This is a genomic window from Acinetobacter sp. P1(2023) (assembly GCF_028367635.1).
Taxonomy (GTDB): Bacteria; Pseudomonadota; Gammaproteobacteria; order Pseudomonadales; family Moraxellaceae; genus Acinetobacter; species Acinetobacter pittii_E.
Genome location: NZ_JAQNDD010000004.1, coordinates 1 through 57,671, shown reverse-complemented (window position 1 = coordinate 57,671; position 57,671 = coordinate 1). Strand labels below are relative to the sequence as shown.

At 37.9% G+C, this 57,671-nt stretch carries 46 protein-coding genes and 2 pseudogenes (1 of these 48 running past the window's edge); 26 read left to right on the top strand and 22 right to left on the bottom strand.

The window, feature by feature from the left end:
- The 3 genes in view from antC to antA are tightly spaced (at most 5 nt apart) and all read right to left on the bottom strand, a layout consistent with a single transcriptional unit that may run on beyond the window.
- Window positions 1-260 carry the 5' end (the start) of an anthranilate 1,2-dioxygenase electron transfer component AntC gene (gene antC / locus POD11_RS07275; RefSeq protein ID WP_262456810.1) on the bottom strand. The gene continues 775 nt to the left of window position 1, outside the view, so the window shows 260 of its 1,035 coding nt (coding positions 1-260); the start codon lies at window positions 258-260; the stop codon falls past the left edge of the window.
- A 5-nt stretch (window positions 261-265) separates the two neighbouring features.
- Window positions 266-757, bottom strand: a complete 492-nt coding sequence (gene antB / locus POD11_RS07270; protein ID WP_005124059.1) for an anthranilate 1,2-dioxygenase small subunit — start codon at window positions 755-757, stop codon at window positions 266-268.
- Between the two features lie 2 nt (window positions 758-759).
- Window positions 760-2,175, bottom strand: a complete 1,416-nt coding sequence (antA, locus tag POD11_RS07265; protein WP_262456809.1) for an anthranilate 1,2-dioxygenase large subunit — start codon at window positions 2,173-2,175, stop codon at window positions 760-762.
- 221 nt (window positions 2,176-2,396) lie between these two features.
- Between antA and POD11_RS07260 the strand changes: the two genes are divergently transcribed.
- The 4 genes from POD11_RS07260 (at window position 2,397) to POD11_RS07245 (ending at window position 5,318) form a co-directional block, all read left to right on the top strand.
- Window positions 2,397-2,747 (top strand): winged helix-turn-helix domain-containing protein, encoded by a 351-nt coding sequence (locus POD11_RS07260; protein ID WP_239967750.1) that lies wholly within the window; start codon window positions 2,397-2,399, stop codon window positions 2,745-2,747.
- Between the two features lie 471 nt (window positions 2,748-3,218).
- Entirely contained in the window at window positions 3,219-4,004 is a 786-nt protein-coding gene (gene modA / locus POD11_RS07255; protein WP_262456808.1) for a molybdate ABC transporter substrate-binding protein, read from the top strand.
- On the top strand, window positions 4,001-4,693 hold the full coding sequence (gene modB, locus POD11_RS07250) for a molybdate ABC transporter permease subunit (RefSeq protein ID WP_262456807.1): 693 nt from the start codon (window positions 4,001-4,003) through the stop codon (window positions 4,691-4,693). Before modA ends, modB begins: the two co-directional genes overlap by 4 nt.
- A gap of 4 nt (window positions 4,694-4,697) precedes the next feature.
- Window positions 4,698-5,318, top strand: a complete 621-nt coding sequence (locus tag POD11_RS07245) for an ATP-binding cassette domain-containing protein (RefSeq protein WP_262456806.1) — start codon at window positions 4,698-4,700, stop codon at window positions 5,316-5,318.
- A gap of 46 nt (window positions 5,319-5,364) precedes the next feature.
- On the opposite strand, the gene POD11_RS07240 is transcribed toward POD11_RS07245, so the two are convergent.
- Window positions 5,365-6,969: a PepSY-associated TM helix domain-containing protein gene (locus POD11_RS07240; RefSeq protein WP_262456805.1), complete on the bottom strand. Its 1,605-nt coding sequence runs from the start codon at window positions 6,967-6,969 to the stop codon at window positions 5,365-5,367.
- A gap of 2 nt (window positions 6,970-6,971) precedes the next feature.
- Window positions 6,972-7,262, bottom strand: a complete 291-nt coding sequence (locus tag POD11_RS07235; RefSeq protein ID WP_262456804.1) for a hypothetical protein — start codon at window positions 7,260-7,262, stop codon at window positions 6,972-6,974.
- Window positions 7,263-7,675: 413 nt separating this feature from the next.
- Between POD11_RS07235 and POD11_RS07230 the strand changes: the two genes are divergently transcribed.
- Entirely contained in the window at window positions 7,676-8,407 is a 732-nt protein-coding gene (locus POD11_RS07230) for a 4'-phosphopantetheinyl transferase family protein (protein ID WP_262456803.1), read from the top strand.
- Window positions 8,408-8,449: 42 nt separating this feature from the next.
- On the opposite strand, the gene entS is transcribed toward POD11_RS07230, so the two are convergent.
- From entS to fes, 4 genes are read right to left on the bottom strand one after another with little or no spacing between them, the layout of a single operon-like run.
- On the bottom strand, window positions 8,450-9,700 hold the full coding sequence (gene entS, locus POD11_RS07225) for an enterobactin transporter EntS (RefSeq protein ID WP_262456802.1): 1,251 nt from the start codon (window positions 9,698-9,700) through the stop codon (window positions 8,450-8,452).
- On the bottom strand, window positions 9,697-16,848 hold the full coding sequence (locus POD11_RS07220; protein ID WP_262456801.1) for a non-ribosomal peptide synthetase: 7,152 nt from the start codon (window positions 16,846-16,848) through the stop codon (window positions 9,697-9,699). Before POD11_RS07220 ends, entS begins: the two co-directional genes overlap by 4 nt.
- Window positions 16,849-16,860: 12 nt before the next feature.
- On the bottom strand, window positions 16,861-17,076 hold the full coding sequence (locus POD11_RS07215) for an MbtH family protein (protein ID WP_003651732.1): 216 nt from the start codon (window positions 17,074-17,076) through the stop codon (window positions 16,861-16,863).
- 29 nt (window positions 17,077-17,105) lie between these two features.
- Window positions 17,106-18,305 (bottom strand): enterochelin esterase, encoded by a 1,200-nt coding sequence (gene fes, locus POD11_RS07210; RefSeq protein ID WP_262456800.1) that lies wholly within the window; start codon window positions 18,303-18,305, stop codon window positions 17,106-17,108.
- A 266-nt stretch (window positions 18,306-18,571) separates the two neighbouring features.
- Between fes and POD11_RS07205 the strand changes: the two genes are divergently transcribed.
- The 5 genes and pseudogenes from POD11_RS07205 to POD11_RS07185 all read left to right on the top strand — a co-directional run bounded on the left by POD11_RS07205 (window position 18,572) and on the right by POD11_RS07185 (window position 23,176).
- The gene (locus tag POD11_RS07205) at window positions 18,572-19,342 is read left to right on the top strand and encodes an SDR family oxidoreductase (RefSeq protein WP_262456799.1); all 771 of its coding nucleotides are present in this window, start codon (window positions 18,572-18,574) and stop codon (window positions 19,340-19,342) included.
- Window positions 19,343-19,385: 43 nt separating this feature from the next.
- On the top strand, window positions 19,386-20,624 hold the full coding sequence (locus tag POD11_RS07200; protein ID WP_262456798.1) for an isochorismate synthase: 1,239 nt from the start codon (window positions 19,386-19,388) through the stop codon (window positions 20,622-20,624).
- Window positions 20,621-22,285 carry a (2,3-dihydroxybenzoyl)adenylate synthase gene (locus POD11_RS07195; protein ID WP_262456797.1) on the top strand — a complete coding sequence of 555 codons (1,665 nt, stop codon included), beginning with the start codon at window positions 20,621-20,623 and terminating at the stop codon, window positions 22,283-22,285. The genes POD11_RS07200 and POD11_RS07195 overlap by 4 nt, the downstream gene beginning before the upstream one ends.
- A 21-nt stretch (window positions 22,286-22,306) precedes the next feature.
- Window positions 22,307-22,957 (top strand): annotated as a pseudogene (locus POD11_RS07190) (isochorismatase family protein); the annotation flags it as partial.
- Between the two features lie 30 nt (window positions 22,958-22,987).
- On the top strand, window positions 22,988-23,176 hold the full coding sequence (locus POD11_RS07185; protein ID WP_235823111.1) for a phosphopantetheine-binding protein: 189 nt from the start codon (window positions 22,988-22,990) through the stop codon (window positions 23,174-23,176).
- Between the two features lie 55 nt (window positions 23,177-23,231).
- On the opposite strand, the gene POD11_RS07180 is transcribed toward POD11_RS07185, so the two are convergent.
- Window positions 23,232-26,393, bottom strand: a complete 3,162-nt coding sequence (locus tag POD11_RS07180) for a multidrug efflux RND transporter permease subunit (RefSeq protein ID WP_262456796.1) — start codon at window positions 26,391-26,393, stop codon at window positions 23,232-23,234.
- A gap of 217 nt (window positions 26,394-26,610) precedes the next feature.
- Between POD11_RS07180 and POD11_RS07175 the strand changes: the two genes are divergently transcribed.
- Together POD11_RS07175 and POD11_RS07170 are read left to right on the top strand one after the other, a co-directional pair.
- Window positions 26,611-28,572 (top strand): TonB-dependent receptor plug domain-containing protein, encoded by a 1,962-nt coding sequence (locus POD11_RS07175; protein ID WP_262456795.1) that lies wholly within the window; start codon window positions 26,611-26,613, stop codon window positions 28,570-28,572.
- A gap of 138 nt (window positions 28,573-28,710) precedes the next feature.
- The gene (locus POD11_RS07170) at window positions 28,711-29,112 is read left to right on the top strand and encodes a transcriptional repressor (protein ID WP_005305185.1); all 402 of its coding nucleotides are present in this window, start codon (window positions 28,711-28,713) and stop codon (window positions 29,110-29,112) included.
- Between the two features lie 55 nt (window positions 29,113-29,167).
- Here POD11_RS07170 and POD11_RS07165 read toward each other — a convergent pair whose 3' ends face one another.
- The gene (locus POD11_RS07165) at window positions 29,168-30,949 is read right to left on the bottom strand and encodes a bifunctional metallophosphatase/5'-nucleotidase (RefSeq protein ID WP_262456794.1); all 1,782 of its coding nucleotides are present in this window, start codon (window positions 30,947-30,949) and stop codon (window positions 29,168-29,170) included.
- Between the two features lie 247 nt (window positions 30,950-31,196).
- Between POD11_RS07165 and pqqA the strand changes: the two genes are divergently transcribed.
- The 9 genes from pqqA to POD11_RS07120 all read left to right on the top strand — a co-directional run bounded on the left by pqqA (window position 31,197) and on the right by POD11_RS07120 (window position 37,601).
- Window positions 31,197-31,271 (top strand): pyrroloquinoline quinone precursor peptide PqqA, encoded by a 75-nt coding sequence (gene pqqA / locus POD11_RS07160; protein ID WP_001982218.1) that lies wholly within the window; start codon window positions 31,197-31,199, stop codon window positions 31,269-31,271.
- 75 nt (window positions 31,272-31,346) lie between these two features.
- Window positions 31,347-32,258 carry a pyrroloquinoline quinone biosynthesis protein PqqB gene (pqqB, locus tag POD11_RS07155; protein WP_016145248.1) on the top strand — a complete coding sequence of 304 codons (912 nt, stop codon included), beginning with the start codon at window positions 31,347-31,349 and terminating at the stop codon, window positions 32,256-32,258.
- 8 nt (window positions 32,259-32,266) lie between these two features.
- Window positions 32,267-33,025, top strand: a complete 759-nt coding sequence (gene pqqC, locus POD11_RS07150) for a pyrroloquinoline-quinone synthase PqqC (protein WP_239967718.1) — start codon at window positions 32,267-32,269, stop codon at window positions 33,023-33,025.
- Window positions 33,022-33,306 carry a pyrroloquinoline quinone biosynthesis peptide chaperone PqqD gene (pqqD, locus tag POD11_RS07145; protein WP_239977341.1) on the top strand — a complete coding sequence of 95 codons (285 nt, stop codon included), beginning with the start codon at window positions 33,022-33,024 and terminating at the stop codon, window positions 33,304-33,306. Before pqqC ends, pqqD begins: the two co-directional genes overlap by 4 nt.
- Window positions 33,303-34,457, top strand: coding sequence for a pyrroloquinoline quinone biosynthesis protein PqqE (pqqE, locus tag POD11_RS07140; protein ID WP_262456793.1), 1,155 nt, complete (start codon window positions 33,303-33,305; stop codon window positions 34,455-34,457). The genes pqqD and pqqE overlap by 4 nt, the downstream gene beginning before the upstream one ends.
- A gap of 18 nt (window positions 34,458-34,475) precedes the next feature.
- Window positions 34,476-35,528 (top strand): dipeptidase, encoded by a 1,053-nt coding sequence (locus tag POD11_RS07135; RefSeq protein WP_262456792.1) that lies wholly within the window; start codon window positions 34,476-34,478, stop codon window positions 35,526-35,528.
- Window positions 35,529-36,108: 580 nt separating this feature from the next.
- On the top strand, window positions 36,109-36,285 hold the full coding sequence (locus tag POD11_RS07130) for a hypothetical protein (RefSeq protein ID WP_224991887.1): 177 nt from the start codon (window positions 36,109-36,111) through the stop codon (window positions 36,283-36,285).
- Window positions 36,286-36,534: 249 nt separating this feature from the next.
- Window positions 36,535-36,771, top strand: a complete 237-nt coding sequence (locus tag POD11_RS07125) for a hypothetical protein (protein ID WP_025470304.1) — start codon at window positions 36,535-36,537, stop codon at window positions 36,769-36,771.
- A 242-nt stretch (window positions 36,772-37,013) separates the two neighbouring features.
- Complete coding sequence (locus POD11_RS07120; protein WP_016141041.1) at window positions 37,014-37,601, top strand: hypothetical protein; 588 nt, start codon at window positions 37,014-37,016, stop codon at window positions 37,599-37,601.
- A gap of 17 nt (window positions 37,602-37,618) precedes the next feature.
- Here the strand turns inward: POD11_RS07120 and POD11_RS07115 are convergent, their stop codons facing one another.
- Window positions 37,619-39,184 carry a phospholipase D family protein gene (locus POD11_RS07115; protein ID WP_262456791.1) on the bottom strand — a complete coding sequence of 522 codons (1,566 nt, stop codon included), beginning with the start codon at window positions 39,182-39,184 and terminating at the stop codon, window positions 37,619-37,621.
- Window positions 39,185-39,409: 225 nt separating this feature from the next.
- Between POD11_RS07115 and POD11_RS07110 the strand changes: the two genes are divergently transcribed.
- The 3 genes from POD11_RS07110 (at window position 39,410) to POD11_RS07100 (ending at window position 41,685) form a co-directional block, all read left to right on the top strand.
- Window positions 39,410-39,844 carry a GFA family protein gene (locus POD11_RS07110; RefSeq protein ID WP_262445616.1) on the top strand — a complete coding sequence of 145 codons (435 nt, stop codon included), beginning with the start codon at window positions 39,410-39,412 and terminating at the stop codon, window positions 39,842-39,844.
- A 193-nt stretch (window positions 39,845-40,037) separates the two neighbouring features.
- Window positions 40,038-40,499 (top strand): hypothetical protein, encoded by a 462-nt coding sequence (locus POD11_RS07105; RefSeq protein ID WP_016141038.1) that lies wholly within the window; start codon window positions 40,038-40,040, stop codon window positions 40,497-40,499.
- Between the two features lie 877 nt (window positions 40,500-41,376).
- Complete coding sequence (locus POD11_RS07100) at window positions 41,377-41,685, top strand: hypothetical protein (RefSeq protein ID WP_262456790.1); 309 nt, start codon at window positions 41,377-41,379, stop codon at window positions 41,683-41,685.
- A gap of 5 nt (window positions 41,686-41,690) precedes the next feature.
- On the opposite strand, the gene POD11_RS07095 is transcribed toward POD11_RS07100, so the two are convergent.
- Window positions 41,691-42,848: a catalase family protein gene (locus POD11_RS07095; RefSeq protein ID WP_262456789.1), complete on the bottom strand. Its 1,158-nt coding sequence runs from the start codon at window positions 42,846-42,848 to the stop codon at window positions 41,691-41,693.
- 183 nt (window positions 42,849-43,031) lie between these two features.
- On the opposite strand from POD11_RS07095, the gene POD11_RS07090 reads away from it, so the two are divergent.
- Both POD11_RS07090 and POD11_RS07085 read left to right on the top strand, forming a co-directional pair.
- The gene (locus tag POD11_RS07090; protein WP_262456788.1) at window positions 43,032-44,903 is read left to right on the top strand and encodes a non-contractile tail sheath protein; all 1,872 of its coding nucleotides are present in this window, start codon (window positions 43,032-43,034) and stop codon (window positions 44,901-44,903) included.
- A 229-nt stretch (window positions 44,904-45,132) separates the two neighbouring features.
- Window positions 45,133-46,242, top strand: a complete 1,110-nt coding sequence (locus tag POD11_RS07085) for an S-(hydroxymethyl)glutathione dehydrogenase/class III alcohol dehydrogenase (RefSeq protein ID WP_016141033.1) — start codon at window positions 45,133-45,135, stop codon at window positions 46,240-46,242.
- Between the two features lie 56 nt (window positions 46,243-46,298).
- Here POD11_RS07085 and POD11_RS07080 read toward each other — a convergent pair whose 3' ends face one another.
- The 9 genes and pseudogenes from POD11_RS07080 to pcaF form a co-directional block, all read right to left on the bottom strand.
- The gene (locus POD11_RS07080) at window positions 46,299-47,273 is read right to left on the bottom strand and encodes a DUF4882 domain-containing protein (RefSeq protein ID WP_262456787.1); all 975 of its coding nucleotides are present in this window, start codon (window positions 47,271-47,273) and stop codon (window positions 46,299-46,301) included.
- Between the two features lie 112 nt (window positions 47,274-47,385).
- Window positions 47,386-48,402 carry a fimbrial protein gene (locus POD11_RS07075; RefSeq protein WP_262456786.1) on the bottom strand — a complete coding sequence of 339 codons (1,017 nt, stop codon included), beginning with the start codon at window positions 48,400-48,402 and terminating at the stop codon, window positions 47,386-47,388.
- Window positions 48,399-50,959 (bottom strand): annotated as a pseudogene (locus tag POD11_RS07070) (fimbria/pilus outer membrane usher protein). Before POD11_RS07070 ends, POD11_RS07075 begins: the two are co-directional and overlap by 4 nt.
- Before the next feature lie 55 nt (window positions 50,960-51,014).
- Window positions 51,015-51,749, bottom strand: coding sequence for a fimbrial biogenesis chaperone (locus tag POD11_RS07065; protein WP_239967702.1), 735 nt, complete (start codon window positions 51,747-51,749; stop codon window positions 51,015-51,017).
- An 88-nt stretch (window positions 51,750-51,837) separates the two neighbouring features.
- Window positions 51,838-52,371: a fimbrial protein gene (locus POD11_RS07060; RefSeq protein ID WP_000731819.1), complete on the bottom strand. Its 534-nt coding sequence runs from the start codon at window positions 52,369-52,371 to the stop codon at window positions 51,838-51,840.
- 497 nt (window positions 52,372-52,868) lie between these two features.
- Window positions 52,869-53,159: a hypothetical protein gene (locus tag POD11_RS07055; RefSeq protein WP_224991896.1), complete on the bottom strand. Its 291-nt coding sequence runs from the start codon at window positions 53,157-53,159 to the stop codon at window positions 52,869-52,871.
- Between the two features lie 1,375 nt (window positions 53,160-54,534).
- The gene (locus tag POD11_RS07050; protein ID WP_262456784.1) at window positions 54,535-55,089 is read right to left on the bottom strand and encodes a TetR/AcrR family transcriptional regulator; all 555 of its coding nucleotides are present in this window, start codon (window positions 55,087-55,089) and stop codon (window positions 54,535-54,537) included.
- A gap of 778 nt (window positions 55,090-55,867) precedes the next feature.
- Window positions 55,868-56,152, bottom strand: coding sequence for a muconolactone Delta-isomerase (gene catC / locus POD11_RS07045; RefSeq protein WP_271741295.1), 285 nt, complete (start codon window positions 56,150-56,152; stop codon window positions 55,868-55,870).
- A gap of 18 nt (window positions 56,153-56,170) precedes the next feature.
- Window positions 56,171-57,379 (bottom strand): 3-oxoadipyl-CoA thiolase, encoded by a 1,209-nt coding sequence (pcaF, locus tag POD11_RS07040; protein ID WP_262456783.1) that lies wholly within the window; start codon window positions 57,377-57,379, stop codon window positions 56,171-56,173.
- Window positions 57,380-57,671: the final 292 nt, after the last annotated feature.

Below are 57,671 nucleotides of genomic sequence, written 5' to 3'. Positions count from 1 at the left end.
TTTACACGCGTCTGGCAAGCTAACATTTTTCGCTCAGCCAAATCACGTTCACTTAATGCATCTTCATCAACATATTCTTGTTCATAAAGACCAGTTTCACACTGTCCCTGACAGGTACCACAAACACCTTCACGGCAGTCTAGCGGGAGGTTAATTCCTTGGCGAACTGCTGCATCAAGCAGCAATTCGTCGTTATTTACCGAAATGAAAAAGGTTTTGCCATCGGCAAAGTTAAGTGCAACTGAATGTCCCATTTTCATTCCCCTTAAACGTGATAGAAGTCTAAAACGGAATCAATTTTGTCGTTCAACAAAATGCTGTGTTGACGACGAATACGGAAACCATCTGCGGTTTGACGTAAAAGATAAGTCGCGTGTCCGTAAAAACAGCCTTCTAAACCTTGACGGTTATAAAGCGTTTGCCATGCAACTTTTGCTTCAATTAATCCATCATCTAGTGTTTTAACTCGAATGTTGTTTATGCTGTGCAAAGTACGTGGTAATGGTGTTGCAGATGCCGCTTTTCCGGTGCGAATACGGAATACACGGTCTTCAAGCCCTGTACGGTCTGCATAATAAATATAAGACAAGCCCTGATTTGGATCTTGAACATAGTTATGGTCATCAATCCACTGTGGAATATGATATTCACTATCTTCATCGTAAAGGTCTAGATAGGCATCCCAGTCATAAGCATCGCAAAGCTCTGCCTTTTTGTACAAAAACTGAGATACAGCAAAATGTAGTTCTTGTGACATGGTTACACCTCATCCATTACGGCATTGTTTTCAAAAGTAATATCCTGCATTTTTAATGCTTTCTTGTTTAAGCCGTCGAGCATGAGACGTTGCCAGTGTCCATGCTGATTTACATAGAGTCCTTCGTGGGTAAACTCACGGCCAGTAATAACTGGTTGAATGCCTAAGTCTTGTGAGTTTTTGGTTGCACCGTATTCCCACGATTGACAACCGCGAGAAATATCGCTCCAACGTTCAAGTCGTGCCTGAAAACCTTTTTGTTGTTCACGGAATTCAACTAAATCGTCTGGTGTACCAAGGCCCGATACATTAAAGAAATCTTCAAACTGGCGAATACGGTTACGGCGTGCTTCCGCAGATTCGCCTTTAACCCCAATACATTGGCTGATGACTTCGGTTTTATTCCATGCTACAGGACGAACAATACGAAGCTGTGAACTAATCTGGTCCATAAAGAATAGGCTAGGGTACAAGTTCAAGTTTCTTAAACGATGCATTGCCCATTCAGCATATTTTTCGCCATATTTTTCGACCATATATGGCATAACTGTGCTGTAACCTGGACGAACTGTTGGGTTTGGCATATCACTAAATAAAACACTATGGCCGTTTTTAAAACTAAACCAGCCATCGTCAGTTTCTGAGTCACCGGCACCTAACTTGCTATAGTCAAGCGTATCAAGTTCTTCACCTTTTGATGCATTGACTTGCTGACGGTGTTGAACTGTAGAGACATAGTTATAGTGAACAGTGCTGACATGATAGCCATCTAAGCCATTTTCATTTTGTAGCTTCCAGTTACCCGCAAAGGTATAAGATGACTTGCCTTGTAGTACTTCGAGTTCACCTGTTGGTGATTGGTTGACCATTAAATCAAGGAACAGTTTTGCATCGCCTAAAAAGTCTTCTAGAGAATCTGTTGCTTGAGTATCAAGGCTTACAAATACAAATCCACGATAGCTGGCAATACGGCCTTGTTTTAAGCCACGGCTTGATTTATCAAAATCTTCACAATATTCGCCAGGTGCTTTGACTTTAACCAAGCGGCCATCTGACTTATAGCACCATGCGTGGAATGGACAAGTAAATGTAGACTGGTTGCCTTTAGCAACCCGTGTTAAGGTTGCGCCACGATGTTCACAAGCATTGACCATCGCGTGTAATTCGCCTTTACCATCACGGCTTATAATAATCGGCTGACGACCAATTTGGACTGTTAGAAAATCATGATTGTTTGGAATTTCACTTTCGTGACATGCATAAATCCAAACCTTTTCAAAAATAAGTTCCATTTCCAAGTCAAATAGTTCAGGCTCGGTAAACATATTACGTGCAATACGAAACACGCCATCGTTAGGACGGAAGTCGATACATCCATCTATAAAATCATTCCATTGTTTTAAATTAGATGAGGTCATTTGCTCAATCCTCCATTCATTCAGCTTTTAACTGATTGAACCGCGATTAAGCCATGGCCTCTATCCGTTTTTTCCAGATCTTTATCCACTTTGTGCAGATTTGATTTTTTAAATGAACTCTTTTTATGAAAGAGTAGAGATTTAAAATTGTATGTGTTTTAACCTATTAAAGTTCCTTATAATATTAATGAGCATAAAATGAAATTTTGTGAACTAAGCCCATGAAAGAAAAAAACTTAAAATTACAAATTAGAATTCTTTTAGAGCAGAATATTGCATTTGGTCCGGGTAAGGCAGACTTACTTGAAGCAATTGAAAGAACGGGGTCGATCTCACAAGCTGCAAAATCTATGAATATGAGCTACCGCCGTGCATGGCAATTGGTCGATACAATGAATCAGTGCTTTCAAACGGCTTTAGTTGAAACTCAAACGGGCGGAACACATGGTGGTGGGGCAGCCATCACAGCTCTGGGCCAAAAAGTCTTACAGCATTATCGGCAAATGGAAATTAATGCTCAACAAGCTTTAGAACATGATTATCAAATCATGAGTAGCTATTTAAAAGGCTAAATGAAAACTTTCATAGTGGCTCAATTTTTTAATGTGGTATAGCTTTTGCTTAATATAAATTGCACGCTGAAAAAGCACTGCTGCAATTTTCAGTTACACAGACAATGACGTCTATTCTGCACAATCGTAAAAGATGGTCTGGGATAGGCGTTTTTTATTGTGTATCTAAAAAAGTAGTTGGCATAAACGACTGATCTTTATGGTTATCTCTATGTGATTTTTGGCATAGGGATGACCATAAAACCAATTAAATTAGACACTAAAGTTTAAAAGAAAATAAGTTTTATATAGTGCTCTTAAATGGTTAGCCTCACTACCGAGTGCACCAAAATGAAGTTTTAAATACAAATTGCGCTATTTACCTTCATTCCGATCATCTATATTTGACGAATTATGCTTTTCATAATTTTTGTATGGCGCTATATTCTTGGGTATATATCGCTGCAAAAAACGACAACAAGGTAAGACATAATGGTAAGTGATAGAAAGATAAAAAAATTAGCTTTAGCTTGTTCGGTGCTCAGCATAGGATTGGTCTTTAATATCTCAGCCAAGGCTGAATCAGTTACTGTTTATGCAGCAGCAAGCTTAACCAATGCCATTAACGATTTAGAAAAAATTTACGAAAAACAAAACAATATAGAAGTCAAAACTTCATATGCAGGCTCATCGACATTAGCGAAACAAATTGAAGCTGGAGCACCAGCCGATGTATTTATCTCTGCTGATACGCAGTGGATGGATTATCTACAAAACAAAAAACGAGTAGCTGCTAATGACCGTATAAATTTATTAGGCAATCGTTTGGTTCTAATTACTCCAAAAAGGCAGTCACTAAACGTAAAACTAGATAAAACAACCGATCCAAGTAAAATGTTTACAGGCAAGATTTGTACAGGAGATACCAAAAGTGTGCCTGTAGGCAAATATGCTAAACAAGCTTTTACCAATTTAGGTTGGTGGAGCCGTATTGAGCCAAAGTTAGTTGAAACAGAAGATGTTCGAGCTGCATTAAACTTTGTTGCGCGTAGTGAATGTCAGGTTGGGATTGTCTATGCAACTGATGCAGCGATCAGTAAAGACGTAAAAGTAGCTGGCGTATTTCCAGAAAATATGCATCCGCCAATTACTTACCCTATAGGGATAATTAAAAAGAATCCGAACTCAACAAAGTTCTATCAATTTTTACAAAGCAATCAAGCTAAAGCTGTATTTAGAAAATATGGTTTTAGCGTGTTGGTTCCAGTTAAACCATGATGTTTTCTTTAACCCCAGAAGAGCTCAGCGTTCTGCAACTTTCTTGTAAGGTGGCAGCAAGTTGTCTTGTGGTCAGTATTATTCCTGCAATTTGCGTGGGATGGTTTTTGGCGCGTAAAGAGTTTTGGGGTAAGTCATTCATTGAAACACTGGTATTTTTACCTTTGGTATTACCGCCAGTTGTACCGGGTTATTTGCTATTACAAGTTTTTGGGAGTCGCGGCTTTATTGGACAATATTTGGCACCGCTCGGAATTGATTTTGCATTTAACTGGAAAGGCGCCGTTCTTGCTTCTGCAGTGATGGGTTTTCCTCTTTTGGTACAGTCTATTCGTCTAGCGATTGAACTGGTCGATCAGCGTTTAGAAATGGCAGCAAAGACATTAGGTGCCTCATCTTTAGGGGCTTTTTTTCATGTCACTTTGCCTCTTGCCAGCAGTGGAATTTTAATTGGCACTATTTTATGTTTTTGCCGCAGTTTAGGTGAGTTTGGGGCTACCATTACCTTTGTGGGTAATATTTCAAATGAAACACGAACTTTGCCTCTAGCCATGTATAGCCTAATGCAACAACCCGATACCGAGACCGCTATTCAAAGGCTTATTGTTTTGTCGCTAAGCGTGGCTTTTTTAGCGTTATGGTTTGCACAGTGGTTTCATCGTTATCAAAAGAAGCGTTTAGGACGGTGAGATTATGTTGATTGAATGCCGTTTTCAGCTACAAATGGGTCAATTTCATATTGAACCTAGTTTCCAGTCAGATGCTTCTGTTATTGGCTTATTCGGTGCCTCTGGGGCAGGTAAAACATCAATTCTACATGCCATTGCAGGATTAAATACACCACGCAGTGGAGTCATTAAAATACAGGATCAAACATGGTTTGATTCAAATCAGAAAATTAATTTGAGCACGCAAAAGCGACATGTTGGTTTGGTTTTTCAAGATGCTCAGCTTTTTCCGCATAAAACGGTAAAGCAAAATTTATTATTTGGTCTTAAACATCTATCCCAACAAGAACGTCACTTTGAAGCAGATTATATTATTGAATTATTAAAGTTAGAGCATTTATTACAACGTATGCCGATTAAACTCTCTGGAGGGGAAAAACAGCGCGTAGCTCTAGGACGAGCATTGTTATATTCACCTAAGCTATTACTGCTTGATGAGCCTTTATCAGCACTTGATGCGAACCATAAAGCTGAAATTATTCCTTTTTTTCAGAAAGTAAAAGAGGAAATAAAAATTCCAATGCTTTATGTGAGTCATGATATTCAAGAAATTAAACAACTGACTGAAACAATGTGGATTTTATAATTTTTCGTATTTCACACATTATTTCAGTCTGGTTCATTCAAGGTTGTTAACTCGCCCATAAACTGCCTGTTGGAGCAGATTTTAGGCGATCTTGGGCTTGTTGATAAAAACGCCAGAAAGCGAAAGCAAAAATGATAGCTAAGAAATCAACCACTAATATTTCTCCGCTATGTACCCATAAGCCACTTTGAGGAATGAAGTAAGCTAAAAGGGATGTAAGCGGAATCGCAAATAATACTAAAACCAAGGTTAACAGCAGTTGTGGTAAAGCTTTTGCATAGCCAATCACAAAGGTATAAATCAAAGTCAGTAGGAATATCGCATAATAACCATAGATAAATAGGTGATTCATACTTTCAATATTGAAAGCAGCGAAAAGCCAACGACTGGCTAACATTGTGCCCACGACTGCTAAAACACATCCTAAACATGAACCTATCGTTAAGTTCGCGAGGAACACCACATCTTTACGTTGAACAGGAACTGGATCTTCAGCACGTTTTTGTTTACGTGCACGGGTTTCAACCCAAAGGATGTTACCTGTATAAAACAAGAAAGCGCCACCAACACCTAAAACAAAATAAATCCAGCGTACGCCCGTACCGCCAAAACTTCCAAAATGTAGACTAAACATGGCGTTGATTAGCTTATTACCGGCATCAGTCTGTGTGTTAATGCCTTTATGATTAAAGTGCTCAACTGCATAGGGGTTCATACGCATAAAGTCATGATTTGCACCGCGCAACATCTGATCTGCGCTATAGAGAGCAATACGTGCATTGGCTTTTTCAGGCTTATCTAGACCACTGAACTGGATATAGTCGACTGAATATTCAGGTGCTACTTTTTTAGTTTGAGCTAATATTTGCTGAACATCGATTTGTGTTTGTTTAGGCTGAATAAGTGCAGGCGCAGAGCGCTGAAAAACAGGCTGTCCTTTGAGTGCAAGTTGTCCAATCGCATCATAAAAAAAGTCATGAAAAGCAAAGACAATAACGCTAATACTAATAATGATGTGGAAAGGTAAGCTGGTAATTCCAATCACGTTATGCGCATCTAACCAAAATCGCTTTTTATTTTTACCAGGGCGAATAACAAAGTAATCTTTTACCAAGGTTGGTAAAAGTATGATCACTCCTGAAAGCAAGGCAAGAAAATATAAAATCGAAACAACACCCATCACATAAAGGCCTAGTCCGTGATGGCCTGCCATGCCGGGTATGCCTGCCGTTTCATGCAACTGTTCAATTAGCCAACCAGCCTTAGATAAGTTTTCTTGAGCAACGATTAACTGACCTTTTTCATCTAAGCTTGCCATCCACGTAGTCTGAGCAGCATTAAAGCCATCTCCACGTTCATGTTCGCTCCACGTAATAGGCGCATAGTGAAATTCATTGGACGATAAATTTAGTGTGAAGTTCTTTGGCGCAGCAGGATAGGCCGTCTGTACTTTTTGAATGAGTTCATTATATTGATCGGGTGAGACTTTCGGTAAAACTTGCTGTGTTGGCGTAGCCCACTTACTAATATGGTGCTGAAACATGCTGAGCCCACCAGCAAAGAAACAGATAAAAAGCAAAATCCCTGCACATACACCCACCCAAGTATGCATGCTTTTTGCTAATTTCATGATGTCTGAACGTACTTTCATGTTTAACCCCGTAATACAAAAATACAGCTATACGCTAGGGCATTCGCAATGAATAAATAGATAAGCGCTTTTCGCCCAGACGTAAAAAAATAACTGCCAAACATAATAGGCATCCAACACCACGGAACGCTCCACATCCCCAATTGCACTAATAAATCCATGGCTATATAAGGTTGGCCTAATAAAACAATCAAATTACCAATCGCGATAGAAAGACTTAGACCTAAAACACCACCAGCAAAGGTTTTACCCCACCAATCTGGCTGAATAGGAAACTGAATTTTAGCTTTCATGAGACCAGTTTCCGTTTAAAAAGCGCCATAAAGGGAAGAAACGACCACGCAAAAATGATGAGCATGAACCAGCAAAAAGCGGCAACAACTTTTGGTAAGCTTGCAAAGAGTGCAATAAATCCAATGCCTAATAGCACTAGACCCAAATACTTAAAGAGAGTAGGAAGATGTTGAGAAAACAGATTCTGGTTGCTATGACTACAATAGATACTGACCGCTCCCAACAGGGTCAAAAAAAGTCCTATAAGTTTCATAATCGATGTTTATAAGTAAATTAAAGTCAAAATTTACCCAACAGTATAAGTAAATAATAATTATTATCAAATGATAAATATAATTATTTATAGATTTGCAGTATGTAAGTTAAGATAGAAGATAACTCATTAAAAATATTTATTTTGAAGCCGAATCCAGTGAGTCATTATCTATACATTCCTGAACCACTCAGTAAATCAATTTATGAAATTTCGCACCCTATTTTTTTTACATCCGAGCTATTTTGTTATGGTCTAGATTTATCAAAAACGCATCATTTGCATATAGACCAGCAATTAGAGCATCCCCTAAAAATTGCTCAAGCACATCCAAAACGTCAACAAGAATACCTTTGTGGGAGAGTATTGGCTCAGGCTGTTTTAAGTCATCATTTTGGTTTAGATCAGTCAATAACCTCGATGCACGAACATTTACCCATCTGGCCATCCCATGTTTTGGGAAGTATTAGTCATTCACAAAATAAGTTAATTGTTGCGCTATCTAATAATGCGATTTATTTAGGAATTGATATTGAACACTGGGTGACCTCAGAATTTGCTCAAGAAAGTGCACATCTTGTTTTAACACCATCTGAGTTTGATTTATGGAAAAGTAAAGCGGCTGAGTTTTTTGATTTTGCCCGTTATGTGAGCTTAATTTTCTCTGTAAAAGAAAGCTTATATAAAGCGGTTTATCCCACTGCAAAGCAATATATTGATTTCTTGGAAGCATCTATAGTCGATATTAATTTTGAAAATCAAACATTAACGCTAAATTTTTTTCCTGAAATTCAGCAGCGCTATCAACTCTTAGAACACTATGACGGTGGCTGGACCATAGAACAAGACCATATTATGACTTGGGTTTTTCAGGCACTTCATTCTGCTTAAAGCAAAAGAAGGCAACGAATTGCCTTCTTTTTTATTTAGAGATTAATTTTCTTGTAACTTAGGATCTTGGAATCCTGTTTCCCGCATATCTTGAGAGTTGAATAAGAACATAAAACCGACTGCAAAGCTTAATATGCCAAAGAAGAGGATACTTCCGGATATTGGTAAGAACCGAGTTAAGAGACCCAAAGTTGTAGTGGCAATCGAATCGCCTAACGCATCTTGTGCAAGCCAAATTGCGTTAATACGCCCTAAATATTCATCAGGCGTATGTCCTTGCACAATGCTGTATTGAAGCAAATTGGCAATCGACATCAAATATCCAAATACACATAAAATGGGCAAAGTCACGCTTAACCACGGTGAAAGTCCAATCATAATCATGCAGCTAAAAACACCTAAACATGTATAGAGCATGACCAAGCCAGGTCTGAGTAAACGTGTTGTCCAGCCACTGAGTAAAGCTCCTAAAGTCGAGCCTAAAGGCACTGCCGTATACATAAGCCCGAGTTCGAATGCACCGCCGTGAAAAATTTCATCTGCCATTTGCGGAAAAATAATTCGAATAGCACTGCTGAAACTAAGCAATGTGCCAATTAAAATCGTGCTACCGACTACTTTATTTTTAAAAACGAATTTAAAACCTTGAACTAATTGGCGAAGAGGGCTCTCGCCATTTGATACATGTTGCGGTTTAAGCGCAGGTAGTCCCATTAATAAAAACACAGTGAGTAAAGTACCTACGGTTGAGACCCAATACACGGTCGCAACACCGCTAGCAGCAATTAATATACCGCCGATTGCTGGTGAAATAACCGTTGCAAGCCGTACGGATACCATACTGATTGCACGGGCTTGTACAATATTTTCGCGCCCTACAATCACAGGCATGATCGCCATCATTGCCGTTACACCGAGTGCACCAAAGAAACCATCCCATGCTGAAAGAAAGTAAATGGCATAAAGCGAAGGATGCTCAAACATGGCATTAATCGCGAGGCCTGCAAAGCCTAAACCACACACACCACGTGCCAATAAAATTAGCCATTTCCGATCTTTGCGATCAGACAGCAAACCACCAAGTAACAAGCCAATAAACATGGCAATGCCTTCAAAAGCCATTGCAACTGCAACGTTAAGCGAGTTACCCGTGATGTCATAGACTTGTTTGGGAATAGCCACGACCAACATGCCAATGGTTAACAATGACAATGTGCGGGCAATAAATACATGTCGGAAATGAGAATTACGTTTTAAAAGACTAAAATCAGTCAATACAGATTTGAAACTCATGGTGTATGCTCCTCTAAACCGCGCGCCTGACAAATCATGCGGTTTAAAATCGGACCAAGTGTTTCAAGCTGCTGTGGAGACAATATATCGGTATGGTCCGCTTCGCTGAGTCGAACAATATTGAGTTTTTTAACTAAAGGTGACCATTGTTGTTCTGGTTGGATATACGGCAGCAAGTCTTTTTCAGCGACAACTAAGTGTAGTTCACCATCAAAGTGCGGCATTTTATACGGTTTTAATAAACGGACGGCATCACGGTAGTTCGCGAAAATATCTTCTTGTAAACGACGGGTTTCTTCACTTAATGCCGTATCTGCATCGGCTAAAATATCATTGAAGAATTGAAGCTGTTCTTGTTCAGCTTCAGCATTCATTTCCTCTATCGACAAATCTAACCACTGATGAATTTCAGCAGGATAAGTGTCTAATAAGCCGAGAAAATCAACTTTTTCACCTTGTTCAGTTAACTTCGCTGCAACGGCATAAGCCACAGTGCCGCCAAGTGAATAACCTAGTAACGTATAAGGTCCTGTTGGTTGTTGCTTACGAATAATCTCAAGTTGTTTTTCAACCAGTTCGTCCATATCAGCGCTATTTGCCAATAGGCCTTCAGGTCGAGGAGACTGCAACCCAATAATGGGTAATTCAGAGTTTAGATAACGATTCAGCACTGTATATTGCCATGCCGAACCAGAACCAGGGAAGAAACAGAACAATGGATGCCCTGAACCAGAACGGATTGGTAAAATAGGCTGCATGCCAGTTTGTTCAACTTCTGCTAAACGTTCTTGTGTAAGCAGTAAAGCTGCTAAACGTTGAATCGTGACATGACTCATCAACTGGCCAATTGGAATGGTCCGCTTAAATACTTTTCGGATTTCAATTGCAAGCTTCATCACCAAAATGGAATGTCCACCAATCGCAAAGAAATCTTCGTTTACACCAATATTTTGATCTGTATTTAAAACTTGCTGGAAAATACGTGTCAGTTCATGCTCAAAAGCACTAGTGGCGTACTGTTTTTCTATATTTGAAAGATCAAGCTGTGGTTGCGGTAGTGCTTTACGGTCCAACTTACCATTATGACTTAATGGGAATTGCTCGACTAATACATAGTGAGACGGGACCATATATACAGGAAGCTGTTTCGCCAATTGTTTCTTTAACCGCTCAATATCCACAGGTGCTGTTGTTTGCAAGTAAGCAACCAACTGAACATCAGCTTTATTTTTTTCAGAAGAAATAGGATGTACAACCACATCAAGACCGCTGATTAAGCGTAATTGTTGTTCAATTTCACCCAATTCAATACGTTGCCCACGTATCTTTAACTGGTCATCAGCACGGCCCACATATTGAATACGACCGTCAGCATGCCAGCGAGCAATATCACCAGTGCGATACATGCGTTGACCTGCTGTAAATGGATTTGCCACAAAACGTGATGCGGTTAAGTCCGGCCGATGCAAATAACCCATGGCAAGTTGATGACCAGCTAAATAAAGCTCACCGTCCACTCCAACAGGAACAGGGCGTAAGTATTGATCTAAAATATAAAGCTGGGTATTCCAGACTGGATAACCAATTGCGACGCTACTTTCTTCAGGGTGTAAACCTAGTGTTGCATCCATATAACTCACATCTACGGCCGCTTCTGTTGGGCCATATAAGTTATGTAGCTCACAACTAAAAGACTCGGTAAATGATTTTGCTAGAGCTGTTGGTAATGCCTCACCACTACAGAACACTCGGCGAATTGGTAAACTTTGACGCTGAGCAGATGACAAAATTTCGGTAGCAGCATTTTCAAAGACAGCCAACATTGACGGTACAAAATGTAGTGTGGTTACCTGATATTTTTGAATGAGACTTAATAATGCCAATGGGTCACGGTGTGCATCTATAGGTGCCATCACTAGTCGTGCACCTACTAAATATGACCAGAAAAACTCCCATACCGAAACATCAAAAGTACATGGTGTTTTTTGCAAAATCGTATCGGTTGCTGATAGCGGATACTCTGATTGCATCCATAAAATACGGTTCACAATGGCTTGGTGAGAAACCATGACACCTTTTGGCTGGCCTGTTGTACCCGATGTATAGATTAAATATGCCGGGTGCTGTGGGGTAATAACTGTCGTTTTATAGTTACTTAAATCAACCTTGGTTTCATCAAATAATTCATTAAAAGCAAAGGTAGCTATTGATGGGTGAACAATAGCTGCTAAATCTTTTTGTTCACCAATCACAAGTTTAGATTTAGCGTCCTGCAACATAAATTTGATGCGTTCAGTCGGATGTTGTAAATCAATAGGTAAATAAGCTGCACCTGCTTCAATTACCGCCAAAATCGCAATACTTAGTTTGACTGATCTTGGCAAGGCAACGGCAACAATATCTCCAGCCTGTACACCCGCTCTTTGCAATTGCTGTGCTAAAGCACAAACTTGCAAACGCACTTCACTGAAACTGAGCTGATGATTTTCATCAGATAACGCCGTTTGTTCAGGCGTAATTCGAGCTTGTTCTCTGAGCAATTGCTGTAACGTGCTTTGGCGAACATAGTATTGAGTTTGATTTGTTTTCTGGATTAAATCGTGTTCTTCAGCCAGCTGTAAGCGATAATGAGCTAGAGAAGTCTCTGGTTCATTTAGTGCAATTTCAATCAATTGAACCATTCGCTCTAAGAAATGTTCTGGCTGATCAATTACACCACGCTGTTCGAGCAATAGCTCAATTTGATGATCAGGAATAACCAACAAAGCAAGCGGATAATGGCTATAACCGCGATTTGTAAGTTTGGAAATAGCAGCATCACCAAGTTTTTGCTGTAAATACTGGTTATCTGGGTAGTTTTCTACGACTAACAAACTATCGAAAAGATTACCCTGAGCTATCAATTGCTGAATTGCACTTAGTCCTAAACCATCATGTTCTAAATGTTCAACATGCAATTGCTGTAACTGAGGCAATTGTTCCCAAAGTGTTTGCTGCATGTTGAGTTTTACACGCACCGGAATCGTATTTAAAAACAATCCAATCTGCTGCTCTAAACCATTGATAGGCGCCGAACGCCCCGAAACAGGAGTACCAAATACAATATCTTCACGATGAGCATAAATATTTAAAGTCATTGCCCAAATCATTTGCATGAAGACATTGAGCGTGATGCCTTGTTGGCGTAATTTATGTTGAAGTTTTGCACCCAACTCGGCACTTAAACGATATGACGTTTCCTGTACAGCTTGCTGTGCTTGATTAAATAAAATAAGTGGTTGTAAATCAGCTAAATCACGTTGCCATATAGCTTTTGACGTTTCATGATCACGCCCAGATAAAGCTTTAATCACCGTTTCATAACTATGTTCAAGCACTGGCAGTGGTTGGTTCGTTTGCTGATAGGCTTTAATAAAGTCTTGTAAAAATAGTGGAGTTGACCAACCATCTGTTAAAAGATGATGCACCATAATCAATAATTCTGACTGTTCAGGAGCATGTTGAATTAAGGTTGCCCGAATTAAGCCATAGGGTTGGTCAAGGTGAATCGGTTGCTGTAATGCCTCTTGAATGGTTTGCTCAAGTAAATCGGAAGTCACCGAACAAAACTGAACTGGCCAAGCTTGAGTAGGGTGTAATGAATAGATAAAAACAGGCTCTTCAGCTAATTCGCTATCAAAATGCCCACCTAATTGAGGGTGACGTTTTAATACGGTAATCAACGCTTGCTGTAAACGTACCGGATCAATGTCTCCATTTAAACTAAGACGAGTAAAGGCATTATAATTTGATTGATTTTCTACTTGAGATAAGAACAGCATGCCTTTTTGCAAAGGAAGCAAAGGCAAAATCGTGCTGTTTTTTCCATATTTTTCTTGAACCTTTTGTTCTAGGTCCGCTGAAAATAACGGTTTTGAAACGGCCGCTTGTTGTTCATCTAAACGGGTGAGTTGCGGCGCTATAGCGGCGACTGTTTTAAATTGGAATACATCACTTGGTCTTAAGCCGTAACCACGTTGGCGCAATTGAGTACAAAGCATAATAGCCGAAATACTATCGCCACCTGTCATAAAGAAGTCATCATCAATCCCAATAGCGTCAAGCTTAAGAACAGATGCAGTAATTTGGCATAAAAGCTGTTGTTCAGGCGTTTCAGCCATTCGGCTATGGGTACGAATTTGAGGTTTCGGCAGTGCTTTTTTATCGACTTTACCACTTACATTTCGTGGGAACTCGGACATGACAGTTAGAGCAGAAGGCACCATATATTCAGGTAAGTTTTGACGTAACTGACTTAAATATTGCTGACTTAGTTGTTCACTGGTTTTTTCATCAAGTTCAATGTCTTTGACTACACAGTAACCAAGTAAACGATGACTGTTATTAATCGGTTCTGCAATCACGACTGCGCTTTCAACATTGGTTAAAATCGAAAGTGCATTTTCAACTTCACCAATCTCGACTCGATAACCACGAATTTTAATCTGGTCATCACAGCGCCCCATAAACTCAAGTTTACCCGCACTATTCCAGCGGACTAAATCACCCGTACGGTACATGCGCTGTCCATGTTCAAATGGATTCGCTACAAAGCGGGCAGCACTTAAGTCAGCGCGGCCTAAATAACCATTGGCGATCCCAAAGCCAGAAATATACAGCTCACCAATGACGCCAGTCGGGCATCGTTGTAAATGACGATCTAATACATAGGCCTGTGTATTACCAATAGGGTTACCAATGACAGGGCGAGCGGTCTGTTTTAATTCTGCCCGGAAAGTATCAACTGTATATTCTGTTGGGCCATATAAGTTATGAGCAAAAAGCGCTGGCTGAGCATTGAGCTGTTGCCATAAGGCTAACGGAGCAGCTTCACCACCAATCAAAATAAGACTTGGATGATGCTGTTTTTCAAGAAATAAGCCGTTTGTCATCATTTGCGCACAAAAAGATGGCGGTAAATCCAGTGTATCGATTTGTCGTTGTTGAATTTCTTGCACTAAGCCAAATGCATCACGACGCATGTTTTCATCAAAAATATGTAGCTCTTGGCCCCATAACATCCAGAAAACTTGCAACCAAGATGAATCAAACGAGAAAGAGTGGGTATGCGCTGCACGTAACGGACGGTCAGGGAAACGCTCATTTACCGCTTCTAATACAGGCCAGTAAATGGTTGGTTTATGCGACAAAATGAGGTTGAGTAAAGAACCATGTGTGTTCATTACTCCTTTAGGGCGACCCGTACTTCCTGAGGTAAAAATTACATATGCAACATCTTGGAAATCAAATTTACGATTTTCGGCAGGAATATCACTCGCGTCTTGCTTTCGAATTTGTGTTTGAACGCCTTCCTGATCAAGATGTAACTGCTGAATATTTTGTGGTAGTTGCTGTGCAAGAGCTTGTGTCGTTAATACAAATAATGGATTTGCATCTTCACACATCATTTGCATACGATCGATTGGATAATCTAAATCGAGAGGTAAGAAACTCGCACCAGAATTGAGTACAGATAACATCACCACAACTGAGTCAATCGAACGAGGAATAGCTCCCGCAATCACAGTTTGCTTTTTGGCCCCATTTTCTTGTAAAAAACGAGTCAGTTGATTCACTTTTACTGCAAGCTCAGCAAAACTGAGATGCTGAAGGTTTGGACGTTCACCACTCACAATGGCGGTACGTTCAGGATATTTTTTCACTTGCTCATAAAAAATATCTAAAACATTATTATATTGTTCAGGATGACTAACACGCGGACCAATACCACTTTGGGTCAGGGCAGTAAGCTCTTGTGGTGTTGTAATATTAAAATTGCTACATGGCTGTTCTGGACGAATCAAGGCTTGTTCGAGCAATAACGTTAAGCGTTGACCGTGGTTAAATAGCTCATCTTGTGTATAACGCTGCGAATCTGCACGTAGTTCAATAATGAGTTCATGATCTTGAACAATAAAGGAAAACTCAAAATCATCAATTGGTCCTGTAGAAATATGGTGTGTTTTGACCTTTTCACCGTCTAAAACCAAGTCTTGATCAAAAGCTTTATAATTTAAAATAGGGCCGTACATTCGCTCATGAATATCGATACTATTTAAATCTCTTAAAATTTGTTCTGCATCGTATTTTTGATGCGAACGAATTTCTCGTAATTGCTCTTGTACGTGTTGAGCCAAGCTCACCCAACTGTCTTTTTCAGCAACTTTAAACTTCACAGGTAGGACATTTACCGTAGGTAAGGTTGAGCGAATCGCTTTTGAACCTAAACGGCGCATAAATGGAATACCGTTAACCAACTCAGCTTTATCGGTTATTTTGTAAATATAATGTAATGACAATGACATCATCATGTCATTCAAAGCCAACTTGGTTTGCGCAGCTAAAGCCTGAATTTGCTCTAAAATTCCTTGCGAAAAACGCAGCTGATGCTTAACAAATGTTGCTGTAGTTTTTGCCGCTAAATGATGAGTACTTAAACTAATTGGACTCGGTAAATCTTCACAATAAGCTTTCCAGAAAGTTTGGTCTATTTTAAATTGATGACTATTTTCATAAGCCTGACGTTCTGAAATAACATCATTGACGCCAATGAACGGGGAAACCGAAAGATCTTTTCCTTCTTGTAAGTGTTGATATAGCTCAACAATACGTTTGGTTAAGTTAATCATGCTAAAGCCATCAAGCATGATGTGGTGATAACGTTGATACCAATACACTTTCTCATGTGTCGTAAATAGCACCTGACGGAACAGTTGAGTTTCACCAGCTTTAAGTGATTTAGCACATTGACGATCTGATGGCATCCAGTCCCATAAGCGTTGTTGAGCTTTTTTGGGCGTTAAATGACAAAAATCAAATTCTTCGATTTGAAACTGAACTTGATTATTAAGCTCAATAAAGGGTTGAGACGGGTCAGATGAATATGAAGCAATGACCGTGTCGGCTTCATTTAAGCCGATTTGAATTGCTTTTTTAAATGTGGGGATGTCGACAGTTTTTGGTAGTTCCAAACAATGTGCAATGGTATATAAATCTTCAATTGAACTTAAATGATCGGCAAGGAAAATGCCGAGCTGAGTAGAGGCCAATTCAAAACGAGCGGGTTGTGAAAGGTCCGGAGTAAATTCATTGTTTAATGCCTGATTCATGCCAATACTCCTTTACGCTTGTTGAAAGGGGTTAATCGCAACCCAGTGCTTTTCCACATATGCAATACACGAAGCCCGTGTATCCGGTCCATGCTGAACATCCCAACCCGATGGCACCTGATGTTGAGCAGGCCATAAACTGAACTCACCTTGTTGATTTTTTAAAACCTGAAAAGACAAACTTTCGTTATCGAAAGGATTAATATAGTTTTCCTGTAAGTTGCTCATGATATTGTTATCCTTGATGAAACAAATGGTTATAGTGAAAGAATTTTTTGCAATGCCTTAAGCAAGTCGGTACGCCAGTTCACGGCATCATGTCCGCCTGAAAAACTGTGAAAGCTCACTTGATTGAATGATTGCAATTGTTGATAAAGCTGTAGGGCATCGTCCCGCATATCGGTTTCATACGTGCCGGCACTGATATAAATTTGAGTTGTTTTTGATAATGGATGAGATAGGTTTTGAAGCAGTTCTAAAATATTCCCTTTATATTTTTGACCTAACGTACTGTTCGAAAAATCTGACCACCAATAAGATCCAGACTGTAAAATCAGAGAAGTAAAAATGGTCGGGAACAACAAGGTGCTATGTAAAGCGCATAATCCACCTAAACTTTGACCACATAAGGTAATGTCTGTTTTAGAAATAAAGGAATATTCTTTTAGAAGCGTTTCAATAAGTTCATAAACCAACGCCTGACTAAATGCATCATGACAACCATAATCTTGTTGGCGTTGTTGACTATTTAAACTATGAACAAAAACATAAACTGCTGGGCGAATCTTATCTGAAACAGTTAAATGCTGAAGATCGGGAATAATCGGAAGCTCTCGGCTCCAGATTTGGCCATCAAGCAAAATGATGAGTGGTAAGTCTTCTTGAGTTGATTGATGACTAATAAAAACGTCGACTAAATAGTCCTGCTGGCATAAGCGACTTGACCATTGAAATGTTTTTGTAATCGGGCAATCGGCTATTAAAGATTTCGTGTTTTCAAGTTGAATTTGATTGATATATCGAGCCAGATGTCCCGTGTAAAACCGATGTTGATTGAATGGATCAATTTGAGCATTCTGTTTAAGCTGGGTTTGCCACCATGCGCGTCGTGTTGCTGCACAATCTGTTTTAGGGGCTTCCTCACTAGATGTCACGACCACATAACTACCAGCCCAAGCTAGAGGCAACTCTATTTCAAAAAAGTACACATCTGTCCCAGCTATACGGCTAAAACGATTCCACTTTTGATAGATAGAAGGGCTTTGTGAATAGATATCGATATAAACAAAAAGGCTTTCTTTGAGTTCAGAACTACGCCAAATAAAGGTACATAGCGCTTTATTTTTTTGTAGGGTGACTAGCGGGCTACCTAGTTTTTTTACGGTATTCCACCAGACTTCACTCCCAACATTGAGTTGTTGAAATAGGCGATGTAAGGGTTGAGAAAATGGCTTCATTTTGAGTCCATCTCGACAAGAAAGCGCGGTCAAATTATCAGAATGATTCTCATTAGTAAATGAAAACAATTATCATTATAATCAATAAAAAAAGATGCTTTTTGCTAATGTTAATTAAAAACAATAATTTAAGTGAGATTTATGGTTAATAAATAACTTGATTTAGATTGTAATCTTATGTTTGATATTTATCGCACTTGATAATAATGATAATTATTTGCAATTATGTGGCGCAATTTAATATTCGAGTCAAACTGGAGTAAAACATGAGCTCTACCATCGTAGTCACAGGTGCTGCAAGAGGTATTGGAGCTGCTATTGCAAAAAAATTATTGCAGCAAGGGTATCAAGTCATCGGCATCGACCGACAGGAAAACCCAGAACAATGGGAAATTACTCAAAAGCTAGAAGAAGGTGAAATTTCACGTTGGCAAGGCTTTCAGCAAGATATTACTGATCAAGAAACAACAGCAAAACTCATTAACAATATTTTAAACAAATATAGCGTGACGGGTTTAGTGAATGCGGCGGGCGTTTTGATTATGCGTTCTATGCTTGAAGCAAAAACAGAAGACTGGCAAACACTTTTCGCAGTAAATGTCATGGCACCTATTGCGATTAGTCAACAACTGGCCAAGCATTTTTGTGAAAAAAAGCAGGGAAGTATTGTCACGATTAGCTCAAATAGTTCACGGATGCCACGTATACAACTTGGCATGTACGCAACTACAAAAGCTGCATTGAGCCATTACTGCCGTAATCTTGCGCTTGAAATTGCACCTCATCAAGTCAGGCTTAATATTGTTTCACCAGGCTCTACTCTAACTCAAATGCAGCAGCAGCTTTGGACAGATAATTCACCTCCGCCTGCGGTAATCGATGGAGATTTAAGCCAATACCGTACAGGCATTCCCTTAAGGAAATTAGCCCAACCTGAAGATATTGCCAATACGGTGAGTTTTTTACTTTCTGATCAAGCTGCACAAATTACCATGCAAGAAATTGTGGTTGATGGAGGAGCCACTTTAGGCGTTTAAACATCCATTCATTACAACAAAATAACTGATAAGGAGGTGCGAGATGTCGGCACAGCATCCGTATTTTATCCAACGAGAAAATTTTACTGAAAGCCGCGTTGCACTAGCGCAAGAAATTTTAAATTGTGGAAATGACGCAGGTTTTATTTTTACCACGCCAGAATACACCATCAATAGTCATCAAAAATTACGAGATATTCAGGTCGCTAAAAATAGCCTTTTAAAAGATTGGTTAGATGAAGCGCGAACTCAATTACAGCATGCAATAAATGACGGTTATAAAGACGTCAAAATTATGGGAGGACTACCATTTTGCTCGGCAGCCGATGTCAATTTAATGCTCATGCAAAATGCAAAAATCTATCAGAAAGTACTCTATGCACAATCTGATATTGATTTTAGTTTTTTATCTTTAGAAAAGGCGGATTATTTCCCTTTAGGTGAACATTACCAACAGCAAGTTGAGTATTTAGTTCAACAAATGCAAGCAAAAAAACTCGATAAAGCCGTACTTGCTCGTATTTTACAACTTGAATTTGAACAAAATATTCCCGTCTCAGACTTATTTTATAACTTAGCTAAGCATAATCCCGAAGGCTATAACTATGCAGTGGCAAGAGATCCTCAAAGTGAAGGATGGTTTGTCGGCGCAAGCCCCGAACTCTTAATTGCAAAGCAAAATACAAAAATCTGGAGTAAACCGGTTGCCGGTACATTGGCTCGTGATGATGACCCAACCGTAGACCAAAACAATGCCAGAGCATTACTGGCTTCACAAAAAGATCAACGTGAACATGCACTCGTCATCGAAATGATTGCCGATGAGCTCACACCTTTTTGCAAGCAATTACAAGTACCAAAACAACCATCCCTCATTCGTACCAAACGCCTCTGGCACTTGGCATCCCATATCACCGGCGAACTTAAGAAAGCCGATACCCATGTTTTTGACTTAATTGAACACTTACACCCAACCCCTGCAATTTGTGGAGAGCCTAGTCCAATTGCTAAAGAATTAATTCAACAACTTGAACCATTTAACCGTGAATTATTTGCAGGAACTATGGGCTGGGCAGATGAACAAGGTAATGGTGAATGGTCGGTGACTGTTCGCTGTGCCCGAATTTATCAAAATATTGCCCGTTTATTTGCTGGTGCAGGGATTGTGGAAGCTTCTAGTCCGCAAGCTGAACATGCTGAAACTGCCGCTAAATTTCGTACTGTACTGGATGGATTCCAGATTTCACCCAATCATTTGCCACTACAAGGACCAAACACATGACAACACAGGTTTATCTGGATGGCGCCGTGCCATATCCAGCAGAGTTTGCTGAGATTTACCGTAAAAAAGGTTATTGGCTTGGGCAAAACTTGAGTGATTTCTTGCGTGAAAGTGCTCAAAAATACCCAGAAAATATTGCGGTATATGATGGGGATAAAGCCGTCAGTTACACTCAGTTTGATCATTTAGTGGATTACTGTACAAATCACTTATATCAACATGGACTAAGAGCGGGTGACAAAGCGGTTGTACAAATGCCGAATCACTATCAGTTCTATATTTTATTTTTTGCACTAATTCGGCTTGGTGCTTTACCTGTGATGTCTTTACCAGCACATCGCTTTGCAGAACTCAGTAGTTTTTTCAAACAAACTCAAGCAAAAGCTTATTTCTGCGCTGATTTTGGTGCACAAAAATTTGACTACCGAGAGCTCGCCGAAAAGCTTCAGGAAACTGCTCCTTGCTTAGAACATGTATTTGTACTTGGAAATGCCGGCAAATTTATAGCCATTCAAGATCTATTAAAAGAAACCAGTATTTTGGATACAGCGATTTCGCCTACTACGGCAGATCAGGTTGCTTTCTTACAACTTTCAGGTGGAAGTACTGGTGTTCCTAAACTGATTCCACGTACCCATGACGACTACTTATATAGCGTACGCGAAAGCGCGAAAATCTGCCGTCTCAATCAGTCATCACGCTTACTCATGGTTTTACCCGCGGCACATAACTTTTCAATGAGCTCGGCCGGTTCTTTAGGCATTTTTTATTCGGGCGGAGCTGTGGTTTTAGGAACTGATCCAAGCCCTGAAACTGCTTTTTCATTAATCAAGAAACACGGCGTAACCGATGCCTGTTTAGTTCCTGCTTTGGTTCGACCTTGGATGGATAAAGCAGCGAAAGATCAAGATTCAATATTATCGACTTTACGTTGTTTGCAAGTCGGAGGAGCACGTTTACCCGATGCCATTGCCTCACGCCTAATTGATGAATTTCAAGTCAATCTACAACAAGTCTTTGGTATGGCTGAAGGACTGGTGAACTACACCCGTTTTGACATGACGAAAGGGCAAATCATTCATACCCAAGGTTTAAAAATCTCACAAGATGATGAAATCTTGGTGCTAGATGATAACGATCAGCCAGTAGACGCTGGAGAAGTAGGGCATTTGCTGACTCGTGGGCCTTATACCATTCGCGGCTATTATCAAGCACCAGAACACAATGCACGTTCTTTTACACCAGATGGTTTTTATCGAACAGGTGATTTAGTGCGTATTCGCGAAGATGGCTGCATTGTGGTAGAAGGGCGTTCAAAAGAACAAATCAATCGCGCTGGTGAAAAAATTGCGGCTGAAGAGGTTGAACAAGCTTTATTAACTCACCCACAAATTCGCTTAGCAGCACTAGTTGCTATGCCTGATGAGATTATGGGGGAAAAAAGCTGTGCCTTTGTTGCATGGCAAACACAAAGTGATGACCCAAGCCAAATTCGTCTTGCAATGTCAGTTCGTCAACATCTGAAAGACTATGGACTTGCTACCTACAAAATTCCCGATCGGGTCGAATTTATCGAGCAATTCCCATATACGGCCTTTGGAAAAATCGACAAAAAAAGATTACGTCAACAACTTGAAACTAATACCAATGTTCTTGCTTAAAGATAAAAAAGGAAAAATTTGATGAGTATTCCTAAAATTGCTAGTTACAGCATGCCACAAGCCCACGAATTTACGGCGAATAAAACATCTTGGCAGTTGCATACCAATCGCGCTGTTTTATTAGTACATGATATGCAGCAATATTTTTTAGATTTTTATGATCAAACTCAAGCGCCTATTCCAGAGCTTATTAAAAATACCAAAGAACTGATTGAAACTGCGCGTAAGTTTAATATCCCTGTGGTCTATACGGCACAGCCTGGTAACCAGACACCGGAACATCGCCAGTTATTAACTGACTTTTGGGGAACTGGCCTAAAAGATGATCCGAAAATCACTCAAATTTTGCCGGAAATTTCTCCTCAAAAAAATGATACTGTCTTAACAAAATGGCGTTATAGCGCATTTAAGTTTTCTCCACTTGAACAACTCATGCGTGAGTCAAACCGCGACCAGCTCATCATTTGTGGTGTTTATGCTCATATTGGCTGCCTTATGAGTGCAGCGGAAGCCTTTATGCTAAATATCCAGCCGTTCTTATGTGGAGATGCGCTCGCTGATTTTAGCCGTGAAGAACACGATATGGCTTTAAAATACACAAGTACACGTTGTGGGCAAGTGATGACAACTCAACAGGTCACACGAGCTTGGGCGCTTGAACAAGCGGCGTCACCTCTCACTCAAGAAGGTATTGTTTTGGCGGTGAGCGAACAGCTTCAGATTCCTGCATCAGACATTCAGTTAAATGATGATTTGCTCATGCTTGGGCTTGATTCGGTACGACTCATGACATTAGTGGGTAAATGGCAAGCTTACGGCGCACAGGTGAGTTTTGAAGATTTAGCTGAACAACCAACCTTAGAAGTTTGGATTGATAAGCTCGTAGCTTAAATTTAAAGAATAAAAAAATGGCAGATTTAATATCTGCCATTTTTTATTTTAATCTTTAAAAGGAGGTATTATTCTTTTTTATACGGCTGTTAAATCTCAAAGTTCGGCTCAACCATGGTTTGCTCATTGACCACTGAAAACTCGGTAAACTATGAACCACAACAAAGAAGAACACAGTAAATAGCGGTACCAGTAATGTACCAAACACAACACTACCGAATACGCTCATTCCAATTTCATATCTACTCGCAGCGCCTGCACCAGTTGCAAAAATTAAAGGAACTACACCCGCACCAAAGGCAAGAGATGTCATCAAAATCGGACGTAAACGCAGTTTCAAAGCCTCACTTGCTGCATTGATTTTACTTTTTCCTTGTTTGAGTGCTTGAGTCGCAAACTCAACAATGAGAATCGCATTTTTACAAGATAAACCAATACCTGTTAATAGGGCAATTTGAAAGTAAACATCGTTAGGTAACTTAAAAATCCAAGCAAAAATAATAGTGCCTGTAATACCTAAGGGAAGCCCTAATAAAATAATAAAAGGAACTTTCCAGCTTTCATACAAGGCAGCCAAACATAAGAAAATAAACAAAATAGAAATAAGATATAAATAAATTGCTTGGCGGCTAGATTGTTGCTCTTGTAATGAAAGACCGCTCCATGCGACATCTATACCAGATTGTTTACTGACCATATCACTTAACTGTTGCATTGCCTGACCTGAGCTAAAGCCTGGACTTACATTGGCTTCGAGTTGAATGGCAGCTAGTCCCATAAATCGGGTAAGAGCTTCTGGGCCACCTGTCCACTGACTTTGCGCAAAATGGGCCAGAGAAAGCATACCACCCGAGTTATTTCGCACATGCCAATATGCTAAATCTTCGGGTTTAGAACGGAATTCTGCATCGCCTTGCATAATGATTCTCTTAATTCGACCTCGTTCAACAAAATCGCCCACATAGTTTCCACCCCAAGCCGTCGAAAGGGTTGAACGAATTGCTTGTTGGTCAATTCCTAACATTTTGGCTTTATTTTGGTCGAGTTGAATAAATACTTCGGCTTTATCTTCACTCACAAGAGGACTTAGATTTTCAAAGGCCGAATAATTCTGAGATTCTTTTTCTAAAGCTTTATATTGTTTAATTAATTCATCGCGCCCTTGACCATTTACATCTCTAAGCCAAAGCTCTAAAGCATCAGACTGACCTAAACCAGATACACTTGGCGGCATTCCTACCATGACTTTAGCGGGTAAGTTCTTTTGTAAATATGCTTGGGCACGTTCACGAATAGCACTCGCCGTATTAGTTTCTCCTTTACGCTCATTCCAATGTTTAAGCGAAACAAAGGCCATACCCAAATTTGGACCGCTCCCTGAAAAGTTTTGTCCATTCACGACCAGTACGGTATTAATATTTTTGGCTTCATGTTCAAAAAAATAATTATTGACGAGTCTTCCAACTTCTTCCGTCTGGCTCATTGAAGCACTGTTATGCAAACTATAAGGCACAGCCAGCAGTCCTTGATCTTCATTTGGAATAAAGCTTGTAGGCAAACTGCGGTAAATCATAAATAAAATAACCGCTATACCCACAACCAATAGACTGGAAAATACTTTAAATTGAGTTAAGCGAACCGATAAAAAACTAAAAGCTGATCTGACTTTTTCAAGAGCAAGCTCAAGCATTTGTCCCCATTTTGGTTTTTTATGCTGTTTTTTTAATAGAACTGCGCACATTGCTGGCGTAATGGTCATGGCTACAAATAGCGATAACAACATCGCTGCTGCTAATGTAATAGAAAACTGACGGTAAATCATACCGGTCGAACCACTAAAAAAAGCCATTGGAATAAATACCGCGGTTAAGACCAGCGTAATACCCACCAATGCACCGCTAATCTCTTGCATCGACATCAAACAAGCTTCACGTACACTTAGCTGTTGTTCGTGCATGAGACGTTCAACGTTTTCTACGACTACAATCGTGTCATCAACCAATAATCCAATTGCTAAAACCAGTGCAAATAGCGTAAGCGTGTTAATGCTCAACCCAAAGAGATATAACACTACAAATGTTCCACTAATGACGATCGGAACGGTAATGGTTGGAATAAGAGTTGCACGCCAATTTTGCAAAAAGAGATACATGACAATAACGACAAGTACGATTGCTTCAAGCAAAGTGATCATGACCTGCTTAATAGATTCTTCGATAAATGGCGTATTGTCTCGTGGATAAACAACTTTATATCCCGCTGGTAAATGTTGGCTAAGCTGAGCCATTTTTTCTTTAATAAGAGCAGAAGTCTCGATTGCATTGGCATCGGGGCTTAAAGAAATTCCTAAACCTGCCGACGGATAGCCATTAAGTGTATTAATACTTTCGTAATTTTCTGCGCCTAACTCGACTCTCGCGACATCTTTTAAATAAACAAGACTACCGTCAACATTTGCTTTAACCACCACCGATTTAAAGTCATCAATTGTTTTTAAGCGCGAACCTGCTTTTACTTTTGCATAAATATTTTGATCAGAAGCAGAGGGCATTGCACCAATCGAACCAGCAGCAATTTGGGTATTATAATCTTCGAGGGCCTTTTCAATATCACTCGGCACAAGTTGGTAATTTCTAAGCTGATTTGGGTTTAACCAAATGCGCATGGCATAACTTGAACCAAAAACATCAACTTCACCAATCCCTTGTAATTGACTTAAAGGTTGTTCAAAGTGATTCACCATATAATCAGACAAATCAATATTGCTGGTTTTACCAGTTTCATCATATAGCCCCACAATCAGCAGCATATCGCCCGTGGTCTTCCATATGTTTACGCCTTGTCTTTGAACTTCCTCAGGTAAACGGTTTAAGGCACTATTAATTCGGTTTTGTACTTGGAGCTGTGCTTTATCGATATCTGTGCCAATTTTAAAATGAATATCAATGCTGCTCGTTCCGGACGATTCACTATGGGATGTAAAGTACAGCAAATTATCCAGACCCTTTATTTGTTGTTCTAAAATTTGGGTCACACTTTCTTCTACAGTGTCAGCAGCTGCACCACGGTAGTTCGCGACAACAGTGACACCGGGTGGTGCAAGGTTTGGATAGCGTTCGACCGGCATGGCTAAAGTGGCAAAAAAACCAAAAATAAGAATAGTAATTGCAATGACAGAAACAAAGATAGGGTGGTAGATAAAAAATCGAGAGAGCATTGTTATGTCTACTTTAAGATTGTTTTAAATCGGTTTTTAGGCACACGAAAGTGCCATGGTAACGCTTTTTTAAAGCATAAACAATAATGATTATCATTATATAACTAATAATTATTTTTATCTTGAACAGTAAAAGTCATGAGTATATGATGCTCGGCACATCATAAATGATAACAATTATCATATGGTAATTATTATCCAGAATAAGGGCCGAGAAATGACGTTAACTAAAAAGGCGCTGGTGGTCGCCATCTCAACACTGCTTCCGTTTGCAGTTCAAGCAAATACAGATAGTGAACAGCCGAGTAATAATGAATCAGTTCAAAAACTTAAAACGATTGTGGTTTCCGCTGCATTAAAAGAACAAGATGTAGATAAAGCACCTGCATCCATTAGTGTGATCACGAGTGAAGAGATTGAACGTAGTGCGGCGCTCAGTCTTGCTGATGTTTTACAAAAACAAGCTGGGGTTTATAACTACAACAGCGGACAAGATAAAATCGTTATACGGGGAATGCTAAATACATCGGGAAACTACACACTTATCCTACTTAACGGTAAGCGCATGTCATCTAATGGTGCTATGTGGCGAGGTAATGACTTTGACTGGAGTGCAATCCCTTTAAATAGTATTGAACGTGTTGAAGTCATTCGAGGACCAATGTCGTCGCTCTATGGAGCAGATGCCATGGGCGGAGTTATCAATATTATTACCAAGAAAGCCGAAGATGGGCAGCTGCATGGTTCGGTCTTTGGCCAATATAATCGAGCAGACCGCGGAAATGGTAAAGAGCAATTCCGTTACGGATTTAACTTATACGGCGGTTTAACTGACAATCTAAGTTTTACTTTGGCAGGAGATGCCTATAACCGTGATGCATGGTACCGAAATGGCAAACCAGATCCAAATGGGGCTTACTTTGTAGAAAAAGATACTAAAAACGTAAACGGTATATTAAGTTGGAATATTAATGACCAACAAACTTTAGACCTGGATTTGGGTTATAACAACGATAAACGCCCGCTGACCCAAGATGCGGCAACTTCAATTCAAGAATCAGAAATGAAACGAACCAATGTGGGAATTGCTCACCGTGGAAAATGGGGTTGGGGTAAAACAGAAGCTTACATTGGTAAAGAAACAGCTAAAATTTCTGACTACGATAGCGAATATGACGCGCCACAAAACCGTCAATATAAGCAAGAAAATTTAATTGGTCGTGCCTTCGCTAACTTTGATTGGCTGATGAATAACACTACAGCAGGTTTTGATTATAAAGACCAAAAAATTACAGACGTTGTGAGCTATATCGGCACTGGAAAAAACCAGCAGAAGAGTTATGGAGTATTTGTTCAAAACGATACCCATATTAATGATGCACTGACTTTAACTTTAGGCGGCCGTTACGACGACTTTGATGACTTCGATGGTAAATCGACTGGTAAAGCCTATTTGTCTTATGAACTCGCGGAAGGTGTTGTGCTAAAAGGTGGTGTAGGCCAAGCTTATAAAGTTCCGGCTCCTGCACAGTTAGACATCAATTACTCAATGATTTCATGTGGTGGTAGTTGTCACATTCGAGGCAATCCTGACTTAGAGCCAGAAGAAAGCACCAACTATGAAGCATCCTTAATTGTAACCCGTCCAAACTGGAATGCTGGTGTTACCGTTTTCCAAAATGATGTGAAAAACCTGATCGAAGCCATTACATTAAGTGATGGAGACCCGCGTTTAGTGGGTGATTTTAGAAAAATCTGGACTAATGTAAGTCGTGCAGAGCTTAAAGGTGTTGAGCTTACAGGTGGTTATGATTTCACAGATAATTTAGGTGTTAAGGCAAATGCCACTTACCTTGATGCAAAAAATAAAACGACAGGTCAAGATTTAACTGAACGACCAGAATGGCTGGCTAATGGTTCAATTTCTTGGTCACCCGTTGAAGACTTCCGTGTAAATGCAGGGGTAAGCTACGTTGGTAAGCAAATGTACTCCGCAACTAAAGAGTTACCAGCTTATACCACTTATGACGTGACATTTACTTCACCACTTTCACCACGCTTAACATTGGACTATGGTGTAAAAAACCTGACCGATGTTGATCTGGAAGATAAAAATAAAACCTTTAATACCAAACTTTATGGCCGTAATTATTTTGTAAAAGCGACTTATAGTTTCTAAGGTAAAACGAAGGGCAAAGCCTATTCATAGGGGAATAGGCTTTGCTTTTTAATGTAAAAATATCGATAATTTTCAGGTAAGTATAGACAAAATAATTTTAAAAATTTCTATACTTCTCAACATTAAGGCTAATTAATCATGACGGCAACTTCAAAATCATTATTAAATGGACTACCCATAAAAAAATCAAGAATACAGGTTTTTGAAATTTTAAATCAAAATCCGCAAGGCTTAAGCGCTGTGAGTATTTATGCGCAAATTAAAAATGAACATAAAATTACGCTCGGAACAATTTATCGAATCTTATCTGAATTTGAAAATCGTAAGCTCATCAAAAGGGTGTTCTTAGGAAAAAGTAAAAGTATTTATAAGATCAGAAAAGATAAAATGAGCTGTAACTTGATTTGTCTAAAAACCGCAGAAGCAACTAGCTATGAACATGAAAAAGTGAAAGAGCTACTGCATGAGGTCATAGATGTTATTTTTGCGAATACAGGAACCAATATCAGTAGTATTGAACTTAATCTCTATACAGAATAAGAACTACGAATAAAAACCAAAGGACAGCCTAAACTGTCCTTTTTTATTAAATTTACTATTTGATGACTTTAATACGTGTTGTAGCTGGAATAATTAAAGGTGAATTCTTAGCGACATAGCTTTCAAGGGCATCAATATCTTGACCACCACCTACACGGTTTTGACCATCTTTTAATACGGTGAAGTTATCACCTCCATCTGCCAAGAAACTATTTACAGTCACGCGGTATAACTTAGTGTCAACCAATGGTGAACCAGCAACCATGATGTTACTTGCTCTTGGTGAAACAGCCGCATTTGCCGCATATTGATAAGTTAATTCTTTAGACGGCTGTAAAATTCTAGCTGAGTTTGCATTTGCACCTGACCATTGCTGCTCAAGCACATCTCTAATCTGTTTGCCAGTTAAGCTCAAAGTCACAATAGAGTTACCAAAAGGTTGAACTGCAAAAACATCACCAAAGGTAATCTGGTTACTGCTATTGATGAGCAGATCAGCACGTACACCACCTGGATTCATTAAGGTAAAATCAGAGCCTTGGTTACTTGCCTTTAATGCAGCCGCTTGTTGAGCATCGGCAATCATAATACCGAGCGGACTTTCCCCACTTTCGACTTGAGTACGACTTACCACTGCTGTTGCAGTTCCAACCACACGGCTAGAAATGGTGGTCACAGCTTGGCGGTATTTATCTAAAATGGCTTCAATACTTGGGGTTTTATTAAATTTTTGATAGAGGTCTGTAAGGCTTACAGTGGTTGTACCAGACGTATAGGCCTCACTTTGTATAGGAACTTGTTTAGCATCTTTTTCAATCACATCCCCAGTTTTACCATCTAGCTCAACCTTGATGTCAGTAATGAGTGTGCCATACTGTCCAGCCGAAGTAAGTAAGAACGGTTTCGCCGGATTTTTTGTAGAATAGTCACAAATATAAGATTGATGTGTATGGCCTGAAACAACAATATCAACTGCCGGATTAAGCTTATCCAAAATTCCTAAAATCGGGCCGCTTAAACCATCACATGTTTTCTCATTAAATTTAGTACTTGGCGCTGCGCCCTCATGCACAACTACGACAATGGCTTCAATTCCTTGTTTTTGCAACTCAGGAATCAAGGCATTTACCGTATCTGCTTCATCACGGAATTCAACGTCTTTAATACCAGCAGCAGAAACAATACTTGGGGTCGCTTTAAGGGTTAAACCAATAAATGCGACTGGAATTCCACCATAAGTTTTGACTTTATAAGCAGGAAAGATTGTTTTGCTGGCATCACTTTTCATTGCTACGTTGGCAGCAAGGAAATCAAATTTCGCACCACTAAAGTTTTTATTAATTTGGCATGGGGCAGTGCTGGTATATTGCCGACATCCGCCGTTCTTTAAACGGCGTAATTCATCTGTACCACGGTCAAATTCATGGTTACCGACGGCATTAAAGTCAATTTGAATATCATTCATGACTTCAATGGTCGGTTCATCTAAAAATAAAGAAGAGGTTAGAGGAGAAGCGCTAATTAAGTCGCCCGCCGAAACCACAGCATTATTTGGATTTTCTGCTTTAAGTTTTTTAATCGCATCGGCAAAGTAACTCACTCCACCCACAGGAATACGAACAGATTGAGCAGCATCATTTGGATTTGGTGCCTCAACATAACGCTTAGGGGGTTCAAGATTGCCGTGAAAGTCATTAAAAGCTAAAATATTTACAGTTTGATTGCTTCTTTGGGCAGGTGGTGCTGTGTCATTATCATCATCGTCATTACATCCCGCCAATAACGTTACTGCCAGAGAAAGTGTTGTTACTTTAAAAAGTGTTGTTAAATTTTTCATTTTTTTATCATTTGATCAATTAAGACGCATAAAAAATACGCTTTTAGTATGAATGTTTGATGAAACCTTCAATGAGCAAATATGTTCGAAATATTAAAATTTGGACAAAAAACACAATTATCGAACAATATCTTAGCTAGGGGTGGTCTACAAACCCATTTTTTTTATTTAGAATAAATTTTTAATTGCCTTAAAATCTTAATCAAGTGATTCATTTCATAAGATTAATATGAACCGGAGATAATCTATGCAATGGACTAAACCAGCTTTTACTGATTTACGCATTGGTTTTGAAGTTACTATGTACTTCGAAGCACGTTAATCAGTTTCATCCAAATATGTTATAAGCCCTAGTCTTGCTCTAGGGCTTATCTCTTTCTAATAAGATATTAATTTTATGTATATTTATGTTTTAGGTTCAGCTGCTGGAGGCGGGTTCCCGCAGTGGAATTGTAATTGCCCGAATTGTCATGGTGTGCGCACAGGTACAATCCAAGCCAAAGCCCGTACTCAATCATCAATTGCTGTTTCTGAAAATGGGACAGACTGGGTTTTATTAAATGCATCACCTGATATTCGGCAGCAACTTTTCGAATTTAAAGCAGCTCAACCAGCACGTAAATTGCGTGATACAGGAATAACGAGCGTAATTTTAATGGACAGTCAGCTAGACCATACCACTGGGCTCTTAACCTTACGTGAAGGTTGTCCAATGAATGTATGGTGTACAGAAATGGTCCACCAAGATTTAACGAGCGGCTTTCCTGTTTTTAATATGCTCAAACACTGGAATGGCGGTCTTCAATACCATGAGATTAATCCTACGCAAGCCTTTAAAGTTGATGGTTTCGAAAATTTAGAATTTTTACCTTTAATTATTAAAAGTGCTGCACCACCATATTCACCGCATCGACATGACCCACATGACGGTGACAATATTGCTTTAATTATCAAAGATCATAAGACACAAAAACAGTTGTTCTATGCACCGGGTCTTGGAAAAATTGACGATCAAATCATGCAGATTATGCAGAGTTCAGACTGCGTCATGATTGATGGTACGCTTTGGACAGACGATGAAATGCAACAAACAGGGGTTGGAACGAAAACTGGCCGTGAAATGGGGCATTTATATATTAGTGGCGAAGGTGGTTCACTGTCTTATCTAAATCAGCTGAGTACACCTAAAAAAGTGCTGATTCATATTAACAATACCAATCCAATTTTAAATGAAAATTCTAGCCAGTTTGCTGAGCTTAAAGCAAATGGGGTAGAGGTTGCCTATGATGGCATGCAGATTGAACTCTAAGGTGAAACATGACTCAAACACCTGAAGCTTTAACGACCGAGCAATTCAAACAAGCCATTATCGAAAAAGGCCAGTATTATCATATCTATCATCCATTTCACGTGATGATGTATGAAGGTAAAGCCACCCAGCAACAAATTCAGGCTTGGGTTGCAAACCGATATTACTATCAAATTAATATACCGCTTAAAGATGCGGCCATTATGGCAAATTGCCCTGACCAACGAGTCCGTCAAGAATGGATTCAACGCATGATCGATCAAGATGGTGAATATCCTGATGGCGGTGGTCGAGAAGCATGGTTACGATTAGCCGAAGCTGTGGGCTTGAGTCGTGAACAAGTTATTTCTGAAGAACTCGTATTACCTGGTGTCCGTTTTGCAGTAGATGCCTATGTAAATTTCGCACGCCGTGCCTCATGGCGTGAGGCAGCAAGCAGCTCGTTAACTGAACTTTTTGCCCCACAAATTCACCAATCACGTCTTGATTCATGGCCGCAGCACTACCCATGGATTGATGATAAAGGCTATGAATATTTTCGTTCTCGTTTAAGTCAGGCGCGCCGTGATGTTGAACATGGTTTAACAATTACGCTTGATTCATTTACAACTTTTGAGCAACAAGAACGAATGCTTGAAATATTGCAGTTTAAGCTGGATATTTTATGGAGCATTTTAGATGCTTTAACTTTGGCATATGTTCACAATGAAGCACCGTATCACAGTGTGACAAGTAAACGGGTTTGGCACAAAGGACTATTTAAATGAATAAAGAGCAATTTGATTTAAACCTTGTGCCGACATGGCGACAAGGTTACCGTTTTCAGTTCGAGCCAGCTCAAAATGGTTTTGTGATTTTATATCCTGAAGGCATGATTAAGTTAAATGAAAGTGCAGGGGCAATCGGACAATATATTGATGGGCAGCAAAATGTTTCTGCAATTATTGCTCATTTAAAGCAAAAATTTGGTGATATTGCTGAAATTGATCAGGATGTAGTGGATTACATGCTAGTCGCAAAGCAACAACACTGGATTGATTTAGTATGACAGAAGGTGTTGGCCTACCTTTATGGTTATTAGCGGAACTCACGTATCGTTGTCCGCTACAATGCCCATATTGCTCAAATCCATTAGACTACGCTCAGCATAAAAATGAACTGACCACCCAAGAGTGGTTCGATGTTTTTGATCAAGCACGTCAGATGGGTGCTGTTCAACTTGGTTTTTCTGGCGGTGAACCGCTGGTACGTCAGGACTTAGAACAACTCGTTGCACATGCTCATCAACAAGGCTTTTATACCAACTTAATTACCTCGGGTATGGGCCTTACCGAACAACGCATTGCTGATTTAAAGCAAGCGGGTTTAGATCACATTCAAGTGAGCTTCCAAGCGAGTGACCCTGTGGTAAATGATGCCTTAGCAGGTTCAAAGCATGCTTTTGAACAAAAGTATGAAATGTGCCGACTAGTTAAGAAGTATGATTACCCAATGGTGCTTAACTTTGTTATTCATCGACATAACATTGACCAGATAGAACAAATCATTGAACTTTGCCTAGAACTTAATGCAGATACAGTTGAGTTAGCAATTTGTCAGTTTTACGGTTGGGCTTTTTTAAATCGCCAAGGTCTATTACCAACCCAAGAGCAACTGACCCGTGCAGAACGGATTACCAATGAATATCGAGAAAAATTAAAAGCGCAAAATCATCCTTGCAAATTCATTTTTGTAGTACCTGATTATTATGAAGAGCGACCAAAAGCCTGTATGAATGGTTGGGGTAAAATCTTCTTTACAGTTGCTCCAGACGGTATGGCGTTGCCTTGCCACGCAGCACGACAATTGCCGATTTCATTTCCAAACGTCCGCGAACATAAATTGTCAGATATCTGGTACAAATCAACGGGGTTTAATCATTTCCGTGGCGATGCATGGATGCCGGAAGGGTGCCGTAGTTGCCCAGATAAAGATCGTGATTTTGGTGGATGTCGTTGTCAGGCCTATATGCTGACTGGAGATGCGGCTAATGCCGATCCTGTATGTGGAAAATCGCCGTATCATCAAATGATTGAACAAGCACGCGCAGAAAGTCAGTTGGCTGCACCTCTACAACAGTTAGTTTTCCGTAATAGTCGAAACTCTAAGTCCTTAAGCGCCACACAAAATATTCCAGTCCACACGATTACAGACATATAGCAAGTAATAGGAATACTTATGAAGCCTAGCCATATTCCAGTTTTCGATGGGCACAATGATGCTTTAACACGTTTATGGCTAAGTGATCACCCAGATCCTGTACATGCTTTTATTCATGAACGCTTAGCGGGGCATCTTGATCTAAAACGCTGCCAGCAAGCAGGTTTTGTTGGTGGAATGTTTGCAATTTTTTTACCGCCATACAGCTATGTGCAGCAGCATCATCCTAATAAGCTATTTGATCAGAATGCTTCTGATTTTACACAACAGCAAATTGAACAAATTTGCTTGGAACAACTCGATTTAGCTCAGCAACTTGGTCACCGCTCTAAAAATATTAAAATTTGCACATCGGTTCAAAATATTCAGGATTGCTTAGTAGAGCAAAAGCTAGCAATTATGTTGCATATGGAAGGAGCTGAAGCTTTACAAGAAAATCCTGATTTACTCGATATATTTTATGAAAAAGGTCTGCGTAGTATTGGCCCACTGTGGAATAGACCTAGCCGTTTTGGGCATGGTTTAAATGCTAAGTTTCCTCACTCACCCGACACAGGAGCAGGTCTTACTGTCGATGGCAAAGATTTTATAAAACGCTGCGCCAATAAAAAAATGGTGATTGATGTTTCACACATGAATGAGAAAGCTTTTTGGAATACTGTAGATATATTGCAGCAGCCAATTGTAGCAACGCACTCTAATGCACATACTTTATGTCCTCAAGCACGTAATTTAACTGACCCACAGCTCAAAGCAATTCAGGAAAGTAAAGGTATGGTTGGGGTAAACTTCGATGTTGCTTTTTTACGGTCGGATGGGCAACGCAATGCGGATACATCCATAGATGTAATTTTGGAACATCTAGAATATTTAATGAATCATTTAGGCGAAGAACACGTAGGTTTTGGATCGGATTTTGACGGTGCACTTATTGGTACTGAACTTGAAGATGTAACTGGCCTACATCGTTTAATTGAAGGTATGCAACAGCGTGGTTACTCTAAAACGCTAATTGAAAATATATGTATGAATAATTGGATACGGGTACTTCATAGAATTTTTGGTCAATAATGAAATGAATGACTAAACAGAATTAATCTGTAAAATCATTCACTGTTTTTATTGGCCGAAATGACTAAAAAAAATACAAATAGTTTAATTGTCAACCATTCGATATATTCACTACACTTAACCTTACTGAATGTAAGAACATTTGGTATTTCAGGTCTTTTGTGGTTTTCACATCACCCATTTCTTCATGAGAAGTAGAAATGGGTTTTTTCTTATCTTAAGAAAATAAAGTGACATTCATCACAATAATTACCAATTATTAGTTAAATCCCTCAATCCCATCTTGACTAAAAGTTCAGCATTAAATACATTTGTATTGTATTTAAAGATAATAAGATTGCTTAAAGCAATTCATAATACTGCTTAATCCTGAAATACAGTAAAAAGCCTGTTCTTTTTTAGAATAGGCTTTTTGCTTTGTATCAAAATTTATTTTTTCAGAATATTTTACTATGCAATTAACATAAAAAATAAACACCTTACAAAAGCGGAGCAAATGAAAGCCTTTAAATAACAAATTTTGTGCTATTAATTTAAGCTAATTGCTCAAAAGTTACTCCGTTAATCAAAGAGGTGCAAAATGTTGAAATCAATTATAGTGTTGGGAACAGGTATTGCGATTGGCATGTGTATGTACAAGAAAAAGCAAAAGAACAGTAAGAGCTTTAACACAGATAGCGATACTGACACAATGATGAGTAAAGACACTGCTAAAAATAAAGACGATAGTTCGCTTGATAACGCAGTACAAGTTTAGAATTAAATAAAAAAGGGTTCAGTTAATGAACCCTTTATTTTGATTAAAATTAAAAATTTATTAGTAATATTTACTTTTCATAGTTTAACTTAAAAATAATCTTTAAATTAAATAATTACTCAACTATTCATATAATTATTGCGAAAATATGATTAAAACAAAAAAACACTTTCATTATTAAAATTTACATATTGTATCAGTGGAGTCTTTATTATGAGCGATGCGGATAATAAAAAAATGGAGACTAGTATGTCAAAGCGCCATATTTTAAAAGAAGTGAATGCTAAAAGTATGTGTGGAATGGAAATCGTTGTTGAACAAATTTATGAAAATATTTATGAAAAAAACTTTGTCCAAGCTGAACAAGAGCAGAATTGGTTACCACTTTCTAAAATTGTGATTTCGGATAAAGTCATCAATTTAGATCAAGATAATACTTTTGCTCATCCAAGAACAGGTAAAGTTTTTAAAGTCCTTAATTCTTAATCGTTTTTCTGTGAGAACATTTTTAATATTTCTAAGTGATTGAGGTGAAGTATAAATATGTTTCGCCTCAATACACTTACCTAAGAACAAAAATTATTTTTAAAATAAGTATTCTTCAACAATGCTTGCTTTTGTGACATCCTTTAACGCTTTAATGAAGGAAAATTGCATTTCATGACTCGTGATTAACTAGAAAATAGGTTAATTTGTTTATAAGACTTTCAAGTAACTACTGATTTTTTATGATAATTGAGATAGAAACACATCCACTTGAACCATTTTTACCTGAAAATGCTCGTTTACTCATGTTAGGCAGTTTTCCACCACCACGTAATAAATGGAAGATGGACTTTTACTATCCAAATTTCCAAAATGACATGTGGCGTATTTTCGGTCTGATCTTTTTCCAAGACAAAACTTACTTTTTAAGTGAAAGCCAAAAAAATTTTAATGAAGAACGTATTCGAAACTTCTTGATTGAAACTGGTATTGCAATCTTTGATACGGCTTACCAAATTAAAAGGTTGAAGGGGAACGCTGCAGATAAATTTCTTGAAATCGTAACGCCCACAGATCTTGCTGTTTTGCTTCAGCAGATTCCTTTATGTCAGACCATTATGACCACTGGCGATAAAGCGACTGATACCTTAATCTCTGTTTTACCCGAACACACTGAAAAACCTCTTATAGGAATGTCTACCTCGACTTACTTTGCGGGACGTAACATTAATTTATACCGTCTACCATCATCTTCTAGAGCCTATCCATTGGCACTAGAAAAGAAAGCAGAGGCTTATCGAAAATTCTTTAAAGAAATTGGGATTTTATAATTAAAGCTAAAACGCTTTTACATCATCCATTCAATTGGTAAATATGAAACTGCTTTAACCATGGTGCGTTGAAAAAGACTCGTATCTGGGTCTTTGTCATATTCAATAATTTTTCCATCCGACTGATAATCTAACCAAACGATCTTTCCTTCATTATTTAACTTAAGCTGGTAAGCGACTTGTGGTAAATGTTGATCAAGCATGACTGAAACTTGAGCTTGTAGTTGACTCGATTCAATAACAAGACCAACCTCAGTATTTAAATAAGTTGAACGTGGATCAAAATTAAATGAACCAATAAAAACTTTACCGTCTACGTCAAAAAATTTGGCATGTAAGCTCGATTTATTTTTACCTTTTGCAGGGATTACACTTCCAGTCACTACTTCATACCATGTCCTGCGTCTGCGTTCTAAAAATGGCTTGAACTCAAATAGCTCTACACCGCTTTTAAGCATCTCAATTCGATATTGACTATAAAAAGCATGCACAATCGCTACGTCATTTGCCGCAAAAGAGTTGGTTAAAACCCTAACTTTAACTCCTTGTACTTTTAGCTGTTTTAAATAATAAGTTCCTTGCTGAGTCGGCACAAAATAAGCAGAAGCTAATTCGATATGTTGTTTTGGTTCTCCCATAATCTCTATGACTTGCCCATAGAGCATCTCTTCCTTAGAGGCTAACCCTAAGATTTTTTTAGGTGAATCTGCAACAAAATATGCTTTTGACCATTGAATTGGATAATTTTGTAGAAGCTCTTTTAAATAAGTTTGTGCATCGGAAAGCTTATCTTCAGTTTGAGTATGGTTTTCACTTTCATGAAGTAGATCATGATAGTACTGTCTGAGTGATTGCAAGTGGTGGACAGCACATGTTCCTATGAGCTCGGTAGCATTTTGACTTAAATCACTTTGCCAAAAATCATTAAATACGTCTTGAGCATGCTGTACAGTATGTCCATAAAATAAAATATCTAGATCTGTAAATTGAAACTTACTACTTGCATCAAAATATTCACTGCTGATATTTCTACCGCCTGTTACAGCAATCATATCATCTGCAATAATTAACTTATTATGCATGCGATGGTTTACTTTTTTGAACCGAAAAATATAGTCCAAAATTCTTAAATATCTAAATTTATATGGGTTAAATAATCGAATTTCAAAGTTAGGGTGGTGCAGAAGACTCCGGAGAATGCCATCAAGCTTTATTCCGTTTTGATCATCGATGAGTAAACGGATTTTTACACCACGATCTGCCGCCGTTAGCAACTCATGCAGCATTAAGTTTCCAACAAAATCATTGGTCCAAATATAGTATTGTAAATCGATCTTTTCTTTTGCATTTCTAATGAGGTACATACGAGAAGCGATACTGATAAAGGCATCATCTAATGCGACAAAAGCAGTTAAACCTTGTTTAGTTTTTTCCGTAGCTTGCTCATCATTCAACCAATTAAAGCTATTCGTCACTGTATCATTCTCATCAGGGTCGTATGTACCGTTATACGAAGGTGTATTTGTAAAGCCCCAAGCATTTAATGCCATACGGCTATATTGCTGATACAATTGATTAATCATGTAAGCTTTTAAGTCGCATCCAAGATAAACCCATCACAGCATTTTTATATTCAATTTATATGTCAAAATTCATATTAAACGTTATAAATACACTCTGCCAAGTCTCAACTCTAGCAATTTCTTATATTTATAGGTAATTCTAAGAAAACATATCTATTTAAAAATATAAAGTTAAATTTAACCCTTTTTAAGCCTAATGCTATATTCAATATTATTTTAAAAAGGATACTCGAGATGAGCCATGTGGGTTCTTGTCTATGCAATGAAGTCAAATTTTCTATACGCAATGAAATAAACACGGTTTATCATTGCCACTGTAGTCTCTGCCGTAAACAAACCGGAACGGGATCAAACGCAGCAACTTTAGTAAGTAAGAATAGATTTGAATGGTTATCAGGTTTAGAACTTGTCCGCACCTATAAAAAAGAAACCGGCTTCACTTCTTCATTTTGCAGCAAATGCGGATCGCCAGTACCAAACTTAGTGGGCAGTACCGACTTTATGTGGATTCCATTAGGGTTGTTAGATCAAGATATTGTTGTGCTAAAGAAACTTAATTTTTGTATGGTTTCAAAAACCAATTGGGCAAACACAATAGCGGCTGATGAATCCTATAACCAACTTCCCACTTTAAATGAACTAAAAATACTTTTTGATTAAAGTAAATTCCTATCCAAAAATGAGACTTAGTTTGCATTAAATTTATTTTTTTCGGATGGTTATGCTTGCAAGTTTCACAAAAACACATTAATTACAATTGGCAGCACAACAATTACATTAGAAAACATGATATCTATCATACTTCCTTAAAAGGCTGAGTGAGTAGCTTAACAATAAAAGGGAGAAAATAGAGATGCCACAATATTTAATCATCGCTGAGAATGTATATAAAAAGATTGAGGACAAAAATTTATTTTCAGAAAGCTCGGCAGAAAACTTAAATCAACTAGTGGGTGCAATTCGTAATGAAATTAAAGGCACCAAATTTAAACTTAAATACAATTTTATCGATTTTGAGGAATGCCTAACTAAGCCTTTAGAGGAGTGTGCCATAAAGTTAGACATGAGCCTTATGCCGAAATATAAAAATAAAGATGAATATATACTTTGGCTCGCAGGTTTTATTGAAAGAATTACAACAGGAGGAGAGACAAAGCTTCCACCAATCTCAAAATTTATACCTCCTGACTTTAAATTTAATTATGACGAACTATCCAAAGTATCAACTTCTACTTCGACTCGAGATGATGGAGAGATGATTATCAATTATTTCAAATCAGATGATTTTACTAAAATTATAAAAGAAGAAAAATAAGTACATAAAAAATATAGAAGTGATCGTCCACTACACTTCTATATGTCGCTGTAAATTCAGCAACCGCCTACTGGGGCGGTTTTTTAATTTTGCTTGTCTTATTGCTAAAAAATATATTGTTATATCTTTTCACAAAAGTTTGCATAACGCACAGAAACAGACTCATTGGCCTAAAAACAGATACATCCTTCAATGTTAGTTTTAAATTTACTTAACTATCTTTTGGAGATAAGTATGTTTAAAGCTATGTTTTTCTTTGGCGCTGGTGCTGTTTTCGGTTATTGCTGTAAACACAAGGAGGATAAAGCTAAAGAGGAAAATTCATCAAAATAAGCTAAGTACATTGATAAAGAACTTACTGCTGAGTCGGTTTTTTATAAGGAGGTGTCTATGCTCCACAATCTTAGACAAATTTTCTGTATTCATGTCTGGGAATATGAATTTGATATTACTCATAATGAAATTAGAGAATGCAGGAAATGTGGAAAAATTCATAAAATGAAAATTTTCCAAAAACTTACTTAAGATTTTAAAAAGTATTTTTTAGTCTTAAGTAAATATTAAAAATTAAATAGGCTTAATAGATTAAATATATTGAGCCTATTTAATATAAATTTAAAATCCGAGTATTTTAGTCAATATTAAAATCCTACTAATTTAATCAGAATAAAAAAACAAACTAAATCACATTATTAAAATCCTACTAATTTAATCAGAATAAAAAAACAAACTAAATCACATTTTAAAACAATAAATAGTTATACTAGGCACAACTTGTGAATTAAAATTAAAAAACTAGAAACAATTTAATAAAAATTAAAAACTTATTTTTATAACTTTGAACTTATACTTATAAATAATTAATAAGGAGGTAGAAATGCCAAAATATTTACTTTTAGCAGAAAAAATTAATAAAAATATTAAAAATAAATATTCAAACCATCATCTAAAGAACTTAAACAATCTTATTCTAGAAATCAAAAAAGCTATTGCAGGTACAGAATTAAAATTTTTATATAACTTTGTGAATTTTGAAGGCACTGTAATTAGTGTTAAAAATGAATTACCCATTAGATTAGACATGAGCTTGATTCCAAGACATAAAAGTGAAGATGAGTTTATTTTATGGTTGGCAGATTTCATTGATCGTATCACTATAGATACAAGCAAGGGCATTAATGGATAATGTATTTAAGGTTCTTGTCTAAGTGCTGAATTCATATCATGCCGAACTCTGCTGATATTTTCATAAATGACTTTACGCATTCTATTTACTGCACCTAATGGTCTATGTTCTGGTAAGGCGTGCCACGGCGTAAAAGATAGATTTTCACAAAACTTATTTTGTTCAGCTGTATCAAAGTCTTGCTTTGGGATATGGATAGTTGCCACTTGATAAAAAGGAGCTAATTTCTCATCCCACTCTGTCATTGAATCTTCTACTAACATTTGGCTTGAGGTCCGTGGCTGAATAAGAAATTCCATACAAGCATCTGTACTTTGCAAAGTGTTCTTTAAAGCTTCTCTTAAATAATTATGGCTAGGATTTTTAGGTAGATTGTTTGGTGGCATTGAACAGGTACGAACTGAATATTTAACTGCTTTTCGATCATTACCCAGCCCTAGCTGATAGGGAACCATAGACCAATATCGTGCATATAATGGGTTTGCGATTTGCGAATTACGTGCTCCGAGTGCATTCATGGTTCCTTTAAAACCTAGGGCAATCGGAATATGAAGTTTTCTGATCATATTATGGCTATTCACATCATTCATAAAAGAAAGATATCGTTTAGCATCATTGGCAAAGAAAACCGGATGATTAATCATAATAAAATCTTGTGTGGTTGCTTGCTTTTCACTTTCTAAAATTTTTTGTCCAGATACACCCAATATTTTTATTGCGATACCACGTGCGTCTTTATTAATGTCCGCATTAGAGGCGTCATTTGAGGCATTTGAAAAGCGAATCCAGGCTTGATAAGTTCGCTCTGGAATAAACATCCCTTTGGCCAATTGAGTGGGTATATCTTTTGAGACATGGAATTCAGCTCGCACACATCCATGCGCTTTAGGATGTGCATCACGTAAAGCATTTCCAGCCCTATATTGTTCACGGATCGACTTTTCAATCACTTGGGCTATATTGTGGGCGATGAGTTCCTCATTCGGTTGTAACTTTTCTCCTAAAATCGGATCGATCTCTGGATAAGCAATATTCTCTGAAGAGGGCTTCACTGATAAGGGTGTCTGAGAGTGTAAAGTTTCACTGCAACCTGTTAATACAAATACAAGAGGAGTAAATACATACAAAACCTTAAAGTTTATAGGCTGTATAAAATTTGCCATTTATTATCTCCTCGTTACAAAAAATATTTTAGATAATATTAAGTTTTCTTATTTAAGACCATTTTGAACTTTATAAAAAATAATCACTGTAAATAAATTAAACTTCATTGTTACTTATCTGAACAATGCAATAAAAATTATTATTTAAGATAAAACCTCTTAATGCATTAAGAGAATGTAGACATGATAACTAATCGACAAAATGTGCAAAATAATTCTAATTCATCACCTCATCCAATCACTCAAAATACACTTATTGATCGGTTTAGTCCTATTTACTGGAGAATAGACGGTCCACAAACTATTTCTTTTGCCATTACAAATTATGGGAATGGATTTGAGGCATCTTTTAGATCACGTATGGCAAATGACTTGGTAGGAATTAGTTGGGATTCTTCTGATACTAAAGACCATAAATTTTTAGCGTATGAAACCAAGTATAGCTATGCCGGGGTGGTTTGGGATTTCGATATTGAACTATCGGCTTCTATGCCAGTGCTAAATAATCCAAGTTTAACGCCGACTTTAACGGTGTACTATAAAGATAATGGTGTAGATAAAATTGCATATATTGTTCTATTTAATTACGCAAATAACCCTTCATCGCGAACAGCACATATCCGTATTAACTGGGACACAGTAAAAGCAGGTTTTTCTGCTACAGATAGCTTTCCGGTAACCAATATTCAGCGAATTTCATTTTCGGGATTTACCAGTGACTACAATAGCCAATCCGCCACTCCTTTAAGCCAGCCAAAAGATGGCTACATTCGTGTGACCAATTCAGTTGTGACTGGAACAAGTGCAAAGTTAAATTTGAGTCGTGTAGTTGTCCCTCAGCACAATTATGGCATCTGTACAAGTTATGATGACCACTATGATTTAAACCCCCAGCGTCTGGTCAACAATATGGTGGCTTTGGGATATAAAGGTTTGGTGAACCATTATTGTGGAATGTCGCATTATCCTGAAATGACTTGGAAAACTGACATTAATAAATGGCAAATTCCAGATACGATGGTGACAGGCGAGGCGGTCGTTAACTCATGTACCCGTACATGGCATGAGAAATATGCTCAGGCTTTACATAACGCCAATATGCAACCCATCTTTGGGGTTAGCTTTGAAATGTATTCCTTGGGAGCCAATGAATATTGGGCACAGCGTGACTGGAATAATAACTTAGGTCGGACAGGTTATGAGCCACCTAGCTATTTCTTTAGTTTAAGCCATCAAAATGCTTTGGCATATCTACATAAAGTCTTTATTGAATTTGCTGATGCAATGGTTGCAGGGGGATGTGATGTAAACATGCAGATCGGTGAACCTTGGTGGTGGTATAACACGGGTACAAATCTACCTTGTGTATATGACTATCCAACTAAACTGGCATTTAATGCAGATACAGGTTTATATGCACCAGATCTAGGTACTATTTACGAAGCAATGAATAAAACAGGAACGCCGTATGATGAGTTTAAAACATGGCTTAGAAATAAATTAGGACAAACCTGTCAAAATATTCGTACCATTATCAAAGCAAAATATTCTAGTGCCAAAGTTAGCCCACTTATTTTCTTTCCTTCTATTCAATCTCCAATTCAGACATTAGCCACCTATATTAACTATCCAAGCCAACACTATTCATATCCTAATTTTGATTACATGATGACAGAAGCTTATGACTGGTTATTAGAAGCTCGCCTAGACTTGGCACATCAAGCAGTTTCTCAAATACCTATACAAGGGCTAGGCTATCCTGCCAATAAAGTTATTTATTTATCTGGATTTGTTCCTGATGAATCTATTGCTTATATCTATGGGTTCGACAAAAACAAACCTTATCGGACGCCAATTTGGCAGAGGATTTTTGGCGATATGAAAAATAACGTATCTCTTGGCCTAATGAAGCAGTTTATCTGGGCCTATCCACAAGTTATGTTTGATTCAATTACAGTTGACACTACTCAGGCTCCAAATGGCTTCTTTGTTGAAAATACGTTGTATTCGCCAATTAGCGATAACACACCATATCCACCAGATATTTACCTCTAAGTAAACATAAACCATTTATAAGATAATTAATTTGATATGAAACCTCTTCAAGTAAGAGGTTTTCTTCTTTTTTTAATGTAGGCTTGCTTAGAGGTACTTGACTGGCTATGCTGTGATGGATTGTCATGAAAGCCAATTTTAATTTAAGCAAAATTAAGCTCTTGTATTACTGTTACATAATCTATTTTGCTCGACTATAAATACCGAATGATTTAAAGGAAACCCAAAGATGAAATCTCGTGCAGCTGTCGCCTTTGCCCCAGGAAAACCTTTAGAAATTGTTGAAGTTGATGTTGCACCACCTCAAGCGGGTGAAGTTTTAATAAAAATTACCCATACAGGGGTATGTCATACCGATGCTTTTACATTATCTGGCGATGACCCAGAAGGTGTTTTTCCTGCAATTTTAGGTCATGAAGGCGCAGGTGTTGTAGTTGAAGTGGGTGAGGGCGTAACAAGCGTTCAACCAGGTGATCACGTGATTCCACTTTATACAGCTGAATGTAAAGAATGCTTATTCTGTAAATCCGGAAAAACTAACTTATGTGTTGCGGTACGTGCTACTCAAGGTAAAGGTGTAATGCCGGATGGAACCACACGTTTTTCTTATAATGGTGAGCCGATTTACCATTACATGGGTTGTTCAACCTTTAGTGAATATACAGTAGTTGCAGAAGTATCTTTAGCAAAAATCAATCCTGAAGCGAATCACGAACAAGTTTGTTTACTTGGATGTGGTGTAACGACCGGTATTGGCGCCGTGCATAACACAGCAAAAGTACAAGAAGGTGATTCGGTTGCCGTATTTGGTTTAGGCGGTATTGGTTTAGCTGTTGTACAAGGTGCGCGTCAAGCGAAAGCAGGACGCATTATTGTCGTAGATACAAACCCAGATAAGTTTGAACTTGCTAAGCAGTTTGGTGCTACAGATTTCTTAAATCCTAAAGATTACGATAAACCAATTCAACAAGTTATTGTAGAAATGACAGGCTGGGGCGTAGATCATTCATTTGAATGTATTGGTAACGTCAATGTTATGCGCTCGGCTTTAGAGTGTGCACATCGCGGTTGGGGACAATCAGTCATTATTGGTGTTGCTGGTGCAGGCCAAGAAATTTCGACTCGTCCATTCCAGCTAGTTACAGGTCGTAAGTGGTTAGGTACTGCGTTTGGTGGGGTAAAAGGGCGTTCACAACTTCCTAAAATGGTCGAAGATGCTATGAAAGGTGAAATTCAACTTGAGCCTTTTGTAACGCATACCATGCCTCTACAAGACATTAATACCGCTTTTGATTTAATGCATGAAGGCAAATCAATTCGCACTGTTATTCATTTCTAAATGAAATAAAAAAGGGCTGTGATTCAGCCCTTTTTTACAACTTATGGTTTTATATCTTAAATGGCATTACCGCACATGTCAGTTGTACCCTGAGGATAGCTAAATTGTAGCGCATTACGATCAGTAATGAGTTCATTAGACAACTCTTGTCCAAATAATTGTTCAGCATCTATTGATATACCACTTGAAACCGAAAAACGTATATTCTCTAGTGGAGCAGGCAAAGTAGATTTATATCCTTGATCAACTCCATTTATAATAAAGCCAACTTGCTTAGTGTTCTGATTAATATAAATACCTAATCTTTGATATCCATTTGAATTATTTGTCATGTTTTGACCTTTATAATATGGATTGTCAGGGCCGCTATTATCACTAATTCGGTAAGCTACAGAATAGCTTAATCTAGCAGGATTTTCACCAAAATCTGGATCATACCCCCCCATATCAAACCAAAAGCTGGATCTAACGGTATAACCATTATTTGTTACCCCCCTAAATCCAATGCCAGAGGAGTAGTAAGTAGAATTACCAAGTGATGAATTCCCAAGGGCTGATGTTGGAAGCTTAAGCTCCATTTCAAATGCAACAATACCTGTATGAGGTAATATGAAATCTCCAATGTCATTAGCCAAATTAAGACCAACTTTACTTAGAGCTACATAATTCAAATCGCCATATTCACTTTCTGACCTAGGCTCCACTTTAAAACCAAATTTTTGCCCATTTATGAATGGAAATACATCCCTAGGAAAATATTCAGGGTGTTCATTATTCCAAAGATCATAATCTTCTTGAGTCGCATCAAAATTGTATTGGCAGACTGGCGCAGAAGAATTAAGGGAGGTAGTTTGAGCCAAGAGGGTTTGAGACGCTAATTTTTCATTCTTTACAGATGATGAAATGTTTTTAGATTCTACTTTTTGATTAGATTCGCTACGCGGTGCTGTATTGGTATTATCAGAAGATACCTCATACATTGCCCAACATAATGTCACTGCGCTAACAGCAACTATACCTATTTTTTTCATAAATTTTCCTATCGAGTTAAGTAGTAAATTTTTAGAAAGTATTGATAAATTAAAATTTATTATTAATTTTTAAGCATTTGAAATTATTAGGTTTAAAAACTATTGAATATGATTAATCATATTCAATAGTTACAGTAGCCATAGCACGGACCTTACCAGGCGTAACATTTGCTGCAGTTTGATAGTAACGCGCTGTTAAAGGAACATCATATTGAATGGTTTGATTTGATTTCACAGTTCCCAGTTCTAGTTTATTACCTAGACCAATAACTTGATTCTTATTTTGATAATTCCATAAAAGTTGAACCCCAACACCATTTGCTTTAGTTGCATTTGGTTCAAGATTTTTTAAAACTTGGGTATTAGTGCCGTCTTGTTGATAATCAAAACTCAAGCTAATGAGGTTTTTCTCTTCATAACCTGTTGGGTTAATACCACCATTACAAAGAATATTTAGTTCGAAGGATTGGTCTCCTTGAGTTGAACCGACACCTTTAAATCCAGCTTTTGTAACTGTTGGTAGCTGTACCTGTTTATTAATAGCACCACGCCATTCACAAGAAGAGGAGGCAATAGTAATTGCATTAGCATTAACCGTACTGGTTAAAAAAGGTCGATCACTTCGGTTTCCGGCATAATAACTACTATAAACACCAGGGACTAAAGTTCCAGATCCAGTATTTTCAGCTGTTTTTACAATTTCTACAACAAAATAGCCTTCCGCAAGACGAAAGTTGGTTGATGGGACACGACGAGTATAAGGGTAATAACCAGAGAAATTTCCAGCATTAAATGCTTCTCGATAGAGTCGGATACCTATCCCTGGAATATTAGTTGAATAGATACTATCACCAAGTATGCTAAGTGGATAACTTTGTAATAACTTTGCCGTCAACATGTCCGAGGAGCTACATGTATATGTAGTATAAGGATCTGGTCTGATCTCAAAAAGTGATTTAACTAAAACTTTACCTACAGGGTCACTCGGTCGAACTACAACTCGTCCAACTTGCATTGCAACATCAATTGTTCTGAAACCTAGACTAGTCGTACATGCTGCTTTGGCCCCTGTATTAATACAAAAACCTAATACAACTAAAGCACCACTATTTAAGAGTAATTTTTTCATTTGCAGACAGCCTCAGTCATTACCATGCTTTGTTGCTTATTTTGCAACTGATTACTGATGTTGTACTCAACCGAACAACGTTCATTACTTTCATCCCCCCATTTCACATAGAGACGGTCTTGAGCAAGTGGGGTACGTAAGTAAATCATACTACCTTGTGCAACAATACCTACAGCTTCATCTTTTTGGTTAAAGACTTGAGCTGCAAATGGCAAACTGTTGCCATCAGCAGTTTTACTATTAATGTAGACTGCATAACCAGTTTTAGTCGCAAAATCCACTTTAGCAATTGCGCCAGCAAAAGGGGCAATACGTTGACTAGTTTCTTCAAGCTCTACTTGGCTAGACATTTCTTGTGGGTCAAGAGTAATGTCATTAAGGCGATAAGGCGTTACATACGAATAACCGCATAACCAGCCTTATTCACGCTTAAACCAACGGTATTATTAACTTTTGCTCCAGCTGCATCAGGTGCATGCACAAGTACCATGGTTTGGCCTTGCTCAGGTCCAAATAAAATACCATCTGAATGTGCAACCACACTACCACTTAAGCTAACCATTGCTTGTTGGTAAGAGTCAGCAATACTATAAGAACCACCAACAGTTGCATAGTTAGTACGGTAACGGCCATTTGCGTTAAATGATGGATTTGCATAGTCTTGATGCGACACAGAGGCGCCGTAACTAAAGCGATCACCCACCATTCCGCTGGCACCAACAGTACGGCTATCTTCAGAAGCTGTCACGTTAACGTTAACTGAATTTTTCTTAAAGTTAATCGGGAATGAAAGCGTCATTAAATATTCAGTATCATGTGACGCATCATTTGAACCATACTCAACCTTACGGTTAATTGCAGATAAACCATAAGTTAAACCATGGTAGTTATTGCTATAACCAATTTGGTACTGTTTAGTACTTTCGCTACGATTCCAATAATCAACCCATGAGCCAACCACATAGAAATTACCCCAACCTTCAGGAAGGCCTTGGTTTAAGGTAATTTGGAATTCACTGCGCTGATGGCCAGCAGCAGCATAGGTATTTACGCCTTTTTCTTCTAAATCGCGAATAAGCAGTGCATCACGTAATTTATAGAAGTTTTCTGTTGAGTAACGATAAGCTGCTAGTGTTAAGTTGGTGTTAGTTGGAGTAATTAACTTACTATAACTTAAACGGAAACTTTGCCCAGATTGTGAAGACTGTTTTTCAAAGTCAGCTTCTGAATGGGTAACATCTAACGCAACAGCGCCAATTGGTGTAGCAAAAGCAGCACCCAATAATACAGCAGCATAATTTTCTGTAGCTTGTATGCCCGTATAGCCTGTTAGGTAGTTGTTAATACCTTGTTGGTATTTACCTTGAATTACCCAAGGGTTAAGGTTGATATCCTGATCTCGGAACTGACCTACAGTTAAAGAATAACGGTTTACGCCTGGACGGAGCATCTGTACAACTGAAGCATATGGAACCGAAAATTTTTGTACTTGGCCATTTGCTTCAATAATAGAAACTTCAATTTCCCCACCGAAACCAGTAGGGTAAAGGTCATTAATCTCAAAGTTACCTGGTGCAACAGTTGTTTGATAGATAAGTTGGCCTTGTTGACGAACTTCAACCTTTGCATTGGTTTTTGCATTACCACGAATACGAGGGGCGTAGCCCAACATACTATTTGGTAGCATGCGGTCATCACTTGAGAAATCAATACCGCGATAACCGATAGAATCAAATACTTCGCCGTTGGTAAAACTATCACCCAGCGTTAAAACACCACGGTACTTAGGGAAGGCTCTTTGTAAGTATGTACTTGTTTCTTGATAGTCTGATTTAGATTGATTTTCAGCAGGTGTATCTTGCCACTGCCACTGGCCATTATGACGTAATTGCCAACCAGCAATATTTAAACCAGCTGTAACACCCATAAATGCGTTTGTTGTTTCGCTTCGGTCACCAGACTGATTAAATGTTTTATAGGCACTACCACTATAAGATAGAAAACCAGCATTAATACCACGATCCCATACACTTGGGTCAACATAGCCTTGCGCATTTTTTTGCAAAGCGACTTGCGGAATAGAAATATCTACACGTAAACGAGAGGTATCAAATTCATAAAATGCATTTTCAACCCACTCTTCAATTTTATAACAACTATTATTTTCTTTTTGAAGGGTAGTGTGCTTAGACAAAACGTCTTGTTTAACGCCGTACTCAAGCAAGTTCATTCCTGTAAAACAGGTTTCTGCATTTTTATTAGGGTCTAATGCTTTAAAGACCATACGACGTTTACCAAACCATTGACCATTTACATATACGTCAACGTTGTATTCGCCAGGTAAAACAGGGTTACCATATTTAAAACGAGAAATGTCAACTTTTTGGGCATCTCCAATTAAAAAAGCAGAATCAAATTCAGCCTCTACTGGAGCACTCGTAGTTGTTTCTTCAGCATGCACGAATACAGGCATTGTCATTGTGACAACACCAGAAGCCAAGTAGTAACAAATATGGCGTTTTAATAATTTATAAGATTCTTGCCTTTTTTTTGGCATAGCTAAGTCCGCCTACACATATAGGTGCTTAAATTTATTAAAAAGATAAATCTGATTACTGAAGTTTTATCGGATGCTCAACGCGACCACCGTAGTCATTGACGTTAATAAAACTCATATCTTGAAGGTTGCCATTCTTAAGCTGAACTGACGCTTCAGAAAAAGGCTTAATCATTAGCCCCTGAGGTAATAAATCAACTTTTTTATCACCTGCCTTTTGGTAAACAGAAGTCATAGTGATATGAAAAGGGGTAGGATTCTTTACCGTTAAGCTTTGACCAGATTTAACCCATTGAAGCTTATCTGTTGCTAAATTCGCATCTTCTTTAATCGATGAAGGACGATAGAAGAATTTAATTCGTGAACGAATTGCAAGCTGTAAGAAATTATCAGGTGTCGTATCTTCACTTTTTGAAGTAGGTCTTGGTGGAATATCCAAAATATTCAACCACAAAACCGTTTCTTGCTTCTGATTTAATTGAGACGCATTTGGCAAAGCGGTAATACGAAGAGTCTGACTTTTCGTTGCTTCAACACGAGAAATTGGAGGAGCAATCATAAAAGGAACTTTTGATTGGTCCGGTGTACTCTTTGGGTCACCTTCATCAATCCAAGCTTGGACAAGTGCTGGCTTTGAACCGTTATTGCTAACTTGTAGCGTAACTTCGCGAGCATCCGATGGATAGATTACACGGGTGCCATGAATTACAATTTCTGCTTGAGTAGCAGGTGCGACTACTGTCGAAGCAAATGCCAAACCTAACAAAAAATTATAACTGTTCAATTTCATTTTTCGAGTTCTCAACCAAGAAAGATTCAGGAAAGTGTTACACAAAACAGGGTTTCCATGCGGACACAGAAACCCCGCTATCAATTAATTATTGATAGATAATTGTGTATTGAACAGAAGTAGTTACTTTACCAGCAGTAGAAGCGCCAGTTGCATAGTATTCAGCATAGTAGTTAAGGTCAGCACTTGCGCCTTCAGCTACGTCAACCCATTGAGAGTTAGCTTGAGCACCGTTTGCACCCGCAGCAAGTACTGGGATGAAGTTGTTGTTGCTACCTAAAAGTTGAACGTTAACGTTTTTAGCACCAGTAGCGTCTTGGTTAAGTAAACGACCAGTATTAAAGTCAACAGTTGCGCCTGGTTCGAAGTAAGTAGCTACTTTACCTTGTGAACAGTTAGCTAAGTTGATTTGGAAAGGAGTACGACCAGCAACATCCCCAGCAACAGCTAAAGTTTGTTTAGAAACAGTTGGAAGAGTAACTGTGAAGTCTTTACCAGCAGGGGTAACGATGTCACAAGTTTTGTCTGTAACTAAACCATTAATTGTAATTGTACCATCAGCAGCTTGAGCATTCGCAATCCCTACAACCGAAAGAGCAGCGATCAAAGCAAGTTTTTTCATAGTGTTTTCTCAAAAGTCTGGATAAAAGTTTAATTCCTTACTTTTCCAGTGTTTGACATCTTGAAAAGTATGTAACAATGCTAAACACATTTCAAACAAAATGCAAACTAGATCACATTATTTTTTTATATTAATAATTTAGTCACAATATATTTTTAGAGTTAAAAAGCTACTAAAAACAGTTTATCTAGCTGTTTATAAATAATTTTTTTGTTTCATAAAAAAAGAAGCTAAAGAGATTTGCAGGTTACATAAAAACATGATGTAAATAGACAAAAAATTAAACCATTTATGTGAAAAATGAGCTTAAATTCTTAGAATACAATTATATAGAATAAATTGTGTATATGTATACAGAAAAAATATACAAATGGGCATTTTTTGATGAAAAAAGAGCAATTTGCCAATTAATCCATCAAAATTCGTGATGAACTCGTCAAATTGCTCTTTTGATTTAAACTTATGATTGAAATAAGCCCAAATACTTTAGTTATAGGTTAGTGATAATTGATAAGCACAACTTTGTGATTGGAACCTATGCTTTCAATGCTAGTATCCATTTTCTCAGTATGTTGAGCTAATTTAAAAAGACTATCTTTATTTAGATATTCACTATCAAGTTTAATATTTAAATTATTTACCTCTGTACATTCTATCTCACTATGTTCTCTTGAACACGTATCTTCAACAATATTTCCTCTTATCATTATTGTGTTATTTGCATAACAAAATAATGGGGAAGTGGAAAGCACCATCATAACTAGAAGTTTAAAAATATTATTTTTCATTTTATATGCCTATTTATAAAATAGTTTATATCTATTTGATACAATATTTTTTCTTTAAAAACAATTATTAATTTGAAGCCAATAAGAATTTATCAATTTTCACGTGATATAAATCACATTAATTATTTTAAATGATGGAATAGTTAAAATTTTTAAAATTATATTTGCAAATAAAAGATAAATCTCCTCTAAAAACCCAAAAAACCACATAAGCAATTGATATTAATTAAATTATTAAAAACACTAGAATAAAAATAGTTGAAATATAATATTGTAAAATAATTAATTGATATGTAATTTATATTTATTCACTTGCATGGTTTTTAAAATATACCCAATACACTTAAAGTGTGACTCATATCACTATTATTTAAATAAATATAAAATACATTAATATTCTTAATTTAACAGGATAAAAAATTACGAACAAAGTAGCTTTTGTTTTTATCTCAAGTATTAGGGTATATAGAAATAGTAAAATAAAATTTCATCATTTTAAGTAGGCTTGAACTATTTTTAAAAATTCAAACAATCCAAAAACTTTCAAATTAAATTGTGCTTCAGAAGCCCAAGCTGGAGAACAGCTGTAGAATATCCAAAACCGAGAGAAATCATTTTTTATTTAAATTTTTATAATTACTATTTGGATTAAGAAATTTTACTTTAGAGCTACAGAGCTACAGAGCTACAGAGCTACAGAGCTACAGAGCTACAGAGCTACAGAGCTACAGAGCTACAGAGCTACAAGGATATTTTTAAAGGAAAACTAAGCCAAGGGAAAGACTATATTATTGAATTATATAATTGTTCGTATAATGTATATTATGTTAAATAAAAGATTTGGAAACCTACCATATATAAGGCTTCACTCTCTATGTTGCTGCTACGCTGTTTTATTCTTTACTGCACTGAATTCTGAGCTTACTCACAACTACATCTGTTGCTCAAGCAACTTACTAAGTCGTAGCACTCTTAACAACTTAAATTGGCTGAAGAACCCTATTTCTAATCTTAGCCAGAGTAATTCTCTAGACAGCTTCCTGTGAGTTGTAATTACACTTTTATATTTACCCTAGTGAACTGCATATCACCTTTACGAGCTGTATTTTGTGGCTACTACTTGGCTGCTATATAGATTTCTTTTTCTAAATCACCTTTTAAAAATTTATATCTGGAAAATGGTATTTGGGGCTAAAACCAGAAAAACTTTTGGCCTGCCTAAGCTCTTGGTTAATATTTTAATTGCAATGTATCCTATTGAAATTTAATTAAAAATTATTTTAAAGAGCTATACATATTTAAAAAAACTTATATAATTTATGTGTACAGCTATTCTTTAGATTTCTATCACAACAACATATAACACTTCAAATACTCATACCAACTGCATTAAAAAATATTCAAGCAATCTCTCCCGCTCATCTGGTTTGTTTGGGTCTAAAAGCTGAACCATTGCTCCATCAATCACAAACAAAAACATGTGTGCATCTTGTTTTAAGGCATTTTCATTAGTTCTTAGCAGCAAACTATAAATTTCTTTAATCAACCAGTTTCGATAATCAATTACGACCTGATATGATTCTCGATGTGTTTTCGCAATCTCAAATATGGCTTTAAACAACAAATGGTAAAGCCCATCTAAGTCTGCATGCAGAAAGTAAATCTTGCGAAGCTTTTCAACAAACGATAAGTCTTCCTGAACATAAATAATCGAAATAACTTCCTGTTTAAGACCATCTTTCTGAAAAGTCAGACACATTTTAATAAGACGTTCTTTTGAGTGAAAATAGTTATAAAACGTGGCTTTTGGGATTTTTGCCGACTCTATAATTCGGTCTACGCCAACATTATGAAAGCCAAAGTTATTAAAAAGATAGCGTGAGGTATGTAATACACTAAAAGCACGTAGTGGAAGATCTGAATGTGGCATAGTTTTACCGTTATAAAAAAATTATTGTTGTATATAAATGAGATATAAAAAACCGCTGCCTTTTTGGGAGAGAAAAAAAAGACATAGCAAAGCCATAAAGACTGTGCCTAGCACATCTCAAGTTTTAATTGTTGATGGAAATTTTAAGTAATAACGAGCTAAAGCCTGAAAAAGCCTTACGGCAATCAAGCTGCTTTAAAATGATTTTAAATTGTGTCGATATATATTTTGACAGTGACTGCCAATAAATGATGAATGTGCAAAGCCAACTCCTTATATATGGAGTTCTGCCAAAACATTATAAATTATGGTGGCAGAACGAAAGAGGGTTGACAGACTAGCATGAACTTAAACTAGCACACCCGAAGGTGTCCCTCTCCCGTCCTACCGCTACGGGAGGGAACGAGTGGTTCACCACACAAGGTTATTCCTCAGAAGGAATAACTCTGATGCGGAAGTTCATGAGCAGTCTGTCAAAACTGCCTGGCAATGTGGCCAGCAGGCAAATGGTAATTCCCAACCTTCTTGCAGTCAAGCACACAAAATGACATTTGTTTTAAAATAGATCATTAAAAAGTAAGGATAAATAATTAAAATTTATTGTGAAAGTGAGATATATAAAAATGCATACTAGCTGGGAATTATTTAATTAATTATTGGTTTAAGTTGCATGAGGTATTTTAAATAAATATTCTCTAAAGTAATACTGAATACTCCTTATAAAAAATCCGTTTATTAACACAATAAACGGATTTTTTAATCAATACGGTTATTTCTATTAAAAATCACCTTCTCTCACTGAAGATGGATGCCTATTTAAAGCGATTACTTCAATTTTCATGTAAGGATAAAGTGGTAAGCCTTGCAATAAGTTATGCAGCTCTTCATTACTTTCAACATCAAAAATGCTAATGTTTGCGTACTGCCCTGTTATTCTCCATAAATGGCGACACTTACCTTGTCTTTGAATTTCTTGTGAATAAGCACGTTCTCTTGCTTTGATATCTTCAATTTCCTGCTCAGATAAATGGCTAGGTAAAATCACATCTTTTCGTACGTAAATAGCATTAGTTCTTTCCCTTTAAATAACACGTTCAATAATCAATGCAATGCCTTGGCCCACACCAATACACATTGAACACAAGGCGTAACGACCACCTGTCTCTTCAAGCTGGTTTAAGGCTGTGGTCACGAGGCGTGCACCTGAAGCACCAAGTGGGTGGCCCAATGCAATTGCACCACCGTTTGGATTTACTTTATTGCTATCGTCTGGTAAACCTAAATCACGGGTCACTGCCAAAGCCTGTGCAGCAAAGGCTTCATTCAGTTCAATTACATCCATCTGATCTAAAGTCAGGTTGGCTTGTTTAAGTAGTTTTTTAATGGCTGGTGCCGGAGCAAAACCCATAATGCGCGGTTCTACACCCACCGCTGTTGAAGCAATGATCTTGGCACGTGGTTTGAGGTTATAAGCTTGAACAGCTTCATCAGAAGCAATCAGTAGAGCTGCTGCACCATCATTAATGCCTGAAGCATTACCTGCAGTGACGGTGCCGTCTGCTTTGACAACCGGTTTAAGTTTGCTTAAAGCTTCAAGTGTGGTTGATGCACGTGGGTGTTCATCCGTATCAATCACCACAGCATCACCCTTACGCTGAGGGATTTCAACTACCACGATTTCGTTAGAAAAAAAGCCTTTGGCTTGCGCGCTTGCGGTGCGTTGTTGGCTCACTAAGGCAAACTGGTCCTGATCTGCACGATTGACGTTAAACTGTTCAGCCACGTTTTCGGCAGTCTGGGGCATGGTGTCTACACCATACAATTCTTTAAGTTTAGGGTTAATGAAACGCCAGCCCATGGTGGTGTCTTCGATCTTCTGGCTACGACCAAAAGCACTGTCTGACTTACCCATTACATAAGGTGCACGGCTCATGCTTTCCACACCACCTGCAATCACCAAGTTCGCTTCACCTGCCTTAATGGCACGGGCAGCAATGGCAATGGCATCGAGTGAAGAACCACACAAACGATTAATAGTCGTTGCAGGCACCTGATACGGTAAACCTGCAAGGAGAGCTGACATACGGCCAACGTTACGGTTATCTTCACCGGCTTGGTTGGCACAGCCGTAGATCACATCATCGACCTGTTCCCAATCTACATTTGGGTTACGCTGCATGAGGGCTTTAATCGGCACAGCGCCAAGGTCATCGGCACGGACAGGTGCAAGGCCACCGGCATAACGGCCGAATGGGGTACGGATGGCATCGATGATATAAGCGTTTTTCATTCTAACTTTCGTCCTTTACTTCAGGCTTTTTAGCCGTTCTCCGTAAGTATTTCGCGGTGGCGACATGGATGTCGCCTCGTTGCTCAGCACAACAAGGAGGTTGTGTCTGAGTAACAAAGGTTTTTGGTTACTTTTTTAAAAAAGTGACACGAATTAGCTCGTGGCATCTGGCTTAAACAGATAAGACTCCGTTGTGATGATTTATAAATTTTCATATCAACGAATAACATCACGGCTGTAATTTACTGTGATATTCATAGATCTGTTGTATAAGCGTTACCTTACTTTTGAG

Bases quoted from the DNA above. Each gene is read 5' to 3' on its own strand.
- POD11_RS07050 (WP_262456784.1), bottom strand. From the start codon at position 55,089: ATGCCACATTCAGATCTTCCACTACGTGCTTTTAGTGTATTACATACC.
- POD11_RS07135 (WP_262456792.1), top strand. From the start codon at position 34,476: ATGAAGCCTAGCCATATTCCAGTTTTCGATGGGCACAATGATGCTTTA.
- POD11_RS07080 (WP_262456787.1), bottom strand. From the start codon at position 47,273: ATGAAAAAAATAGGTATAGTTGCTGTTAGCGCAGTGACATTATGTTGG.
- modA (WP_262456808.1), top strand. From the start codon at position 3,219: ATGGTAAGTGATAGAAAGATAAAAAAATTAGCTTTAGCTTGTTCGGTG.
- POD11_RS07120 (WP_016141041.1), top strand. From the start codon at position 37,014: ATGATAATTGAGATAGAAACACATCCACTTGAACCATTTTTACCTGAA.
- POD11_RS07165 (WP_262456794.1), bottom strand. From the start codon at position 30,949: ATGAAAAATTTAACAACACTTTTTAAAGTAACAACACTTTCTCTGGCA.
- POD11_RS07075 (WP_262456786.1), bottom strand. From the start codon at position 48,402: ATGAAAAAATTACTCTTAAATAGTGGTGCTTTAGTTGTATTAGGTTTT.
- POD11_RS07115 (WP_262456791.1), bottom strand. From the start codon at position 39,184: ATGATTAATCAATTGTATCAGCAATATAGCCGTATGGCATTAAATGCT.
- POD11_RS07170 (WP_005305185.1), top strand. From the start codon at position 28,711: ATGACGGCAACTTCAAAATCATTATTAAATGGACTACCCATAAAAAAA.
- pqqC (WP_239967718.1), top strand. From the start codon at position 32,267: ATGACTCAAACACCTGAAGCTTTAACGACCGAGCAATTCAAACAAGCC.
- POD11_RS07105 (WP_016141038.1), top strand. From the start codon at position 40,038: ATGCCACAATATTTAATCATCGCTGAGAATGTATATAAAAAGATTGAG.
- POD11_RS07125 (WP_025470304.1), top strand. From the start codon at position 36,535: ATGTCAAAGCGCCATATTTTAAAAGAAGTGAATGCTAAAAGTATGTGT.
- POD11_RS07245 (WP_262456806.1), top strand. From the start codon at position 4,698: ATGTTGATTGAATGCCGTTTTCAGCTACAAATGGGTCAATTTCATATT.
- POD11_RS07195 (WP_262456797.1), top strand. From the start codon at position 20,621: ATGACAACACAGGTTTATCTGGATGGCGCCGTGCCATATCCAGCAGAG.
- POD11_RS07085 (WP_016141033.1), top strand. From the start codon at position 45,133: ATGAAATCTCGTGCAGCTGTCGCCTTTGCCCCAGGAAAACCTTTAGAA.
- POD11_RS07055 (WP_224991896.1), bottom strand. From the start codon at position 53,159: ATGAAAAATAATATTTTTAAACTTCTAGTTATGATGGTGCTTTCCACT.
- modB (WP_262456807.1), top strand. From the start codon at position 4,001: ATGATGTTTTCTTTAACCCCAGAAGAGCTCAGCGTTCTGCAACTTTCT.
- antA (WP_262456809.1), bottom strand. From the start codon at position 2,175: ATGACCTCATCTAATTTAAAACAATGGAATGATTTTATAGATGGATGT.
- fes (WP_262456800.1), bottom strand. From the start codon at position 18,305: ATGAAGCCATTTTCTCAACCCTTACATCGCCTATTTCAACAACTCAAT.
- pqqD (WP_239977341.1), top strand. From the start codon at position 33,022: ATGAATAAAGAGCAATTTGATTTAAACCTTGTGCCGACATGGCGACAA.
- pqqB (WP_016145248.1), top strand. From the start codon at position 31,347: ATGTATATTTATGTTTTAGGTTCAGCTGCTGGAGGCGGGTTCCCGCAG.
- entS (WP_262456802.1), bottom strand. From the start codon at position 9,700: ATGAGTTTCAAATCTGTATTGACTGATTTTAGTCTTTTAAAACGTAAT.
- POD11_RS07095 (WP_262456789.1), bottom strand. From the start codon at position 42,848: ATGGCAAATTTTATACAGCCTATAAACTTTAAGGTTTTGTATGTATTT.
- POD11_RS07200 (WP_262456798.1), top strand. From the start codon at position 19,386: ATGTCGGCACAGCATCCGTATTTTATCCAACGAGAAAATTTTACTGAA.
- POD11_RS07175 (WP_262456795.1), top strand. From the start codon at position 26,611: ATGACGTTAACTAAAAAGGCGCTGGTGGTCGCCATCTCAACACTGCTT.
- POD11_RS07205 (WP_262456799.1), top strand. From the start codon at position 18,572: ATGAGCTCTACCATCGTAGTCACAGGTGCTGCAAGAGGTATTGGAGCT.
- POD11_RS07060 (WP_000731819.1), bottom strand. From the start codon at position 52,371: ATGAAAAAACTTGCTTTGATCGCTGCTCTTTCGGTTGTAGGGATTGCG.
- POD11_RS07240 (WP_262456805.1), bottom strand. From the start codon at position 6,969: ATGAAAGTACGTTCAGACATCATGAAATTAGCAAAAAGCATGCATACT.
- pcaF (WP_262456783.1), bottom strand. From the start codon at position 57,379: ATGAAAAACGCTTATATCATCGATGCCATCCGTACCCCATTCGGCCGT.
- POD11_RS07220 (WP_262456801.1), bottom strand. From the start codon at position 16,848: ATGAATCAGGCATTAAACAATGAATTTACTCCGGACCTTTCACAACCC.
- POD11_RS07090 (WP_262456788.1), top strand. From the start codon at position 43,032: ATGATAACTAATCGACAAAATGTGCAAAATAATTCTAATTCATCACCT.
- POD11_RS07100 (WP_262456790.1), top strand. From the start codon at position 41,377: ATGCCAAAATATTTACTTTTAGCAGAAAAAATTAATAAAAATATTAAA.
- POD11_RS07235 (WP_262456804.1), bottom strand. From the start codon at position 7,262: ATGAAAGCTAAAATTCAGTTTCCTATTCAGCCAGATTGGTGGGGTAAA.
- antB (WP_005124059.1), bottom strand. From the start codon at position 757: ATGTCACAAGAACTACATTTTGCTGTATCTCAGTTTTTGTACAAAAAG.
- pqqE (WP_262456793.1), top strand. From the start codon at position 33,303: ATGACAGAAGGTGTTGGCCTACCTTTATGGTTATTAGCGGAACTCACG.
- POD11_RS07130 (WP_224991887.1), top strand. From the start codon at position 36,109: ATGTTGAAATCAATTATAGTGTTGGGAACAGGTATTGCGATTGGCATG.
- POD11_RS07065 (WP_239967702.1), bottom strand. From the start codon at position 51,749: ATGAAATTGAACAGTTATAATTTTTTGTTAGGTTTGGCATTTGCTTCG.
- POD11_RS07215 (WP_003651732.1), bottom strand. From the start codon at position 17,076: ATGAGCAACTTACAGGAAAACTATATTAATCCTTTCGATAACGAAAGT.
- POD11_RS07260 (WP_239967750.1), top strand. From the start codon at position 2,397: ATGAAAGAAAAAAACTTAAAATTACAAATTAGAATTCTTTTAGAGCAG.
- POD11_RS07180 (WP_262456796.1), bottom strand. From the start codon at position 26,393: ATGCTCTCTCGATTTTTTATCTACCACCCTATCTTTGTTTCTGTCATT.